This is a genomic window from Sphingomonas sp. BL-S-05, from assembly GCF_055521695.1.
This window is the reverse complement of record NZ_CM145499.1, coordinates 121161-178339: the sequence shown is the minus strand read 5'-3', so window position 1 is coordinate 178339 and position 57179 is coordinate 121161. Positions and strand designations below refer to the sequence as shown.

At 66.6% G+C, this 57179-nt stretch carries 53 protein-coding genes (2 of these 53 cut by a window edge); 24 read left to right on the top strand and 29 right to left on the bottom strand.

Annotated elements, in window-relative coordinates; genetic code table 11:
• Positions 1-731, top strand: the 3' portion of a protein-coding gene (locus ACZ1JS_RS00800) for a hypothetical protein (RefSeq protein ID WP_465167276.1). Its footprint begins 580 nt before the window's first position; only the last 731 of its 1311 coding nucleotides appear in the window; the start codon falls outside the window, past its left edge; its stop codon occupies positions 729-731.
• 4 nt (positions 732-735) lie between these two features.
• Here ACZ1JS_RS00800 and ACZ1JS_RS00795 read toward each other — a convergent pair whose 3' ends face one another.
• From ACZ1JS_RS00795 to ACZ1JS_RS00760, 8 genes are all read right to left on the bottom strand, one after another.
• Positions 736-1188, bottom strand: a complete 453-nt coding sequence (locus ACZ1JS_RS00795; RefSeq protein WP_465167275.1) for a PilZ domain-containing protein — start codon at positions 1186-1188, stop codon at positions 736-738.
• Positions 1189-1335: 147 nt separating this feature from the next.
• A complete protein-coding gene (locus ACZ1JS_RS00790; protein WP_465167274.1) occupies positions 1336-1959 on the bottom strand; it encodes an acyltransferase in 624 nt (207 codons plus the stop codon).
• A gap of 48 nt (positions 1960-2007) precedes the next feature.
• A complete protein-coding gene (locus ACZ1JS_RS00785; protein ID WP_465167273.1) occupies positions 2008-3396 on the bottom strand; it encodes an exopolysaccharide biosynthesis polyprenyl glycosylphosphotransferase in 1389 nt (462 codons plus the stop codon).
• Positions 3397-3558: 162 nt separating this feature from the next.
• On the bottom strand, positions 3559-4677 hold the full coding sequence (locus ACZ1JS_RS00780) for a glycosyltransferase family 4 protein (protein ID WP_465167272.1): 1119 nt from the start codon (positions 4675-4677) through the stop codon (positions 3559-3561).
• On the bottom strand, positions 4674-5744 hold the full coding sequence (locus ACZ1JS_RS00775) for a cellulase family glycosylhydrolase (protein WP_465167271.1): 1071 nt from the start codon (positions 5742-5744) through the stop codon (positions 4674-4676). Before ACZ1JS_RS00775 ends, ACZ1JS_RS00780 begins: the two co-directional genes overlap by 4 nt.
• Before the next feature lie 5 nt (positions 5745-5749).
• Positions 5750-7288 carry a lipopolysaccharide biosynthesis protein gene (locus ACZ1JS_RS00770; RefSeq protein WP_465167270.1) on the bottom strand — a complete coding sequence of 513 codons (1539 nt, stop codon included), beginning with the start codon at positions 7286-7288 and terminating at the stop codon, positions 5750-5752.
• A gap of 61 nt (positions 7289-7349) precedes the next feature.
• Positions 7350-8120 (bottom strand): SLBB domain-containing protein, encoded by a 771-nt coding sequence (locus ACZ1JS_RS00765; protein ID WP_465167269.1) that lies wholly within the window; start codon positions 8118-8120, stop codon positions 7350-7352.
• A 17-nt stretch (positions 8121-8137) separates the two neighbouring features.
• On the bottom strand, positions 8138-9322 hold the full coding sequence (locus tag ACZ1JS_RS00760; protein WP_465167268.1) for an outer membrane beta-barrel protein: 1185 nt from the start codon (positions 9320-9322) through the stop codon (positions 8138-8140).
• 292 nt (positions 9323-9614) lie between these two features.
• On the opposite strand from ACZ1JS_RS00760, the gene ACZ1JS_RS00755 reads away from it, so the two are divergent.
• The 4 genes from ACZ1JS_RS00755 to ACZ1JS_RS00740 all read left to right on the top strand — a co-directional run bounded on the left by ACZ1JS_RS00755 (position 9615) and on the right by ACZ1JS_RS00740 (position 14406).
• Positions 9615-10766, top strand: a complete 1152-nt coding sequence (locus ACZ1JS_RS00755; RefSeq protein ID WP_465167267.1) for a GumK N-terminal domain-containing glycosyltransferase — start codon at positions 9615-9617, stop codon at positions 10764-10766.
• 69 nt (positions 10767-10835) lie between these two features.
• Positions 10836-12176, top strand: coding sequence for an AAA family ATPase (locus ACZ1JS_RS00750; protein ID WP_465167266.1), 1341 nt, complete (start codon positions 10836-10838; stop codon positions 12174-12176).
• Entirely contained in the window at positions 12173-13543 is a 1371-nt protein-coding gene (locus tag ACZ1JS_RS00745) for a GNVR domain-containing protein (RefSeq protein ID WP_465167265.1), read from the top strand. Before ACZ1JS_RS00750 ends, ACZ1JS_RS00745 begins: the two co-directional genes overlap by 4 nt.
• Entirely contained in the window at positions 13540-14406 is an 867-nt protein-coding gene (locus ACZ1JS_RS00740) for a P-loop NTPase family protein (RefSeq protein WP_465167264.1), read from the top strand. Before ACZ1JS_RS00745 ends, ACZ1JS_RS00740 begins: the two co-directional genes overlap by 4 nt.
• Before the next feature lie 41 nt (positions 14407-14447).
• Here ACZ1JS_RS00740 and ACZ1JS_RS00735 read toward each other — a convergent pair whose 3' ends face one another.
• From ACZ1JS_RS00735 to ACZ1JS_RS00725, 3 genes are all read right to left on the bottom strand, one after another.
• Positions 14448-15437: a glycosyltransferase gene (locus tag ACZ1JS_RS00735; RefSeq protein ID WP_465167263.1), complete on the bottom strand. Its 990-nt coding sequence runs from the start codon at positions 15435-15437 to the stop codon at positions 14448-14450.
• A 250-nt stretch (positions 15438-15687) separates the two neighbouring features.
• On the bottom strand, positions 15688-17838 hold the full coding sequence (locus tag ACZ1JS_RS00730) for a cellulase family glycosylhydrolase (RefSeq protein WP_465167262.1): 2151 nt from the start codon (positions 17836-17838) through the stop codon (positions 15688-15690).
• A gap of 106 nt (positions 17839-17944) precedes the next feature.
• Positions 17945-18685: a WecB/TagA/CpsF family glycosyltransferase gene (locus tag ACZ1JS_RS00725; RefSeq protein ID WP_465167261.1), complete on the bottom strand. Its 741-nt coding sequence runs from the start codon at positions 18683-18685 to the stop codon at positions 17945-17947.
• 123 nt (positions 18686-18808) lie between these two features.
• On the opposite strand from ACZ1JS_RS00725, the gene ACZ1JS_RS00720 reads away from it, so the two are divergent.
• Positions 18809-19252 (top strand): DnaJ domain-containing protein, encoded by a 444-nt coding sequence (locus ACZ1JS_RS00720; RefSeq protein ID WP_465167260.1) that lies wholly within the window; start codon positions 18809-18811, stop codon positions 19250-19252.
• 50 nt (positions 19253-19302) lie between these two features.
• On the opposite strand, the gene ACZ1JS_RS00715 is transcribed toward ACZ1JS_RS00720, so the two are convergent.
• The 4 genes from ACZ1JS_RS00715 to ACZ1JS_RS00700 all read right to left on the bottom strand — a co-directional run bounded on the left by ACZ1JS_RS00715 (position 19303) and on the right by ACZ1JS_RS00700 (position 22931).
• Positions 19303-20088, bottom strand: a complete 786-nt coding sequence (locus ACZ1JS_RS00715; protein ID WP_465167259.1) for a hypothetical protein — start codon at positions 20086-20088, stop codon at positions 19303-19305.
• Positions 20089-20480: 392 nt separating this feature from the next.
• On the bottom strand, positions 20481-21023 hold the full coding sequence (locus ACZ1JS_RS00710; protein ID WP_465167258.1) for a Smr/MutS family protein: 543 nt from the start codon (positions 21021-21023) through the stop codon (positions 20481-20483).
• Complete coding sequence (gene mltA, locus ACZ1JS_RS00705) at positions 21004-22281, bottom strand: murein transglycosylase A (protein WP_465167257.1); 1278 nt, start codon at positions 22279-22281, stop codon at positions 21004-21006. Before mltA ends, ACZ1JS_RS00710 begins: the two co-directional genes overlap by 20 nt.
• A gap of 5 nt (positions 22282-22286) precedes the next feature.
• Positions 22287-22931, bottom strand: a complete 645-nt coding sequence (locus ACZ1JS_RS00700; RefSeq protein WP_465167256.1) for a Tim44/TimA family putative adaptor protein — start codon at positions 22929-22931, stop codon at positions 22287-22289.
• Between the two features lie 179 nt (positions 22932-23110).
• Between ACZ1JS_RS00700 and secB the strand changes: the two genes are divergently transcribed.
• The 4 genes from secB to ACZ1JS_RS00680 all read left to right on the top strand — a co-directional run bounded on the left by secB (position 23111) and on the right by ACZ1JS_RS00680 (position 28304).
• On the top strand, positions 23111-23611 hold the full coding sequence (secB, locus tag ACZ1JS_RS00695; protein ID WP_345878993.1) for a protein-export chaperone SecB: 501 nt from the start codon (positions 23111-23113) through the stop codon (positions 23609-23611).
• Positions 23612-23973: 362 nt separating this feature from the next.
• Positions 23974-25554, top strand: coding sequence for a murein biosynthesis integral membrane protein MurJ (murJ, locus tag ACZ1JS_RS00690; RefSeq protein ID WP_465167255.1), 1581 nt, complete (start codon positions 23974-23976; stop codon positions 25552-25554).
• A 12-nt stretch (positions 25555-25566) separates the two neighbouring features.
• Entirely contained in the window at positions 25567-26571 is a 1005-nt protein-coding gene (trpS, locus tag ACZ1JS_RS00685) for a tryptophan--tRNA ligase (protein ID WP_242118218.1), read from the top strand.
• Between the two features lie 101 nt (positions 26572-26672).
• On the top strand, positions 26673-28304 hold the full coding sequence (locus ACZ1JS_RS00680; protein WP_465167254.1) for an alpha-D-glucose phosphate-specific phosphoglucomutase: 1632 nt from the start codon (positions 26673-26675) through the stop codon (positions 28302-28304).
• A gap of 185 nt (positions 28305-28489) precedes the next feature.
• On the opposite strand, the gene dnaA is transcribed toward ACZ1JS_RS00680, so the two are convergent.
• From dnaA to mutM, 3 genes are all read right to left on the bottom strand, one after another.
• A complete protein-coding gene (gene dnaA / locus ACZ1JS_RS00675; protein WP_465168598.1) occupies positions 28490-29896 on the bottom strand; it encodes a chromosomal replication initiator protein DnaA in 1407 nt (468 codons plus the stop codon).
• A 471-nt stretch (positions 29897-30367) separates the two neighbouring features.
• The gene (gene rpsT, locus ACZ1JS_RS00670) at positions 30368-30631 is read right to left on the bottom strand and encodes a 30S ribosomal protein S20 (protein ID WP_056459222.1); all 264 of its coding nucleotides are present in this window, start codon (positions 30629-30631) and stop codon (positions 30368-30370) included.
• Between the two features lie 91 nt (positions 30632-30722).
• Positions 30723-31535 carry a bifunctional DNA-formamidopyrimidine glycosylase/DNA-(apurinic or apyrimidinic site) lyase gene (gene mutM, locus ACZ1JS_RS00665; RefSeq protein WP_465167253.1) on the bottom strand — a complete coding sequence of 271 codons (813 nt, stop codon included), beginning with the start codon at positions 31533-31535 and terminating at the stop codon, positions 30723-30725.
• A 226-nt stretch (positions 31536-31761) separates the two neighbouring features.
• Here mutM and ACZ1JS_RS00660 point away from each other — a divergent pair, with 226 nt between their 5' ends.
• Genes ACZ1JS_RS00660 through ACZ1JS_RS00620 form a run of 9 tightly spaced genes read left to right on the top strand, consistent with a single transcriptional unit; the run spans position 31762 to position 39047 of the window.
• Positions 31762-32493: a class I SAM-dependent methyltransferase gene (locus ACZ1JS_RS00660; RefSeq protein WP_465167252.1), complete on the top strand. Its 732-nt coding sequence runs from the start codon at positions 31762-31764 to the stop codon at positions 32491-32493.
• A gap of 52 nt (positions 32494-32545) precedes the next feature.
• Positions 32546-34078: a 2-polyprenylphenol 6-hydroxylase gene (gene ubiB, locus ACZ1JS_RS00655; protein ID WP_465167251.1), complete on the top strand. Its 1533-nt coding sequence runs from the start codon at positions 32546-32548 to the stop codon at positions 34076-34078.
• Positions 34075-35163, top strand: a complete 1089-nt coding sequence (locus tag ACZ1JS_RS00650) for a hypothetical protein (RefSeq protein WP_465167250.1) — start codon at positions 34075-34077, stop codon at positions 35161-35163. Before ubiB ends, ACZ1JS_RS00650 begins: the two co-directional genes overlap by 4 nt.
• Complete coding sequence (gene coaBC / locus ACZ1JS_RS00645) at positions 35160-36335, top strand: bifunctional phosphopantothenoylcysteine decarboxylase/phosphopantothenate--cysteine ligase CoaBC (protein ID WP_465167249.1); 1176 nt, start codon at positions 35160-35162, stop codon at positions 36333-36335. Before ACZ1JS_RS00650 ends, coaBC begins: the two co-directional genes overlap by 4 nt.
• Positions 36322-37131: an alpha/beta hydrolase family protein gene (locus ACZ1JS_RS00640; protein WP_465167248.1), complete on the top strand. Its 810-nt coding sequence runs from the start codon at positions 36322-36324 to the stop codon at positions 37129-37131. The genes coaBC and ACZ1JS_RS00640 overlap by 14 nt, the downstream gene beginning before the upstream one ends.
• Positions 37128-37565, top strand: coding sequence for a dUTP diphosphatase (gene dut, locus ACZ1JS_RS00635; RefSeq protein ID WP_465167247.1), 438 nt, complete (start codon positions 37128-37130; stop codon positions 37563-37565). Before ACZ1JS_RS00640 ends, dut begins: the two co-directional genes overlap by 4 nt.
• Positions 37562-37978: a hypothetical protein gene (locus tag ACZ1JS_RS00630; protein ID WP_465167246.1), complete on the top strand. Its 417-nt coding sequence runs from the start codon at positions 37562-37564 to the stop codon at positions 37976-37978. Before dut ends, ACZ1JS_RS00630 begins: the two co-directional genes overlap by 4 nt.
• Positions 37975-38724, top strand: coding sequence for a HesA/MoeB/ThiF family protein (locus ACZ1JS_RS00625; RefSeq protein ID WP_465167245.1), 750 nt, complete (start codon positions 37975-37977; stop codon positions 38722-38724). The genes ACZ1JS_RS00630 and ACZ1JS_RS00625 overlap by 4 nt, the downstream gene beginning before the upstream one ends.
• Positions 38712-39047, top strand: coding sequence for a DsrE family protein (locus ACZ1JS_RS00620; protein ID WP_465167244.1), 336 nt, complete (start codon positions 38712-38714; stop codon positions 39045-39047). Before ACZ1JS_RS00625 ends, ACZ1JS_RS00620 begins: the two co-directional genes overlap by 13 nt.
• 34 nt (positions 39048-39081) lie before the next feature.
• Here ACZ1JS_RS00620 and galU read toward each other — a convergent pair whose 3' ends face one another.
• A complete protein-coding gene (galU, locus tag ACZ1JS_RS00615) occupies positions 39082-39948 on the bottom strand; it encodes a UTP--glucose-1-phosphate uridylyltransferase GalU (RefSeq protein ID WP_056459509.1) in 867 nt (288 codons plus the stop codon).
• 144 nt (positions 39949-40092) lie between these two features.
• Between galU and ACZ1JS_RS00610 the strand changes: the two genes are divergently transcribed.
• On the top strand, positions 40093-40875 hold the full coding sequence (locus tag ACZ1JS_RS00610) for a metallophosphoesterase family protein (RefSeq protein WP_465167243.1): 783 nt from the start codon (positions 40093-40095) through the stop codon (positions 40873-40875).
• Positions 40876-41625: 750 nt separating this feature from the next.
• Here ACZ1JS_RS00610 and ACZ1JS_RS00605 read toward each other — a convergent pair.
• From ACZ1JS_RS00605 to ACZ1JS_RS00575, 7 genes are all read right to left on the bottom strand, one after another.
• Positions 41626-41862 (bottom strand): hypothetical protein, encoded by a 237-nt coding sequence (locus ACZ1JS_RS00605; protein ID WP_200913333.1) that lies wholly within the window; start codon positions 41860-41862, stop codon positions 41626-41628.
• Between the two features lie 235 nt (positions 41863-42097).
• The gene (locus tag ACZ1JS_RS00600; protein ID WP_465167242.1) at positions 42098-43135 is read right to left on the bottom strand and encodes a M48 family metalloprotease; all 1038 of its coding nucleotides are present in this window, start codon (positions 43133-43135) and stop codon (positions 42098-42100) included.
• A 129-nt stretch (positions 43136-43264) separates the two neighbouring features.
• Complete coding sequence (locus tag ACZ1JS_RS00595; RefSeq protein ID WP_465167241.1) at positions 43265-43873, bottom strand: FKBP-type peptidyl-prolyl cis-trans isomerase; 609 nt, start codon at positions 43871-43873, stop codon at positions 43265-43267.
• An 87-nt stretch (positions 43874-43960) separates the two neighbouring features.
• Positions 43961-44167, bottom strand: a complete 207-nt coding sequence (gene rpsU, locus ACZ1JS_RS00590; RefSeq protein ID WP_056459186.1) for a 30S ribosomal protein S21 — start codon at positions 44165-44167, stop codon at positions 43961-43963.
• A gap of 121 nt (positions 44168-44288) precedes the next feature.
• Complete coding sequence (locus tag ACZ1JS_RS00585) at positions 44289-44678, bottom strand: response regulator (protein ID WP_345878976.1); 390 nt, start codon at positions 44676-44678, stop codon at positions 44289-44291.
• Between the two features lie 61 nt (positions 44679-44739).
• A complete protein-coding gene (locus ACZ1JS_RS00580) occupies positions 44740-47130 on the bottom strand; it encodes an ATP-binding protein (RefSeq protein ID WP_465167240.1) in 2391 nt (796 codons plus the stop codon).
• Between the two features lie 138 nt (positions 47131-47268).
• Positions 47269-48624 (bottom strand): EAL domain-containing protein, encoded by a 1356-nt coding sequence (locus ACZ1JS_RS00575; protein WP_465167239.1) that lies wholly within the window; start codon positions 48622-48624, stop codon positions 47269-47271.
• Positions 48625-49011: 387 nt separating this feature from the next.
• Between ACZ1JS_RS00575 and cysD the strand changes: the two genes are divergently transcribed.
• From cysD to ACZ1JS_RS00560, 3 genes are read left to right on the top strand one after another with little or no spacing between them, the layout of a single operon-like run.
• Positions 49012-49929 (top strand): sulfate adenylyltransferase subunit CysD, encoded by a 918-nt coding sequence (gene cysD, locus ACZ1JS_RS00570; protein WP_242118259.1) that lies wholly within the window; start codon positions 49012-49014, stop codon positions 49927-49929.
• A complete protein-coding gene (cysN, locus tag ACZ1JS_RS00565; protein WP_465167238.1) occupies positions 49929-51851 on the top strand; it encodes a sulfate adenylyltransferase subunit CysN in 1923 nt (640 codons plus the stop codon). The genes cysD and cysN overlap by 1 nt, the downstream gene beginning before the upstream one ends.
• Positions 51845-52591, top strand: coding sequence for a 3'(2'),5'-bisphosphate nucleotidase CysQ (locus tag ACZ1JS_RS00560; RefSeq protein ID WP_465168597.1), 747 nt, complete (start codon positions 51845-51847; stop codon positions 52589-52591). The genes cysN and ACZ1JS_RS00560 overlap by 7 nt, the downstream gene beginning before the upstream one ends.
• Here the strand turns inward: ACZ1JS_RS00560 and ACZ1JS_RS00555 are convergent.
• Complete coding sequence (locus ACZ1JS_RS00555) at positions 52574-53587, bottom strand: HAMP domain-containing sensor histidine kinase (protein WP_465167237.1); 1014 nt, start codon at positions 53585-53587, stop codon at positions 52574-52576. The two genes, ACZ1JS_RS00560 and ACZ1JS_RS00555, sit on opposite strands and share 18 nt — an antisense overlap.
• A 32-nt stretch (positions 53588-53619) precedes the next feature.
• Positions 53620-55527, bottom strand: a complete 1908-nt coding sequence (locus ACZ1JS_RS00550; RefSeq protein WP_465167236.1) for a putative bifunctional diguanylate cyclase/phosphodiesterase — start codon at positions 55525-55527, stop codon at positions 53620-53622.
• Positions 55528-55655: 128 nt separating this feature from the next.
• Here ACZ1JS_RS00550 and ACZ1JS_RS00545 point away from each other — a divergent pair, with 128 nt between their 5' ends.
• Positions 55656-56603 carry a cation diffusion facilitator family transporter gene (locus tag ACZ1JS_RS00545; protein WP_465168596.1) on the top strand — a complete coding sequence of 316 codons (948 nt, stop codon included), beginning with the start codon at positions 55656-55658 and terminating at the stop codon, positions 56601-56603.
• A 230-nt stretch (positions 56604-56833) separates the two neighbouring features.
• Here the strand turns inward: ACZ1JS_RS00545 and ACZ1JS_RS00540 are convergent, their stop codons facing one another.
• A protein-coding gene (locus ACZ1JS_RS00540) for an aldose epimerase family protein (protein WP_465167235.1) crosses the window boundary here: on the bottom strand, positions 56834-57179 show its final stretch. 794 nt of this gene lie beyond the right edge of the window; the window shows 346 of its 1140 coding nt (coding positions 795-1140); its start codon lies beyond the right edge, outside the window; it ends in the stop codon at positions 56834-56836.

The following is a 57179-nucleotide window of genomic DNA, read 5'->3' as shown; positions in this document are numbered from 1 at the left end:
ACGGGCCGCGCACCTCGTCGATCTTCCTCGAACAGGTCAGCATCAACTGCTTCTCGATCGTCATCATGGTGTATCTGTGTACCCTGTGGCAGCGGCTGAGCATCGCCGAGCGCATACTGGCGCTGGCCACCGTGTTCCTGATCGTCGTCACCAACAATGCGCGCATGTCGTCGCTGCTCGCGCCGCTCTTCCTGATCGGCTATTTCCTGTTCCCGCGCCTGCCGCGCTATTGGCAGGGGCTGGTCCCGGTCGTGTCGCTGGGCGCGACCTTCCTGCTGTTCGCCTTCATCCCGTGGCGGACGGGCGACGATCCGGTCGGGCGGCTCGGCACGACCTATCGCTATCTGACCGAATATGATGCCGGCGACTATCTGTTCGGCGTCCCCGCGCTCATCTCGCGCACCGGCGATACCGGCTATGGCTTCGTGATCGCATCGATGGGACTGGCCGGCGCGTTCGTCTATTGGGCCTATTTCATCATCGTCGTGCCGCAGAATTCGGACACGCCGCGCCGGGCGGCATGGGCCGCCGCGCTGTACGTCTATGTCTGGCTGTTGGTCGGCGGCACCGGCACCTTCTCGATGAAGTCGGCACCCTTGCTATGGCTGCTGCTCGGCTATTGCCGGGCGACCTATATGCCGGCGCGCGAAGATTCGGCGCGCCGGCAGGCCGAAGCCCATCGCCTGACGCCGCGCGAGCGCATGGCGCGACGACAGGCGGCCGCCGGCTGACCGGTCAGTGTGCGCGGAACAGGTGGACCGCCGCTAGGATCGCAAGCCACGGCGTCACCGCATAGACGGCCATCGTCAGCAATCGCAGACGCGGGGACCATTTGAACGGCTGCACGGCGGGCATGACGTCGAAGCTGACGACGTTGCCGCGCGTCGCATCCGACACGGCGCCCGATCGCAGCGTGGTGATGAATTCGCAGCCATATTGGGTGCCCTCGCCCCACACCACCGTCGCCTCGACCGTACCGACCCCGGCAAGGCCAAGCAGCACCGACTCGCCGACGGCAAGTGGGTGCCCGGTGCGGATCCGGCAACCATGCCGAGTCAGGTCGAGCAGCGCGCTATGCACCGGCGGCCGTCCCGACACGCGCAACACGCACGCGCGACCGACCGAAACACGATCATCTTCGCGACGACCGACAAGCTCTTCTTCAATTATGCGTGCCTGAAGACTCATGGCATCCTCCATCTGGCTCCACACCAGATAGCGGATCAGGTCTTACCAAAGCTTTTCTGCAGCCGTGGGAATGATGGTTACTAAAGGATAGTTGGTAAACGCACGGTAAATGATTGCGCCTTTATTGTTCACCAAATATCGCAATCATCAGATCGACCAGGTTACCGCGCGAATATCGCGTGCAGGACTGCCGGCGACCAGCATGCCGGGGGCGACGTCGCGCACCACGATCGATCCGGCCGCGATCACCGCGCCCGATCCGATCGTCACGCCCTTCAGGATCATCGCCCCCATGCCGATCCATACATCGTCGCCGATCACCACCGGCGCAGTCCGCGCCCGCGCGCCGGTCAGGTCGTGATGATCGGTGTCCATGATGACCGTCCGCGCGGCGATCGCGACGCGGTGGCCGATCGTCACCGCCTGGTGACAGTCGATGCGGACATCGTCGGCCAGATAGCCGCTGCCCAGCGTCAGCCGCCCGCCCTTGCTCACGCGGATTTCGACGCCGCGATGCAGAGCGAAGATACCGTCGACACACATCGCGCCGCCCGGCCGCACCGCGACCTCGGTCCCGCGCGATACCTGCCCCGGCCAGCATTTGCCGATCGCAAGCCGCCCCTTGCCGCTGAGCGGCCCGGCGATCGACAGGCGCGCCCGGCGATACAGGATGACGCGAAACGGCGCCCGGAGATTGGCGATCAGCGTTGCCAGCGGCCGCAGCCGCAATAGCAGCCGCAGCACCGGTTTCGCGCGTGAAACTAGATCCAAATCAATTCCTTCGTCGATCGCCGACGAACGAATTTCTGTCGAATTGGTTCAATAGGTATTTTTGTGAACGACGACCTTTACCGTCATCGCCAGGATGGTGACGTCGCGCCAGAACGACCAGTTGGCGGCATATTCCAGATCGGCCTGCAACCGGCGGGTCAGGTCCTCGACATGGTTGGTCGCGCCGCGATAGCCGCGCACCTGCGCCAGACCGGTAATACCCGGCTTGAGCGCGTGCCGGTGCCAGTATCGCGTGTCGACGTCCCAGAACAGGTGATTGCCCGCCAGCGATCCCAGCGCGTGCGGGCGCGGCCCGACGATGCTCATCTGGCCGAAGAACACGTTCAGCAACTGCGGCAATTCGTCGATGCTGGTGCGGCGGATGAAATAGCCGACGCGGGTGATGCGGTCGTCGTCGCGGCTGGTCGAGACATTGCCGTCGGCATCGCATTTCTCGACGCGCATGCTGCGGAACTTGAGGATGTCGAAGAACTCGTTGCCCCGCCCGACACGCCGCTGGCGGAACAGCACCGGCCCCGGACTGTCGAGCTTGATCAGCAACGCCGTCAGCAACAATGCCGGGGCCAGCGCGATCAGCGCCGGCACGCACACTGCAAGGTCAAACGCCCGCTTTGCAAAGGCATCGCGCAGCGACAGCGGCCCGACCGATACGGTCAGCGTCGGGCGGTCGCCGATCTGCGACACACCGAGCGCGCCGAAATGGGCGATGGTGTCGACGACCACGTCTCCGCGAACATTTGCCCCCTTCAGCAACATCGCCCAGTCCTGGCAGCGCGCTTCGGAACAGGCGACCACCACGCGTTCGCATTCGCGGATCAGCGAGCCGAAGGCGTTGAGCATCGCCGGATCGCGCAGGTCGGGGACGAGGCCGAGATCGCTGGCGCGAACCACGCGGAACCCCGGCGGCGGCGCCATGTCGGCACCGTCGAGGATCAGCATCTGCACCAGCAACCGGTCGCGCAGCTTCGATTCGACATAGATGGCGACGATCTGCCGGAACACGACCAGCGTCAGCGTGCCGACGACCATCGCGATGCCGATCAGCAGGCGCGACAGATCGCGCTCCAGCTTCAGGAAATAGGACAGCAGGAACAGCACGCCATAGGTGAACAGCAGCGCCCGGACGGCAGGCGCGGTGTCCACCGACACATCCTGCGTCGACCGTAGCGAGAAGGCGCCGGAATTGAACGCGATGCCGGTATAGACGATCGCGGTCACCGTCAGCAGCTCGAACAGCTTGAAGTCGGACTTCAGCAAATGGCTCGGCAGCAGGAAACCGAACGCGATTGCGGTAATGTCGAGGGCGAGCAACGTGGCATAGAGCCGCAGGCGCAGCGCATGCGGGGTCAGCCAGAAGCGCGAACTTCTGGCCGCGCCAGCAATATCCGTTCCGGAATCGGCTGGTATTCCTGTCACCCTGATCCCCGATGTCCGTTATATGCCGGTAACGGCTATAGTTGGTCTTGGTCTTAAAGCCCGTACGTGCGCCGCGCGTCCATGGATCAGTTGCGCTTGCGGCGCAAGTCCGGGGCGATGCGACCGTTCAGGCGGCGATACGGTAAAAGCGTTACCACATCTTTACTTCGCTGCAGCGCGATACAAGTCATAAAATGCATCGACATGCCCACGCCAGCCGAAGCGCGCGTCGAGCAGGCTATCCAGCGCCGCTGAATCGGGTCGTGCGACCGTCGGCCAATCGCGCGCGAACGCCGCGCCCGATGCCGGATCGGTGAAATCGACGATGCGGCCGAACCCCATCGTCTCGATCGTCCGTTCGAAGGCGGGAATGGCGTTCAACACCGGATAGAGATGCGCCGACGCCCCCTCGATCGCCGCCAGACCGAAGCCCTCGTAACTCGATGCCGACACATAGACCGACGAGCGCCGGACGATATCGGCGATCTCGGAGTCGCTCGGCGTCACCACCACTTCGACCGCGTCGGCAATGCCGGCGTCGGCGGCACGGTCGCGCAATTCGCCAGGCTCCACGCCCATCGGCTTGCCGGCGATCACCAGCCGCCACGCCGGATCGACCGACCGTGCCTGCGCGAACCATGGCAACAGGTCGAACAGGCCCTTGTTCGGCGCCAGCCGACCGAAATACAGCATCGTGCGCGCCGACGGATCGGCCAGCCCACGAAACTTGTCGAGGCTGACGCCATTTTCGATCAGCCGCAAATTGCGCGGACGGATCTGTCGGAACCGGTCATAATCCTGCTGGCTCGACGCCCCGGTCCCGGCATAGGCGCGCATCGCGGTGCGGGTGACCGTCGCGAAATAGCGCAGCTTCATCTTGCCGGCGAACTGGGTGTGGAAGAATCCGCCATGCGTCGACAGCACCAGCGTGCGGCCGTGGATCGGCTTGGTCAGCGCGAGATAATCGAACAGGAAATCGACGCCATGGACATGGACGATGTCCGCACCGTTCAGGTGGCGCAGCACGCCGGGCGCGACCGGATAGCGTTTCGACCCCTTCCACCCCACGCGGCGGATCTCGATCCCGTCGATCGCATCGTGGTGCGGCAGTTTCGTCGCGCTATCTTCGTCGAAGATGGTGTCGAGCGTCACCACCCGCACGCCATGTCCGTCGCGCTGCTGATAACGCGCCAGTTGCAGCACGCATTCCTCCATGCCGCCGATCCCCGGATGGAATTGGCGAACGACATGCACGATCGACAACGGCCGGTCGGCGCTCATCGGCGCGACTCCGCCGGGCCCGTACGGGGATCGGGGCCGGCAATGGGTCCGGGGCTGGTCGAAAGGGTCGGATTCAGCATCCGTTGATACTCCGATGGAGGACAGGTGAACCGAACGCCCTTGGGACATTCGATCTTGAACAGATAGCGGTCGGGCCACATCCGGCCCCCACCCCACCAGGTGACGCCGAGCAGCACGTCGCTATTGGCGCGCAGTTGCGCGACGGCATCGGCGCCCACCGCCATGCAGCCCGGCGGGATCGCCGCATAGCTGCCGAACGCCGATTCGGTGATGTACCCGCGCAGACCGCGCCGCCGCAGTTGTCGGGCGAACCGGTCGAACCCGCTGTCGGTGCGCGGCTCGCCCTTGTCGTTGGTGCAGTCGCGCTTGGTCCCCGAATTGTCCGAATCGAAATAGCGATGGCCGTTCAGGAAGGTGCGGTCGATCGGATCGAGCGGCCCCGGCGTCCGGTCGAGCGCGCAGCCGGCGCTTTGGCACGCGCCCTCTGCCGCCTCATGCTTGTCGAAGCGCTGGATGCCCGACCAGCCGGGCCATTGCAGCAGGATCGGATGACGGATGCCGGCCCGACGCAGCCCGGCGATCACCGCCTTGGCCTCGCTCGCCCACTGCATCCACTCGACATTGCCCGGTTCGTTGACCAAGTCGATCATCACCGAGCCGTCATCGGGAAATTGTCGCGCCAGATCGGTCCAGAAGGCGATCTGCTCGCTCACCGGGTTCCAGCGCGAATTATGGTTGTCGAGGATCAGCGGGACGCCGCGCGAGCGGGTGAAGGCGGCGATGGCCTTCAGTTCGTCGACCCGGTCGGCGGTCATCCGGCTGGGTCGGAACGGATAGCGGATCAGGCCGAAGCGCAGGCGATCGACGGCGTTGCGGACATCCGCCAGCGTCGGGCGCGGGGCGTCATTCTCGCGGCCCTCGGCCCCCGACAGGTTGACGCCGAACTTCGGCGGCGGGGCTGGCCGCCGCGGCGGGTCCTTCGGTTCGGCGTCGCTTTGCCCGCTGCAGCCGGCGACCAGCAGCATCGCGGCCAGCAGCCATGGCACGCGCCTCACGATACCGCCCCGCGCCGCCGGGCGATCGAGCGCGCGCCGGCATCGATCAGCGACACCAGAAATTCCCCCAGCAACCAGCGCGGCCGCCGCCACAGCAGGATCAGCCCGACGACCAGCAGCGCCGCCCCCGAGACGCTGACCGTCACCAGCGCGGGCGCCGCCGCATCTCGCAACAGCGTCACGACCGGCAGCACGACCGCGACGCTCAACGCCGCCAGCAACAGGCCATGCCCGTGGCTGGCGACGAACGCGCGCAGGTCGACGCCGGCGATGCGACAGGCGTTGACGTTGATGATGCAATAGGACGCCACCACCGCGATACTCCCTGCCAGCGCGACCGCCTCGATACCATAAGGATAGGCGATCAACGCCCCACCGACGACCATCCCAAGATACACGATCTGATTGAAGATCATTGCCCCCGTCGCCGCCTTCGCCCGCTGCAGCGACCCGCCGATCTTCGACCCCAGGCGAAAATAGCTTGCCGAACACAGGATCGCAAACGGCCCGATCACCGCCGCCCAGCGCGATCCGAGAATGATGTCGATCACCTCCGGCGCCAGCACCGCCAACAACGCCGACATCGGCATGCCGATCGCCGCGGTCAGTTCGGTCCCGCGCAGGAAGGCGGCGCGCAACCGCACGGCATCGTCCTGCACCTGTGCCATGGCCGGAAACACCAGTCGTTCGGCGATGCGGGTATAGAGTTCGGACGGCACGCTCATCAGGTTGAAGGCGCGCGAATAGATGCCGAGCGCGGCGGCATCCATCGTCCGGCCGACGACCAGATTGTTGGAGCGCAGCGCGAAGAAGTTCAGGATGCGCGCCAGCGAAAAGCCGGCCCCGCGCCCCATCAGCCGCCGGACCCCCGCCCGCGTCAGCAGCGGTCGCATCGGCGGGCGGACGATCGCGACCAGCCATCCCGCCTTGAACGCGGTTTCGACCAGCGCCGCCGCCACCAGCGCCCAATAGCCCCAACCGAGCCATGCCAGCAGGATGCCGACCCCGCCGGTGCCGACGATTCGGCCAAGCACCTGCGCGATCATCACCCGTCGCACATCGAGCCGCCGGACCAGCAGATTTTCGGGCACGATGCCGAACGACTGAATGACGAATACCAACGCCAGCACGCGCAGGACGTCGGTCACTCCGCCGATATGAAGGAAATCGCCCACGAGCGGCGCCAGAAGCTGCGCGAGAAGGAAATAGCCGATGCCGGTCAGGAAAACGAGCGTCCCGGCGATGCGCAGATCGTCGCGCGTCAGCCCCGGCATCTGTACGATCGTCGCGCCGATCCCGACCTCGGCGAGCAACAATGCCAGTTCGATGAAGATCGTAGCACCGGCGATCACGCCGAAATCATGCGGGAACAGGATGCGGGCGAGCACGGCGGTGAAGCCCAGCTCGATCCCCTTCGACGTCAGTTGCAGCGCGGTGGTCCACCCTGCCCCGGCCGCCAAGGTGCGCTTCATCGACCCCGGCGGGCCGGCGCGCGCCACCGGGTCGCGATCCTCGATACGGCTGTCGTCGCTCATCGATCGCAAAGCCGGTGCGAACCGACCGGCGGACGCTCCCCGGGAACGTCCGCCGCCCCGGTCAGAAAATACGCTCGCGCACGAACAGCACGTCGTCGGGCAGAACCGGCGCGGCCAGTTCGGCCTCCAGCTCGCGCCCGCCGCGATACAGCGTCACCTTGCGCTCCGAACCCGACAGTGTCGGGCCACCCGCGCGGGCCAGTGCCTGGCGGATGGTCATGCCCGGCGCGATCGCGAACGCCCCGGCATTGCCGATCTGGCCATAGACATAATATTGCGGCGCCGGGATGGCGTAGACCGCATCGCCCGGCTGCATCGCGATATCGGCCTGCTGCCCGCGCGCGATCTGCGTCAGGCTGTAGGTCGTGACCTTGCCGCCGCGCCGCAGCTCGACGATGTCCGAGCCACCCTCGCGCAGGCCGCCGGCCCGTGCCGCCAGTTCGCTCAACTGGGTCGGGCGGTCGAGCGGCACGATCCCCGGCTTGGCGAACTCGCCGAGCACGGTGACGGTGCGGCTGGCGTAATCGACGATCTCGACGTTGACGATCGGATCGTTGACGTACCCGCCGCGGCGCAGCTGTTCCTGGATCGCGCTGGCCAATGCCTGCGTCGTGCGATTCGACGCCTCGACCCGGCCGACCAGCGGCAGGGTGATCGACCCGTCGGACTTGATCCGGGTCTTCGTCACCGAACCACCCTGACCATAGATCGACACCTCGATCTGGTCCTCGGCCCCCAGCCGATATCCATCCCATGTCGCCTGCGCCGCCGCGGGCTGCACGAGGGCGCACGGCATCGCGATCGCAATGGCCAGACTGACGAACGCCTTCATCCCCTTATCCTTTCCCATCAAATGCGCAGCAACGCCCGTAATGTCGTGGAGAAGCTGTCATAATCGTAAAAATCATTCTCGGCGGTACGCTGCCGGTAGCGGGTCGCCAGTTCCAGCGTGATTGGCTGTGCCAGTCGGTAGCGGACATCGGCCTGCGCGGTAAGCTGGGTATCGGAACCGCGCGGCTGCGCAAGGAACAGCGGATCCTCCCCCCGGTAATCGCGCTCGGACAACTGGACGCCTGCGCCGAACGACGTCTTCCGGCTGACCGTCAGTCGCGCACTGAAATCGGCCTGCCGCCGCAGGATATAGCTGGTGCCCAGATTGCCGCGTGCCGAAACCGACCGGCCATAGCCCGCCGACAGCACGAAGCGCGAGATCGGCGTATAGGATGCGTCGATCGCATAGGTGATGCCGCTGAAGGGCGACGCCTGTGGCGATGCCGGATCGGCGGAAGTGTAGCCGACCTCGGCACTCGCCTTGATCCGGGTACCGACGTCGCGGGCGAGGCGCAGGCCGGCCGAGCGGACCTGCGTCACGTCGCGGATCGGCCCTTCCGGCGTTGTGAGCACCCGCGCGCGCCGGATCGTCGAGAACGCACCGAACAATTGCGCCGTGCCGAGGCTGGGCCGGCTATACCCGATGCCGATGCGACCATCGATCGTGTTCTGGTTCCGCTCCTGCCGGCGCTGGTTGTCGACCTTGAAATATCCGGCCGAGGCCAGCGGATAGAAGCCGGCCGGACGCGGGCAGCTGGCGTTGATCGAATAATCCTGGGTCGTCGCGACGTTGCTGATGACGACGCCCAGATCCTCGAGATCGGACTGCGCCTGGAAGAAGCCGCCCTGGACCGTCGCGCGGCATTTCGGACCGACGCGCACGTCGGCACCGCCGATCAGCGCGATATCCTGCCGGTTCAGAAACCGGAAGCGGTCGTTCCACACATAACCGGCATAGCCGTTGGCGAAGATCCGCTGCCGCGCCAGTTGCCGGCTGTAATCCAGCGTCAGGCGCGGTGCCATCGACAGATTGTCGGTCGGCCCGTTGGTGCGCTGTTCGCCCAGACGCAGGATATTGGTGTCATAGGTTTCGACCACCGCCAGCGACAGGTCGAACTTGTTCTCCTGCGCCTGCGCGGGTGCCGCGGCCACGACAAGGCCGACTGCGCCAGCGGTCGCGGCGATGGCGACTGGACCCTTCATTCCCCGAACTCCCTGTCGGATGCGGCGCATCCGGCCCTCCGCTCTATGACTTTCCGGCGGCCCGGTCAAAACCCGGACGCACCCGTTACGATCCGCGTGCCGGCGCTGCCGGACAGCGTCCCGTCACCGCGACGAACGGGGTAACTAACCACGGCGGCTCGACAAGTATATCCCTATGCTGCATTGCGGCATCATTTCGCCTCCGCACCATTGACCCCGCGCAAATGGCAAGCCATTGCATGGCTGGAGGCGCGGGTCGATGACCGGCGCAGCACGCTATAGGGAGCGCGATATGAGCAAGGGACGGGTCGTGTTCGTGTCCGCCTTTCACGATTATCGCACCGCCAAGCGGGCGAGCATTCACCCCATCGCCAAGGCCTTGGCCAATACCGGCTATGACGTCACCTTCCTGTCGACGCGGTTCAGCCGGCTGTCGCGGCGCAAGGGTGATTCGCGACTGTTCCTGTGGGACCGGGCCAACCGGTTCGAAACGGTCGACAATATCCGCTGCTATCTGTGGCGTACCGCCTTCCACCCCTTTGCTACCGGCTCGGCGCTCGGTGATAAGGTGATGGGGACGCTGTTCCCGCTCTATGCGGAACTGCCCAATCGCGACGTCGACCGGATGTTCGCCGAGGCCGATTATCTGGTGGTCGAGGCGACGGTCGCGGCGGTCATGCTGCGGCGGATGCGGCGGCTCAATCCTACCGCGCGAATCATCTATTACGCGACCGACCGGCTCGATACCGTCGGCGCCCACCCCTATGTCCGGCAGCGGCTGGAGGTGGATGGCGCGCTGGTCCATCATGTCAGCCTGCGCTCCAGCGTGATGGCCGAGGATTTCGGCTGGGCGACCGACCGGCTGACCCGGATCGGCTTCGGCATCGATCCCGACGATTTCGTCGATGACGGCACCAATCCCTATGCACCTGGCACGCTCAACGCCGTGTCGGTCGGCGCGATGCTGTTCGACCAGAATTTCTTTCGGATCGCCGCCCCGGCCTTTCCCGACGTCCGGTTCCACGTCATCGGCAGCGGCGCGAAGTTCGATGCACCGGCCAACGTGATCCTGCATGACGAAATGCCGTTCCGTGCGACACTGCCCTATCTGCGCCATGCGACGATCGGCCTCGCCCCCTATCATCGTGCGGCAGGGGTCGAATATCTGGCGGAATCGAGCCTGAAGCTCGCCCAGTATGAATATCTTGGCCTGCCAGCGGTTTGCCCCGACTTCGCGCAGGGCGATATCGCATCGCGTTTCGGATATCGTAACGACGACCCGGTATCGATCCACGCGGCAATACGCGATGCGCTGGCGGCAGCGGGCAGCGTGGCACCGCGCGTCTTTCCCACATGGGACGGGATCGGCGAACGGCTGCTGCACCCCGAACGCTATCCGGACACCGCTCTGCCGGGGCACGCGCTTCCGCATTCGAACCGATAGGCAATTGATGACGTTTATGCGATGCAAGGTTCGGGCAGTCCGGGGCTGGCCCATGGGGAAGGAGGCGGAATGTTCGATCGGTTGATGGCGCATGTCCGCCTGCTGCTGCGCAGGATCAATGGCGATACCGGACGGATGCTGCCCAGCCCGCTGAAGGTCGCGGCACAGGCGTCGCGCCCGCCGGTTCCGCGCGCGCCGACGCCGCCGGCGCGGACCGCCGCCCCCGAATTGTCGCCCGAACGCCGGATCGAACGCACCCGCGCGCTCGCCGTCCGCCTGTTCGGCGCGAATCAGCCGGTCGACAATCCGCGCGACCTGTTCGGGCGCGAAGCCGAATTGCGGACGCTGCGCGAAGCCGTGCTCGAATCGGGCATGCACGCCGTCATCCATGGCCCGCGCGGCAGCGGCAAGACGTCGCTGGTCCGCGTGTTCGGCGACATGGCCGATGCGCGCGGCGCCACCATCATCTATTTGTCGTGCGCGGGCACCGGCGATTTCGGACAGGTCATCCTGCCCTATCTCCACGAACTCGGCCCCGCCCCCTTCGGACTGCGCGGCGACGAATATAGCAAGGCGATCGACCTGTTGTCGGCGGCACCGACGCCGCGCGCGGTCGCCGCGCTGCTGGCCCGTGCCGACCGCGACGACGTCGTCTTCATCCTCGACGAATTCGACCGCCTCGACGATACCGAGACCAAGGCGCAGCTCGCGCTGCTGCTGAAACTCCTGTCCGACATGCGCTCGCGGGTGCGGCTGCTGTTCGTCGGCATTTCCGGCGACGTCAACGAACTGATCGACGTCCACGCCTCGGTCCGCCGCCACCTGACCGCGGTCGGGCTGAAGCCGATCGCCGATGCCGAGGTGAAGAATTTCATCCGCCTGACCAGCAACGCCATCGGCCTGACCATCGCGCCGAACGCGCTGGAGGCGTTGCGCTGGGCCGCCTGCGGTTCGCCTTATCATATGCGGCTGTTCAGCCTGCAGGCGTGCCTGGTCGCGATCGACCGGGGACAGCAGGAGGTCGACGATACGGCGATGACCGAGGGGCTGCGGCGCGCACAGGCGATCTGGCGTACGACCAATCCGCGCGACGACGAACTGTTCTCGCGACTGCTCGCCGCACGCCGCTATCCGATCGCGCTGCTCGAAAGCTTCGCGCGGGCCTGTGCCACCCATCTCGAATTCTCCGTCGCCGACCTGACCGACGCCCTGATCCGCGACGGCCATGATCCGGCGCTGGTACCCGACCTGATCGACAGCTTTTCGCCTGCCCTCGGGCGCATGCAGGAAGGGTCGCAGCGGCTGGCGTTCGACGACGTGCTTGCGCCGCAATTGCTGCTGTCGATGTGCGTGACGACGCGGACGGGCGCTGCCCCCGTGCCGGCCGCCGACGAAGGAACCATGCAATGAACGTCTGGGACTATCTCGAGTCGCTGAAGAGCCGCTGGCGGCTGATCGCGCTGGTCGCGCTGGCGTGCATCCTCGCCGTCGCGATCTGGACGTGGCAGTCGCCGCGCACCTACACCGCGTCGTCGACGCTGCTGTTCGATTTGCAACAGGCCGATCCGGTCGCGGGCGGCGGCGGCGCTGCCAAGGCATCGGCATCGGTGCTCGGTACGCAGGTCGACATCATCCGGTCTGGCGTCGTCGCGCAGCGCGTCGCCGAGAAGCTCGGCTATGACAAGGACCCCGACCTGATCCAGCGCTATCGCGAATCGGGCGAACAGCGCATCGGCCTGCGCGAATGGATCGGTCGCCGGCTGGTCGCCCCGCTAGAGGTCGTGACGACGCGGTCGACCAACGTGCTGTCGCTCAACTACAAGAGCGCCGACCCGGAAAAGGCCGCGCAGCTCGCCACCGCCTTTGCCGAAGCCTATGTCCAGACGCAGCTGCAGCTGCGCATCGACCCGGCCCGCGTCTATTCGCAATGGTTCCAGTCGCAGATCAACGAGGCGCGCGATCGGCTCGAACAGGCGCAGCGTCGCTTGAGCGGCTTCCAGCAGGCGCGCGGACTGGTCGGTGCCGGCCGGTTCGATATCGAACAGGCGCAGCTGAGCGAGCTGTCGCAGCAGATGACCACCGCCCAGGCCGAAGCCGCGCAGTCGCGCGCCCGCGCCAACACCTCGGTCGGGTCGTCGTCCTCGGCGCAGCAATCCGCCGTGGTGCAGGGACTGGACGGGCAGATTGCGGGCAAGTCGGCCGAATTGCAGCAACTGCGCCAGTCGCTCGGCCCCAACCACCCGATGGTCGTCGCCGCGCAGGCGCAGATCACCGAACTGCGCAACCGGCGCAGCGCGGCGGTCGGCACCGTCGTCGACGCGGTCCGCACCGACAGCGCCGCCGCCTCCGCGCGCGAAGCCAATCTGCGCGGTCTGGTCGCGGCCCAGCGCGAACGCGTGCTGCGCCTTGCCAGCGCGCAGGACGAGATGGCGGTGTTGCAGCGTGACGTCGACTCGGCGCGCGCCGCCTATGACGCGGTCACCGCGCGGCTGAACGAAGTCCGCCTGCAGAGCGAGATCCCGCAGACCAATGTCAGCGTGCTCGACCGCGCCACCGCGCCGACGCTGCCGTCCAGCCCCGACGTCGCCCTGCGGCTGCTGCTGGGCATCGTCGGCGGCGTGTTCGCCGGGGTGATGCTCGCGCTGTTCCTCGAATGGCGCCGGCCGCGCGTCCGCACCATCGACGGCTTCGAGCGGGCGACCGGGCTGCCGGTCCTCGTCGATCTCAGCCGCGGATCGGTCCATGTTGGTTTCGCCGGAAAGGAAGCATCGGCATGAGGTTGCGTTCCAGCACGTCGCGGGCAGCGACCGATCGCTACAGCGACGTCGAAACCGCACTGATCGACGCCAACCGGCTCGGCCGGGAGGAACTGGACCGGATCGAGGCCTATCGCGCCCGCACCGGCGCCAGCTTCACCGAAGCGGTGGTCGATCTCGGCGTGGTCGCGCCCGAACAGGTGCAGCGCACGCTTGCGACGCGGGCGGAGGCGGGCACGCTGATCGATCCCGACGCCACCGGGGTCAGCCGCGCGGTCGTCGCCGCCTATGATCCCGACAATGCGCTGACCGTGAAGCTGCGCGCACTGCGCTCCAGCCTGTTCGCGATCGAGGATCTCGAACGCGGCGACCTGCGCGTGATCGTCGTCGCCGCGGTCGGTACCGATGATGCACCCGGTGTCACTGCCAATCTCGCGACGCTGGTGGCGCAACTCGGTCAGCCGGGCCTGCTCGTCGATGCGAATTTCGCCGCCCCGACGCATCACAGCCTGTTCGCGGTCGACCCGGCCGAGGGCGTTACCTCGCTGCTGTCGGGTGCCGAGGATCGCACGGCGACGGTGGTCGAAACCCCGGTGCCCAATCTCTCGCTGATCGCGGCCGGCCCGGCGATCAATGCGCTGCCCGAAACCGTCGAGCGCGTGTCGCTGGTCGAACAGATCCGCGCCATCCGGCTGGGCCATCGCTTCGCGATCATCGACGCCGGGCACCAGCCGCCCGAAATGGTCGCGGCGATCGCGCGCGGCGCCGACGGCCTGCTGCTGGTGGTCGAACGCACCCAGACGCCGTTCGCCGCGCTCGACGAACTGCTGCCGCGTCTCGAAGCCGCCGACGTGCCGGTGCTCGGCAGCATCCTGATCCGCTGAAAACTCGGCGGGACGGTCGCATACGGCCGCCCCGCCCCCGATCACTCGTCCGACTGGCGGAAAAACGCCAGTCGCCGGGTCAGGATCGGCCGGCCGATCCGTTCCCATAGCAGGGGCGACCGGTGCAGTCCGGCCAGCGCGTGGATCATCCGCACCTGCCAGCTTCCCGCTTCGCGGCGCGCCTGCTCGATCACCGGCCAGCCACGCGTGAAATCGCCCTTCACCATCAGCCGCGCCCCGAACCACGCCAGTTTGCGCCCCAGCACTTCGGGCCGCTGCCGCAGGAACGGAGCGAGATAGCCATGCCGGTCGAGCGGATCGGCCTCCCCCCGGTCGACCGCCCGTGCGCATTGCACCGCGAAGTCGGACAGATAGGCTTGCAGCACCAGCTTTTGCGGATCGGCGCTCACCCCGCCCGCCGGCTTGAACCGCCGGTACAATATCTCCGGCACGATCGCATAATCGGCAAGGCGCGAGATCCGCAGCCACAGGTCGCGATCCTGCGCGTAGCGGAAGAATTCGCGATAACCGCCGACCTGATCGTACAGCGCCCGGCGGAACATGGTTTCGCCATGGGTGAACAGGTTGCGGGTCAGCAACGCTTCGTGGAACGGCAAACCGGCCGGCGGGCGGAACACTAGCGTCCCGTCCCCCACCGTTTCGTCATCCTCCACCCAGCATCCGACCACGCCGATCGCCGGGTCGTCGATCAGCACCTGCGCCTGGCGCGCGACGCGATCGGGAAAGGACAGGTCGCCCGATCCGTGGATGGCGACGAACGCACCGCTGCTGGCGCGGATCGCGTCGTTGATCGATGCGACGAACCCGCGATTGCCGCGCGAGATGACGGTCAGCCGCGGATCGTCGAACGTCCGCAGTTGCGCCAGCGTATCGTCGGTCGATCCATCGTCGACGATCACGATTTCCAGGTTCGGATAGGTCTGTGCCAGCACGCTGCCGACCGATTCCCTCACCCGGCTGCCACGATTGTAGAAGGCACTCACCACCGACACACGGGGCAGGTCGGTCATTCGCTTCCCTTCTATCGTCCTACGGCGACCGTCCTGACGGGCATTGTAGGGGATTGGCGGCGCGAAGTCTGCCCCCGAATGTCAGGGCAGCCGCACCGCGATTGGCGGAACGTGACCAAGCATAGATTGCCGCCTTTACCCGCGGGTTAACGGTCCGGCCGGAACGGCGGCCGTCGCCACCCCGAAACGCGGAAAGACCGTCCGCTCCTATCGGAACGGACGGTCCGGCCGGGCCGAGGCCGCCATTGTTTCAGAGGATGAAGTCGCTGGCCGACAGCTTGTACTGGAACCCTTCCAGCCGGATGCCGAAATCGGCCTTGCCGTCGCCGTTCAGGTCGACCTCGATCTGGGTATAGTCGTCGATCCGCTCATAACGGAGCTGCCCGGCCTTGCGGCTGAAATCCGCGTCGCCAATGAAGGTCATCGCCTGGTTGCCGCCGACCTTGGTATTGGCGTCCATCGCCGACAGGTCGATGACGTCCTCGCCGCGGGTGAAATCCATGATGCGGTCCATCGTGCCGCCCTTGGATTCATTGGCGGCGAGGAAGCGGAACGTGTCGCGGCCGGCACCACCGGTCAGCCAGTCGCGATTGGTCCCGCCGGTCAGCACGTCGTTGCCCGCACCGCCGAACAACTGGTCCTCGCCCTCGCCACCTTCCAGCCAGTCATTGCCTGCACCGCCGGTAAGAATGTCGTCGCCCTTCAACCCGTACAGATGGTTGCCGGCGTCGTTGGCGGTCAGCTTGTTGGCGCTGCTGTTGCCGGTGCCGCGCCGCGCATCGCCTGCCAGCGTCAGGTTTTCGACATTGGCGGCCAACGTCCAGTCGATGGAGGCGATGACGGTGTCGTTGCCTTCCTTATACCCCTCGACGGTCTGGTCGCCGACATTGTCGACATAATAGGTGTCGTTGCCGGTCCCGCCAAGCATCCGGTCCGCGCCACCCAGCCCGTCGAGCGTGTCGTCGCCCCAGCCACCACTCAGGATGTTGGCCATGGCGTTGCCGACGATGACGTTGTCCAGCTTGTTGCCGGTGCCGCTGATCGCGCTGCCGTCCAGCTTCAGGTCCTCGAACGACGTGCCCAGCACCCAGTCGACGGTGGCATGGACCAGGTCATGTCCCTCGCCGACCCGTTCGGTCAGCACGTCGAGGACATTGTCGACATAATAGATGTCGTCGCCCAGCCCGCCGGTCAGGATATCGGCCCCCGCCCCGCCGTCGAGCACGTCATTGCCCTTGCCGCCGATCAGCGTGTTGGCGGCGCTGTCGCCGATCAGTACGTCGTTGAACGCGCTGCCGACGACTTCCTCGATCGAAACATATTTCACGCCGTCGAGCTTGACGGTGACGCCCGCCGTCGCGGCCGAGAAATCGACCTTGTCATAATGGTCGGCGGTGCCGATGCGCGGTGCCGACGACACCGTATTGGCCGCCGTCCCGGTCGAAACCGGATTGGGCGCCCACAATTGCGCCAGCCCGACATCGTCGCTGTCGGCGAGGTTCTTGAGCAGCGTGTCGAGCGACGCCTTGCCTTTGCCGCTCTTGTCGAGCAGCCCGACATTATAGCCGTTGAACCATTGGCCCGCGCCCCAATAGGTGCCCGACAGGCCGTAATCGTTCATCGCCTTGAGCATATTGTCGAGCGCGACCTGCCAGCGCGGATCGTCCGACGGCACGCCGAATTCGCCGATGAAGCCGCGCGCGCCCTTTTCCTCCAGCCATTGGACGAACGCCTGCAACCGCTTCACGCCGATATCGGCGGTGGCGCCTTCCTGGTCGTAGCTGCCGGCATAGGTGCCCGACTGGTTCTTATCGAGATAGAGATGCGCTTCGTAGACGATGTTGTCGGCCGGATCCTTGATATCCAGATTGGGGTTGTTCGACGCCCAATTGGTCGCGTTGGCCCAGCTTTCGCCCTCGACGAAGATCGTCGTATTGTCGCCCAGCGCGCGGATCGCATCGACCGCCGCCTGCGCCGCCGCTGGCCACACCGTCTTGTTCGGCATGTTGTGCGGTTCGTTCATCAGGTCATAGCCATAGACCGCCGGCTTGTCGCCGACCGCATCGGCCAGCTTCGACCAGAAATCGGCGAACTTCTCGACCGGGACCTCGGCGGTGCCGATCGCCTTGCCGGCGAACCGCCCGTAATTATGGACGTCGATGATGACCTTCATGCCCAGGCTCTGGGCATTGTCGAGGAACTTCAGCAGCCGCCCCAGTTCCTGTTCGTCCAGCGGCCCGCCCAGCTTGTCCTGCAGGCGCTCCCACTTGACCGGAAGACGGACCAGTTCGATCCCCTTCGCGGCGTAGAAGGCCAGATCCTTCAGCGACGGGTAGATATAGTCATAGCCATAGCGGTCGCCCTTGCCGAACTCCGCACCGGACAGGTTGATACCAAGCATTACAGACCCCGCATCCGTCGCAATATTGCGACCTTCCCGGGTGTTATGCTGGCTGCCCTGTCGATATTCGGTTGCGTGACGGGGCTAACGCGCCGTTCATCATCTTTTAATTGTTACGCTTGCGATCCTTTAGGACGCCGTACAGGAACCGCGGATTGCCAAGGACATAGCGGTTGAACATCCGCTTCGGCTCCAGCCCCAGCCGATACAGCCATTCCAGCCGGATCGTGCGCAGCCAGTTGGGCGCACGGGGAATCGCGCCGGACGTGAAATCGAGGAACGCGCCGACGCTCATCGACGCCATGCCGATCCGGTCGGCATGGCGCGCGGCGAAGATTTCCTGTCGCGGCTGGCCCATGCCGATCACCAGCAGGTTGGCGCCCGACCGCGCGATCTCCTCGACCAGCGCCGGTTCGTCTTCCGGCTTGAAATAGCCGTCGCGCACGCCGACCACCCGGTGGCGCGGATAGCGCTCGGCGATGATCTCGCCCGCCTGCGCGGCGATGCCGGGGCGGCTGCCCAGCAGGAACAGGCGCAGGTCGTGCCGGCTGCGTTCGAAGAAGATCGGGATGAAGTCGCTGCCATTGACGTTGGCCGGGAACGGCGCGCCGTACAGCAGCTTGCGGGCCATATCGACGCCGATCCCGTCGTTCAGCACGAGGCTGCCGGAATAGGCGTCGACCAGCCGCCGGTCGTCGCGTGCCAGATTGACGCTGTGCGCGTTGCAGAAGGTGACGCTGGCACCGTCGGCGGCATCGATCCGCTCGTCGACCGCCGCCACCGCTTCGTCAAAGGTCAGGACGGCGATGTCGACCGGGCCGATCCTGCTGGTTTCCGCCTCGATCATGTTCGCTCCGTCGGGTTGGCACTGTGCGCATCATGGTGAACCCGGCGCTAAGCCTATCGCTCAACCGCCCCGCAACCGCGTCCGTAGCAATGGCTTTGACGAATAGTCAATCGAGGCGGGACGATGACCGATACTGCCGATCCCTATACGGTACTCGATATCGATCGCGGGGCCGATGCGGAACAGATCAAGCGGGCCTTTCGCCGGATGATCGCGCACTCGCATCCCGATCGCTCGCGCGATGCCGATGCGGCGGACCGGGCGGCGGCGATCATCAGCGCATACCGCACCCTGTCCGATCCCGAACGGCGGCGGATGGTCGACCGGCGTCGCGACCGGCACCCCATTCCGCCGGGGGCCGAACGCCGGAAAACCGTCCGACGGGCGGCCGACCGGGCGGCGCTGTCGCGACAGCGGAGCCTGACGATGCTGGTGCGCGACACGGCGGCGGTGGCGATCGCGGTCGTGCTGGTCGCCTATCTGCTGGCGCCCGATTTCCGCGCCTATCAACGCGATCGTCGCGACGGAAAGGCGATCGCGGCGGTTGCCGGTGCCCCGGAACGATAAAAAGCCCGGCACTTTCGTGCCGGGCTTTCCATGGATCGCGATGCGAACGCTTATGCGCTCGGGGTCGGATCGAAGGTCGAGTTGGCAGTGCCATAGTAGTAGTAGGTCACGCCGTTGATCTCGTTCGAACCGAGATAGGTGACCGAGGTCTGGCTGGTGAAGTCCAGCTGGCCGCCCGGGCCGCCCTGCGGATCGCTGGCCGACGGACCGTTCGAACCCGAGATGTCGAGCACGTCGTTCTGGCCGAAGGTCACGGTCTGGTTCGAGTCGCTGTCGAAGATCATCGACGTGGTGACGAGCAGATCGTCGTCGCCGAAGTTGTTGATCGTGTCGCCACCCAGGTTCAGGCCCAGCGCATTGTCATGGAACAGCACCTTGGCGCCGCCCGACATGTCGAACGTGTTGTCGCCGACCGTGCCTTCGATCACGTTGGTGCGGCCGAAGGGCTCCCACAGGTTCTTCAGCGTCGCCGAGTCGGCGTAGACGAAGCCACCGTTCTTGTCGCCGAGATAGCGCAGCTCGGTGATGTTCGCGTTGTCACCGGCGAGCTGCAGCTGGTCCTGACCGGCGTTGCGGCGGCTGGTGCGGTCGATGTCGAGCACGCCGTTTGCGCCGAACTGGATGAAGCCATCGCCATTGCCGTCGAAGATCTGACGGTTGTTAATGATCGAGTCGTTCGCGCCCCAGCCGAGGAACAGGTCGTCACCGACATTGCCGTTCGCGATCACGAACGCGTTGGCGCCGTCTGCTGCCTGATAGGTGTCGCTGGTCCCGTTTGCGACCACGTCCTGCCGCGTTGCGGTGGAGATCAAAACGCTGTTGTCACCAAATGCCATATCACAATCCTCCTTGTTGCCCGGGAGGTGCGCGGCGGCCGACGATCGACCCCCTGCACCATTCAGTCCCCCTTTTCCGCGCAGAGGCAGGAAACAGGTTTTTCGAATGCCTTCCCCCGGTTCAGCAACGTCTACTCGACGAGCACGGCATTTACTTTCGAGTAACCATTTCGTTCCCGGTCAGAGACATGCATTTACATACGTCCCGTTGCGGGACAGCACAAGCGTGGCGAAAATGTCTCAAACCGGGACTAACCCGCTGGAACCGCAACTGGTTCCCGGCTACAATATCCGATCCGGTACGGTGGCGTTACGAGCCGCGAAGGTCCGACGTTCCCGATGCCCGCACACCCCGGTTCGGCCGCCCGTTTCGCCCCCGGCAAACCCGGTTCCTAGGGCGTTCGGTTGCGCCGCAAAATAAGGTAGAGCGCACCCCCGCCCCCATGACGCGGATGCGCGCCGCGAATGGAGGCGATGCGGTCGACATGCCGCCCTGCAGCGATCCAGTCGCCGATCGCCGCGCGGATCGCCCCGCGCGCATGCGGACGTTCGGATTCGGGGCGCGGCGGACGGCCGGTAACCACCAGCAGCACGCGGTCGCCCCGCGCGATCGCCCGTCCCAGTTCCTGATCGAGTCGCGCATGGGCGGTGGCCAGCGTATGGCCGTGCAGGTCGATCGTCGCGTCGGGGCTGACCAGCCCGCGCGCCAGCCTGCGGTCCCATCCCGCATCCAGCGTCTCGCCCGGCGTCCGGGCGGCGCGGGCGGGCTTGGCGGCGGGTGCCGCGACCGCCCGCACCGGCTTCGGCTTGGGCGCGCCATGCGGTTCGAGCGGTGCCGTGGCGGCGACCGGTCGCGCGCCGTGCAACGGCTTCACCGCCGCGACGACCCGCGCCCACAGCGCCGCCTCGGCCGGATCAAGGCGTCGGCCGGCCACTCGCAATCCGTGCGACGGTCCCGATCGGCAGCAACAGGAACGCCGTGCCCCGCGCGCTCATGCCACCGGCGATCGCCCGCGCCTCATCGCCCGCGCCCCAGAAGGTGTCGAAGCGGTTGGTGCCCTTGATCGCGCCGCCGGTATCCTGCGCGACCCACAGGCCCGACGCATCGGTACGATCCATCGACAGGAACACCGGCGCGCCCAGCGGCACGAACCGCACATCGGCGGCGACGCTGGCATTGCCGGTCACCGGCAGGCCCATCGCGCCGAGCGGCCCCGGCCCGGTCAGTTCGCGAAAGAACACGAAGCTCTTATTCTCGCGCATCACCGCGCGGCCCTGTTCGGAATTGGCGCGCAGCCATGCCATCAGCCCCTGCATCGACGCCTGATCGGGCCCGATCAGCCCGCGGTCGCGCATCAGCTTGCCGATGCCGGTATAGTCGCGGCCATTCTGCCCGGCATAGCCGATGCGCATCACGCCGCCATCGGGCAGGCGCAGCCGTCCCGACCCCTGCACCTGCAGGAAGAACATCTCGACCGGATCGGCCGCCCACGCGATCTCCAGCCCGCGCCCGGCCAGCGCGCCTTCCTCGATCGCGGTCCGGTCGTAATAGGGTACGAACTTGGCGCCATCGACGCGGCCGCGTATCCGCTTGCCCTTCAGGTCCGCCGAGAACAGCCCGAGATCGGCCTCGACCAGATCGCCCGGCACACCATAGATCGGCGTTTGATAGCCCGGCTGGCGGGTGCGCGACCCGTAGATTTCAGGTTCATAATAGCCGGTCGCGAATGCCTTCCCGTCACCGACCTGCGCGGTTTCGAACCATTGCGCGAAGAAGGTCCGCGCCTGCCCCGCACCGACACCACGCGCGGCATCGCACGCCCCCTGCCAGTCGGCCCCTTGCGTCAACCCGGTCGGATCGGTCCGCCGCATCAGCGACGGACAGGAGATGCGAAATGCCGCCAGCGCCCGCGCGGCGGACTCCTCGGTCAGCGGCAGCGAGGCGACCGGCGGCCCGGCAACGACACCCGCCGTCAACGCGGTCGTCGCGCCATCGACGGCAGCACCGCCGGTGATCGGCGGCAACGGCACCGCCCCGGTCGGCTGGCGCACCGCCACCGGTCGCTGCACCGGCGCCTGCGTCCGCACCGGCGGGCGCGAGGACGTCGCCGTCTCCACGCCCCGCGGCACGATCGCATTCGAACAGCCAGCCAGCAGCAGCGCGGCAAGCGCCGCCAATCCCCCCTTGCGCATCGACGTCAGGCTTCGTCGGTATCGGCAAGCTTCCAGTTCGGGTCGTTGCTCTTGAGCACCCGCAGGAAGGTCCAGACGTCATGCGTCTCGACCGCGTCGGACATCGACCCGGCAACGATATTGCCCTCGGCGTCGCGGGTGATCGCGGCGATATCGGCATCGAACCGCACCGAGACGCGCGCCACGCCGCCTTCGACCGACGCCTCGGTCACCACCGCGCGTTCGATCGACACCAGCCGGTTGTCGAGCACATGGCCCGCCGCGTTGCGATCGGCGATCGCCTGCGCAAAGGCGTCGCGCACGTCGCGCTCGGTCAGCCATTCCAGCGTCGCCTCGTCACCCTTCCAGAATGCTTCGAGGATCATGCGATAGGCCGACTTCGCCCCGTCGATGAACTGCGCGACGTCGAACGAGGGATCGGCGGCGATCAGCGCGCGCAGACCGCTCTCCGCCCCGCTCTCGACATGGCGCGGGCCCAGCACGCGTGCTTCGGGCGTCACCTCGATCGGGCGCGCGACCGGCGGCGTCGCGATCCGCTCGTCCGCGGTCCGCGGCAAGGGTTCGTGACCGGTCCGCTTCCCCAGCACGGCATAAAGCCGCATCGCCAGAAACGCCGCGACCATTGCGAGCAGGACGACAAAAACCACCATGCCTTCACTTCCTTCCATCGATCGGACATAGGACCGAACGAGCGCGGATACAAACGGCGTGACGGCCATAAGTTCGCCTGAGTGGTCGACCCGTTGAATCACGGTCGGGCCGCTGCTAGTCCGCGCCATCTTAACGCGGGAAGCGCCAAAGCTATCCGCCCGAGCCGACAGGGATCGACATGGACGAACAGAACGCCGCAGGCGGCATCGACGCCTTTGCCAACGGGGACGACAGCCAGCCGTCGGTCAACGTCATCACGCAGTACGTCAAGGATCTCTCGTTCGAGAATCCGAGCGCGCCGGGCGTCTATCAGATCGCCGGACAGCCCAAGCTCGACGTGCAGTTCAACATCGGCGCCAACCAGGTCGGCGACGACGTCCACGAAGTCGTGCTGAAGATCGAGGCGCGTGCCGAGGTCGAGAATCAGGTCATGTATCTGGTCGACCTGTCGTTCGCCGGCCTGTTCGGCCTGCGCAACATCCCGGCCGAGCATCTCCAGCCCTTCCTGCTCGGCGAAGCGCCGCGCATCCTGTTCCCCTTCGCCCGCCGCGTGCTGGCCGATGCGGTGCGCGACGGCGGCTTCCCGCCGCTGCTCCTCGAACCGATCGACTTCGCACAGCTCTATCTGTCGCAGGCCGAACAGCAGGGCGCGCTCGGCGAAGTCGCCGGCCACGCCTGATCTTTTCCGGGCGGCGGGCACGGACGTCGGTCCGATCGACAATCGAGGACGCCGACTGCCATGCAGCTGGGTGACACGCAGTTCCGGCCACTCCTACCCCCGCGCAGGCGGGGGTCCAGGATCACGAGCGCCGTCATTCCATTGCCAAGGCCCCCCGCCTGCGTGAGCATTCTGCGAAAGTCTCATACCTACCTCAGAACCCCTCCGTACCCCCGCGCAGGCGGGGGTCCAGCGCCAAGCAGAACAACGGCTTGCGCGCGTGGCTCTGGATCCCCGCCTCCGCGGGGATACGGCGCGGCGGACTTTCGCAAAGGTCTCACCTGCGCGGGGGTACTGCCTTCCGTTCGATCGGCCTTGAATCCATGAAACTGGCGAAATCGCTGGGGTCGGTCGGCGGCCTGACGCTGGCCAGCCGCGTGCTGGCGCTGGGGCGCGATTCGCTGCAGGCGACGTTCGTCGGCGCAGGCTTCGCGTCGGACGCGTTCCTCGTCGCCTTCCGCCTGCCCAACATGTTCCGCGCGCTGTTTGCCGAAGGCGCGTTCAACGCCGCCTTCGTGCCGCTGTTCAACAAGAAGGTGGCCGAGGGCGACGCCGCAGCGGAAGGTCAGGGGCTGCCCGCCGGCATCGCCTTTGCCCAGGCGGTGCTGTCGGTATTGTTGCCGGTACTGATCGGCGCGACGATCGTCATGCTGATCGGCGCATGGCCGCTGACCTACCTGCTGTCGGGCGGGTTCAACGACCCCACCCCCGCGCAATTCGCCTATGCGGTCACGCTGTCGCGGATCACCATTCCCTATCTGCTGCTGATCTCGATCGTGTCGCTATTGGGCGCGATCCTCAATTCGCTCGACAAATTCTGGGTCAATGCCGCCGCGCCGATCCTGCTGAACGTCGCCATGGTCGCCGGCCTGCTGTTCTTTCACGGTCCCGATCCCTATGCAACGGCCCGCGTACAGGCATGGGCGGTCACCGTCGGCGGCGCGTTGCAGCTCGGCTGGGTCATGTTCGCCTGCCGTCGGGCGGGCGTGTCGCTCCGCCCGCAGCGCCCGCGCCTGACCCCCGACGTGCGCGAGATGCTCCGTCTCATCGTCCCCGCCGCGATCGGCGCGGGCGCGATGCAGATCAACCTGCTGATCTCGACCGCGCTGTCGGGGCGGCTGCTCGATCAGGGATCGATCTCCTACATCTATTATGCCGACCGGCTGAACCAGTTGCCGCTGGGGCTGATCGGTATCGGTCTCGGCACCATCCTGCTCCCCACCATCTCCCGCCAGCTCGCGCGGAAAGAGGATGCGGCGGCGATGGATACCCAGAATCGCGGCATCGAACTGGCGCTGCTGCTGACGCTGCCGGCGACCATCGCCTTCCTGACCGTCGCCGAGCCGATCATCCGCGCCCTGTTCCAGCATGGCGCGTTCGGGCCGGAAGATACGCTGCGCAGCGCCCAGTCGCTCGCCGCCTTCTCGCTCGGCCTGCCCGCCTATGTCCTCATCAAGGTGATGACGCCGGGCTTTTACGCGCGACAGGATACGCGGACCCCGGTGCGCTTCGCGATGCTCTCGATCGTCGTCAACATCGTGCTCAACCTCGCGCTGATCCCGACCGTCGCGCATATCGGCCCGCCGCTCGCCACGGCGGTTTCGGCATGGATCAATTTCGCGATGCTCTACGTGACGCTGCGACGGCGCGGACATTTCGCGTTCGACCGGCAATTGACCCACCGCCTGCCGCGCTTCGCCATCGCCGCGCTGCTGATGGGGGCGGCGCTGTTCTTCGCCGATCGCATCGTCGGCCCATGGACGACCGGCGAAGTGATGACCCGCATCATCGGCATGGTCGCCCTCGTCGGCGCGGGTGCCATCGTCTATGGCCTTGCCTGCCTTGCCACCGGAGCGTTCCGGCTGGCCGATCTCCGCGCGCTGCTGCGTCGGCGCGCCGCCTGATAGGAAACAGAAATGCGTGTCGTCTCCGGCATCCAGACCACCGGCAATCTTCATCTCGGCAATTATCTGGGCGCGATCCGCAACTGGGTGCGGTTGCAGGACCGGATGGGCGCCGACGATGTCTGCCTGTTCTTCCTCGCCGATCTCCACGCGCTGACCGTGACGCAGGATCCGAAGGTGATGGCGTCGAACACGATCGAGATGGCGGCGACCTTGCTGGCGGCGGGCATCGATCCCGACCGCTCGATCCTGTTCAATCAGGCGCGGGTGCCCGCGCATAGCGAACTGGCGTGGATCCTCGGCGGCACCGCGCGGGTCGGCTGGCTCAACCGCATGACCCAGTGGAAGGACAAGGCCGGCAAGAACCGCGAAGGTGCCAGTGTTGGGCTGTTCACTTATCCGGTGCTGCAGGCCGCCGACATCCTCGCCTACCGGGCGACGCATGTGCCGGTCGGCGAGGACCAGAAACAGCATCTCGAGCTTGCCCGCGATATCGCGACCAAGTTCAACCTCGATTTCGGGGTCGAGCTGTTCCCGCTGCCCGAACCGATGATCCCGGAAGATACGCCGCGGATCATGAGCTTGCGCGACGGCACCGCCAAGATGTCCAAGTCCGATCCGTCGGACATGAGCCGCATCAACCTGATCGATTCGGACGAGCAGATCGCGACCAAGTTCCGCAAGGCCAAGACCGATCCCGAACCCCTGCCCTCCGAAGTCGCCGGCCTCGCCGAGCGGCCCGAGGCACGCAACCTCGTCACCATCTATGCCGCCCTGTCGGGGGAGACGTCGCAGGACGTGCTCGCCAACTTCGGCGGCCAGGGGTTCGGCGCCTTCAAGCCTGCGCTCGCCGATTTGGCGGTGGCGAAGCTCGGCCCGATCCGCGACCGGCTGGTGGCGCTGCTCGACGATCGCGCCGCCGTCGGCGCAACGCTCGCCAAGGGCGCAGCAAAGGCCGATGCACTGGCCCGCCCGACCCTGCTCGCCGCGCAACAGGCATTGGGACTGCAAGTCTGAATATTTGTTTTAGTTAATCGGTGCCACGGCCAATTACCTGTTGTCCGTGGCACCTTCGTCACCTTATGCGTTCGGCAAGGCCACTACAGGGGAAGCCGTTCGTGACCAGCACCACCGCCCAGACCACGCCCTTTACCGACCAGAAGCCCGGCACATCGGGCCTGCGCAAGAAGGTGCGGGTATTTCAGCAGCCTAACTATGCCGAAAACTTCATCCAGTCGGTGTTCGACGTGGTCGAGGACAAGGACGGCGCGACGCTGGTGATCGGCGGCGACGGCCGCTATCTGAACCGCGAGGTCATTCAGACCGCGATCCGCATGGCCGCCGCCAACGGCTTCGCCCGCGCGATCGTCGGACAGGGCGGCATCCTGTCGACCCCCGCCGCCTCGAACGTCATCCGCCAGCGCGGCGCGATCGGCGGCCTGGTCCTGTCGGCCAGCCATAATCCCGGCGGCCCCGACGAAGATTTCGGCATCAAATACAATGTGTCGAACGGCGGCCCGGCGCCCGAAAGCTTCACCGACGCGCTCTACGCCCGCACGCTGGAGATCGACCGCTACCACATCAGCGACGTGACCGGCATCGACCTCGACACGCTCGGCGAACGCGATGTCGATGGCCTGACCGTCGAGGTAATCGACTCGGTTGCCGCCTATGCCGATCTGATGGAGACGCTGTTCGACTTCACCGCGATCCGCGACCTGATCGCCGGCGGCTTCCGCCTGTCGTTCGACGCGATGAGCGCGGTAACCGGCCCCTACGCGACCGAGATCCTCGAACGTCGCCTCGGTGCCGCGCCCGGGACCGTCGTCAACGGCACCCCCCTTCCCGATTTCGGCGGGCATCACCCAGACCCCAACCTCGTCCACGCGCACGAACTGTACGAGCGGATGATGGCCGCCGACGCGCCCGATTTCGGCGCGGCCTCGGACGGCGACGGCGACCGCAACCTCATCATCGGCCGTGGCATTTTCGTGACGCCCTCGGATTCGCTCGCGGTCCTCGCCGCCAACGCGCATCTCGCCCCGGCGTATAAGGACGGCATTGCCGGCATCGCCCGCTCAATGCCGACCTCCGCCGCCGCCGACCGCGTCGCGCAGGCGCTGAACGTGCCGCTCTACGAAACGCCGACCGGCTGGAAATTCTTCGGCAATCTGCTCGACGCCGGCCTCGTCACCATTTGCGGCGAGGAAAGTGCCGGCACCGGTTCCAACCATGTCCGCGAAAAGGACGGGCTGTGGGCGGTACTGCTCTGGCTCAACATCCTCGCCGCGCGCCGCCAGCCGGTGGCCGAGATCATGGCCGACCATTGGTCGCGCTATGGCCGCAACTATTATGCGCGCCACGATTATGAGGGCGTCGAACAGGCGGGCGCCGACGCGCTGATGGCCTCGCTGCGCGATCGTCTCGCCACCCTGCCCGGTACGACGATCGGCGACCTGACCGTCTCCGAAGCCGACGACTTCGCCTATCACGACAGCACCGACGGATCGGTCAGCCGCAAACAGGGCATCCGCATCCTGTTCGCGGACGGATCGCGCATCGTGTTCCGCCTGTCGGGCACCGGCACCCAGGGCGCGACGCTGCGCGTCTATATCGAACGCTACGAGCCGGCCGACGGCGATCTGGCTCAGGAAACCGGCGACGCGCTGGCGCCGCTGGTAGCGGCTGCAGAGACGATCGCGTCGATCACCCAGCATACCGGCCGCAACGCGCCGGACGTCATCACGTAAGAAGGATTGGTTCACGCGAAGGCGCGGAGGGGGTTGCGTCGAGCGTCTACCTCACCCGCGCCAGCGGCCTCTCCGGTGCGGCTACCGCCAGCGCAAACGTCTCCCGATCGCGACGGCGGTGCGACAAGCGCAACTCTCCGCGCCTTCGCGCCTTCGCGTGAACCATTCTTCTTTCTGAAACCCGCTCAGCCCTCGAGCGAGCGCAGCAGCGTCCGCACCGCGCTGTCGATCTCGCGATCCACCCCACGCAGTTCCTCGATCCGCCGTACCGCATGGATCACCGTCGAGTGATCGCGATTGCCGAACTTGCGCCCGATCTCGGGCAGCGAGCGCGTCGTCAGCTGCTTCGCCAGATACATCGCCACCTGTCGCGGCCGGGCGATCGCCTGCGCCCGCCGAGCCGAGATTAGGTCGAGCTGCTTGACCTCGAAATGCGCCGACACCGCGCGCTGGATATCGTCGATCGTCACGCGCTTGGCCGGTCCGGCCAACATCTCGCCCAGCGTCGCATGGGCGAACGCCATGTCGATCGTGTCGCCGGTCAGCGACGCATAGGCGATCAGGCGGTTGAGCGCCCCTTCCAGTTCGCGCACGCTGCCGCGAATACGGCCGGCAAGCAGGTCGAGCACGTCGCCGGGCACGACGATGCCGGGTACCTCGGCCAGCTTGGCGGCAAGGATCGCGTGGCGCAGGTCGGTTTCGGGCAGCTTGATATCGGCCACCAATCCGCCGCCCAGCCGCGACAGCAGCCGCGGATCGATCCCCTCAAGCAACGCGGGCGATCGGTCGCAGGCGATCACCACCCGCTTGCCCGCATCCATGAACGCGTTGATCGTGTGCAGGCATTCCTCCTGCGTCGCGTCCTTGCCCGCCACGAACTGCAGGTCGTCGATCATCAGCAGGTCGACGCCGCGCAGGCGGGCCTTGAACCCATGCGTATCCCGCGCACGCATCGCCGCGACGAATTCGAACATGAATCGCTCGGCGGGCAGATAGACCGCGCTCGCCGCCGGATCGGCATCGAGAAACGCATGGCCGATCGCATGCATCAAATGGGTTTTGCCGAGACCCGTGCCGCTATGCAGGAATAGCGGGCTGAACCGCGGCACGCCCGGCTCTGCCAGCGCCTTCGCCGCATTGAACGCGACTCGATTCGATGCCGAAACGACGAATCGGTCGAAGCGATAGCGCGGATCGAACGCCGGCCGTTCGGCCGGCGCGCGTTGCGGCACGGCAGCGGCGAAGGCGATCGGCGCGGGCGTCGTCACCGGCACCGGCTTCGATTCGGGCAACGCGGCGGGCGGTACGATTCGCGCCTGCAGCGCGCTGGCCGTTTCCACCACCACGTCGCGCACCTGCGGCAGTTGCGCACGGAATTCGTGCGTCAATCGTTCGGCATAATGATTGCGGACCCAATCGGTCATGAACGCCGATGGGAGGGTCAGGCGGACGACGCCGTCCTCGTCGGGGGCGACCAGCTCCATCGGCTTCAGCCACCGGTCGAACACGCGCTGTCCGGCGGATGCACGCAGGTTGTGCCGCACGCGGGCCCATGCCGCTGCAACCTCGACCTGTCCATGATCCACCGCCATCGTCACCGAACACACCCCTCCCGCCCGGAGAATCAGCTTCTCCGCCACGGTTCGTCCATCGTTTAAGAGCCCCCCTGACCGCGCCGAAGCGGCGGTCGCACACGAAGATTCGTGCGGGCCCCGACCACCGCGATCGGCGCCGGGAAGTGCTGTTTAGGAACCGTGACGCCGATCGATCAAGTCACGAAACCGAAATAAAGGCAGTTGACAGCCCCCCAGTGGCGGAAACGCGTCGGATTTATTTTTTCGCGTTTTTTGTCAGTATCTTACGACCGATTGGCCGCCCGCGAACGCTCGAATCCACGGATTTCCGCGGTTTTCCAGACGGCTTGATTCGAGGGGGTCTCGCGGAACCTTTTCCCCACGGGACACACCCTCCGCCAGGGACGTCAAACCATGCTCGACCGACGCAAGAAACCCCGCCGGCCGTTGGGCCGACGGGGTCAATCCTGTCCGACGATGCGCGGGCGATCAGGCGATCGCGCCGACCGCCTTCGTCAGGCGCGAGAACTTGCGGCTCGCGGTATTCTTGTGCAGCACGCCCTTGGCGACGCCACGGGCCAGTTCCGGCTGGACGTTCGCCAGCGCGGTGGTCGCCGCTTCGCGGTCACCGGCGACGATCGCCGCTTCGACCTTCTTCACGAAGGTACGGATGCGGCCGACGCGCGCACCATTGATTTCCGCACGACGCGCATTGCGCCGGATACGCTTCTTCGCCTGTGGCGTATTCGCCATGCCGTCCTCGACTCTCGCAAATGATTGGTGCCGATCGGGCAATCCGACCGGAGAAGGTGCGCCCCTTAACCGGTCGGGGCCGGAAGGTCAACTATCGCTGGCACGATCGGCACCAGAAGGTAGAGCGTCCGCCATCGACGCGCCGCTCGACCACGCCCCCGCACGGACACGCTTCGCCTTCGCGGCCATAGACCCTGAATTGTTTCGAGAAATAGCCCAGTTCGCCATCCGGCCGGGCATAGTCGCGCAGCGTCGATCCCCCCGCCTCGATCGCCGACAACAGCACCGCACGGGTCGCGTCGACCAATGCCGCCAGCCGTTCGTGCGCAATCTGTCCGGCCGGTCGTGTCGGCGAAATGCCCGCGACGTTCAGCGCCTCGCACACATAGATATTGCCGAGTCCCGCCACGATTCGCTGATCGAGCAGCAGGATCTTGACCGGCGCGATCCGCCCCGCGAACCGCCGCTCCAGATGGTCGGCGGTGAAGTCCGGCCCCAGCGGCTCCGGCCCCAGCGCGGCGAAGGGCGGCCACGTCGCGACCTCGGCAGTCGGCAGCAGATCGACCGATCCGAAGCGGCGCGGGTCGTTCAACACCACCTGCCGCCCGGCATCGGTCGCCAGCAGCAGATGATCGTGCGCCAGCGGTTCGGCCGGATCGACCCGCCAGCGCCCCGACATGCCGAGGTGGAAGATGAAGGTATCGGCACGATCGGTCTCGATCAGCCCGTATTTGGCGCGGCGCGACAGGCCGGTGACCGTCGCACCCGTAAGCCGCTGCCCCAGATCGACCGGCATCGCCCGGCGCAGATCGGCACGATTGGCGACGACCCGCGCGAGCCGTTGCCCGGTCAGCACCGGCGCCAGACCGCGCACGGTCGTCTCGACTTCGGGAAGTTCGGGCATTCGGCGTTCTGATCCATTCTTCCTCGTTCGTGCTGAGTAGGGGCTGAGCTTGTCGAAGACCCGTATCGAAGCACCTGCCTCAAGCGGTCCTTCGATACGCCATTTCGACAAGCTCAATGGCTACTCAGGACGAACGGGACTGGCGGGCTGGGTTATCACCGCACCTTCGTCGACAAACAGCTAGGTTCGGTTTGCCCCCGCCACAAGGCGCGGCTAGGGCAGACGAATGAACGACACGGTATCCTTCGGCTACGAAGATGTGGCCCCCGCCGAAAAGACCAAGCGCGTCGGCGATGTCTTCGCCAGCGTCGCCTCGCGCTACGACCTGATGAACGACGCGATGTCGGGGGGCATGCACCGGTTGTGGAAGGACCGCTTCGTCGCGCGGGTAAAGCCGGGCAAGGGCGAATCGATCCTCGACATGGCCGGCGGTACCGGCGACATCGCGTTCCGCATGGCGAAGCACGGCGCGCACATCACCGTCGCCGACATCAATCCGGCGATGCTGGGCGTCGGCATGGAACGCGCCGAAAAGCGCGGCATCGACGGCCTCGTCTGGTCCGAACAGAATGCCGAGACGCTCGACTTCGCCGATCGCAGCTTCGATGCCTATACGATCGCGTTCGGCATCCGCAACGTGACCGACATTCCGAAGGCGCTGCGCGAAGCGCACCGCGTCCTGAAGCGCGGCGGTCGGTTCTTCTGCCTCGAATTCTCGACGGTGACATGGCCCGGCTTCGCCGACGTCTATGACCAATATTCGCACAAGCTGGTGCCCAAGCTCGGCAAGCTGCTGGCGAATGACGAGGACAGCTATCGCTATCTGATCGAATCGATCCGCCGCTTCCCCGACATGCCGACCTTCGAACGGATGATCGCGGACGCGGGCTTCATCCGCACGCGCGTCGAACCGATCATGGGCGGGCTGGTCGCGATCCATAGCGGATGGAAGATTTGATGCGGCACGCGTCAAACCCCCGCGCAGGCGGGGGTCCAGGGCAAATAGCCACATGACCGCGCCCCTGACCCATTATTGGCGCATCCTGAAATGGGGCCGTACGCTCGCGCGCCACGGCGCGTTGATCGAACTGGAGCGCAATCCGCGCACCCCGCCGCGCCTGCGTCGCGTCGTCCGCCTCGCCCGCTTCGGGGCGCGCGTCCCCGCGACCCCGCGCTATGCCGAGGCATTCGCCGCGCTGGGTCCGGCCGCGATCAAGCTGGGGCAGACGCTCGCCACCCGCCCCGACCTGGTCGGCGAGGATGTCGCGCAGGACCTGCTGTCGCTGCAGGACGCGCTGCCGCCGCTGCCATGGGACGTGGTGCGCCCGGCGATCGAAGCGGGTCTCGGCCAGCCGATCGAGCACCTGTTCCAGTCGATCGAGGAAACGCCGGTCGGTGCCGCCTCGATCGCGCAGGTCCACCGCGCCATCACCACCGATGGCCGACGCGTCGCAGTGAAGGTGTTGCGTCCGGGCGTCGAAACCCAGTTCTTCGACGCGATCGACACCTATGAATGGGCCGCCGCCCGCATGGAGACGATGGGCGGCGAGCTGAAGCGCCTGCGCCCGCGCCTCGTGATCGAGACGATGAAGCGCTGGACCGCGCGCGAACTCGACCTGCGCCGCGAAGCCGCCTCCGCCTCCGAACTGGCACAGGGGATGGAGGCCGAGCCCGACTTCACCATCCCCGCGATCGACTGGCAGCGCACGACCTCGAAGATCCTGACCACCGAATGGATCGACGGCATCAAGCTGTCGAACCGCCCCGCACTGATTGCGGCGGGCCACGATCTGCACGCGATGGCGACGCGGCTGGTCCGCGCCTTTCTGCGCCAGGCGATTGCGGAGGGGTTCTTTCACGCCGACATGCATCAGGGCAATTTGTTCGCCCTGCCCGATGGGCGCATCGCCGCGATCGATTTCGGGATCATGGGCCGCATCGACCGCCGCGCCCGCGTGTGGCTGGCCGAGATCCTCTACGGCCTCATCACCGGCGATTACCGGCGCGTCGCCGAAATCCATTTCGAGGCGGGCTATGTCCCCGCCCATCACAATGTCGCCGAATTCGCGACGGCGCTGCGTGCGGTGGGCGAGCCGATGCGCGGGCTGGCGGTCAAGGATATGTCGGTCGGCATGATGCTCGATTCGCTGTTCAACATCACCCGCGATTTCGACATGGAGACGCAGCCGCACCTGCTGCTGCTGCAAAAGACGATGGTGATGGTCGAGGGGGTCGCCACCGCGCTCGATCCCGACATCAATCTGTGGGAGACGGCGGCGCCGTTCGTGCGCGGCTGGATCCGCGACGAACTGGGGCCGGAGGCGATGGTCGCCGACCGGATCATCACCGACCTGCGCACCTTCGCCCGGCTGCCCGACCTGATCCGCAATATCGAGGCGCGCTATCCCGCCCCGGGCGGTGCCCCGCCCGCCCCGCCCTTGCCCGAGGTCGCCGTCGTCCATGTCGGCGGCGGCTGGCGCTATGCGCTGGTCGGCATCGCCGGCGGGCTGGTCGGCGCGGCATCGACGTTGTTGCTGGGATGATCCGCGCGCGACCGCCGGTCTGGCTGTCGTGCTCCAGCCGGTTCGCGACGCTGCGACCCGGCGTGGCGCTCGCCGTCGCGCTGCTGGCGCTCGCCCTGCTGGCATCGACATGGATCCTGCCCGAGGATGACGCGCCGCGCGGCATGGCGATGAGCGTCGACGTCTATGCTTCGGTCGTCGAGGGGCTGCGCACCGGCGGCGATTATTATGCCGTCACCGCGCAGGAATTGCGCGCCAGCCGCGCCCCGCTCCACCCCTTCCCCGCCATCCGCCTGCCGACGTTGAGCGTGGTGCAGGCGGCGTTGCCCGACCTTGCCTCCATCCTGTTGCTGATCGCGATCGCGGCGGCGACCGGTCTCGCCTGGACCCGGCGGATCGGCGGCTGGTTCGACCGCGGCCCGCCGCGCATCACGGCGCTGTTCCTGCTGGCGGGCGGCATGGTCGCCTTCGTCCAGCCGTCGCTGGTCGCGTTTCACGAGCTATGGGCCGGGCTGCTGATCGCATGGTCGCTGGCGATCCGGCGCGAGGACCGCTGGGTAGAGGCGGTCGCCCTGGCCCTGTGCGCGATGGTGATCCGCGAGACGGCGGCGCTCTATGCGCTGGCGATGCTGGCGGCGGCACTGGTCGAGGGACGCCGGCGTGAGGCGCTGGGCTGGGTCGCGGCGCTGCTGGTGTTCGTCGCCGTGCTGCTGCTCCATGCCCGCGCCGTGGCGATGATCGCCGGTCCGCTCGACGCGGTATCGCCCGGCTGGAGCGGATTGCACGGCCCGGGCCTGTTCGCCTCCGCCATGGCGCGCTCGACCGCGCTCACCCTGCTGCCATGGTGGCTGGGCGGGCCGCTGGCGATGCTGGCGCTGCTCGGCTGGGCGGCGGCACCCGGACCGGTCGGGTGCCGCGCGGCGCTTACCTTCGGCGGTTATGCGCTGGCCATCGCGTTGTTCGCACGCACCGACAACTTCTATTGGGCGCTCGCCGCCGCGCCGGCCTATCTGATCGGCATGGCGTTTCTTCCCGACGCGGTACGCGACCTTGCCCGACCTTTGCTCGACAGGCGGCGCGTTCGGGTGCAGAGGATCACCCGATGACACGCATATTGCTGATCGTCGGCGGCGGCATCGCGGCGTACAAGGCGTGCGAGCTGATTCGCCTGCTGCGCGGGCGCGGCCATGGCGTGCGCTGCGTGCTGACCGATGGCGGCGCGCAGTTCGTGACGCCGATGACGCTGGCGGCGCTGAGCGAACAGCCGGTCCATACCAGCCTGTGGGATCTGAAGGACGAGGCCGAGATGGGCCATATCCAGCTCAGCCGGCAGGCCGATCTGGTCGTCGTCGCACCTGCCACCGCCGATCTCCTCGCCCGCATGGCCGCCGGCATGGCCGACGATCTCGCCACCACGCTGCTGCTCGCCACCGACAAGCCGGTGCTGGCCGTCCCGGCGATGAACGTGCGCATGTGGCAACATGCCGCGACCACCGCCAATATCGCCACCTTGCGGGGGCGCGGCGTCACCGTGCTCGACCCTGACGAGGGCGCGATGGCGTGCGGCGAATTCGGCCCCGGCCGCCTGCCCGAACCGCCCGCGATCGTCGCCGCGATCGAGGCGATGGTGGCACCCGCGCCGCAGTCGCTGGCGGGTCGCCATATACTGGTGACCGCCGGTCCGACGCATGAGGCGATCGATCCGGTCCGCTATCTCGCCAACCGATCGTCGGGCAAACAGGGATTCGCCATCGCCGCCGCCTGCGCCGCGCGCGGCGCGCAGGTGACGCTGATCGCGGGGCCGGTAACGCTCCCGACCCCGCCAGGCGTGACCCGGATCGACGTCGAATCGGCGCGCGACATGGCCAACGCCGTGGCACAGGCGCTGCCCGCCGACGCCGCCGTCATGGTCGCCGCCGTCGCCGACTGGCAGGTCGAGGCGGCGCCATTCAAGCTGAAAAAGGGCGACGGTCCGCCGACCCTCACCCTGCTGCCAAATCCCGACATATTGGCGATGCTCGGCCGATCGCCGCGCCGCCCGCGTCTGCTGGTCGGCTTCGCGGCCGAAACCGACGACGTGCTCGCCCATGCGACCGCCAAGCGCAGCGCCAAGAACGCCGACTGGATCGTCGCCAACGATGTGTCGGGCGACGTGATGGGCGGCGATCGCAACGCCGTCCACCTCGTCACCGCCGACGGCATCGAAAGCTGGTCCGACGCCCCCAAGACCGATATCGCGGCCCGACTGGCCGACCGGATTGCCGATGCGCTGCTTTAGTCCCCTGTTGCTCCTTGCCGCTGCCGGCTGCGCCACCACTGCCGCCCCGCCGCCGGTGACGCTGGCCGGGGAAAGCTTCGGTCCGTCCGCGTCGCGGGACGTGCGGACGCTGGTCCTGATCCTGCACGGCGATGGCGACGGCGTGGTACCGGCCGAGTTCAACGCCGCCGCCCGCGCCATCGCCGACGCGATCCCCGGTGCGCGCGCGGTCGCGCTGCTGCGGCCGGGCTATGCCGACGCGGCGGGCAATGTCTCGCCTGGCACGCGCGGCGGGACCGATGGCGACAGCTATACTGCCGACCGGGTCGCGGCGGTCGCCGATGCCGTCGCCGGCTGGCGTGCCCGCTATCCGCAGGCACGCACGATCCTGGTCGGGCAATCGGGCGGCGCGGCGATGGCGGCGACGCTGATGGGGGTACGGCCGGGGCTGGTCGACGGAGTCGTGCTGGCGGGATGTCCGTGCATGTTGCCCGAATGGCGCAAATATCGCGCGAAACAGGGCGCGACCGGTTTCGGCACGACGGTGAACAGCTTCGATCCGTTGCAGACGGTAGGCGGCATCGCGCCGTCGACCCGCGTGACCCTGCTGGTCGGGGCTGACGACAAGGAAACGCCGCTGCGCTTCTCGCGTGGCTATGCCGAAGCCTTGGCATTGCGCGGTATCGCCACCGACTATCGCGTCCTGCCCGGGCGCGGCCACGACCTGCTGCGCGACGGCGACCTGATCGATGCGGTGCGTCGCATGGCCGCCGCGCCCCCCGCGACCCCGCAACGTAGTGCGATGGTGACCCGATGATCCCGATCCGCCTCCGCCGTCTGCCGCATGGACACGGCCTGCCGCTGCCCGCTTATGCCACTGCGGGCGCGGCAGGCATGGATATCGTCGCGGCCGAGGATATCGCGCTGGCGCCCGGAGCGCGCCATGCCGTCGCCACCGGCTTCGCCATCGCCATTCCGGCGGGCTATGAGGTACAGGTCCGCCCCCGTTCGGGCCTTGCGCTCAAACATGGCATCACCTGCCTCAACACTCCCGGCACGATCGACAGCGACTATCGCGGCGAAGTGAAGGTGATCCTCGCCAATCTGGGCGACGAACCGTTCCAGGTGGTGCGCGGCGAACGCATTGCCCAGCTTGTCCCCGCCGCCGTCACCCGCGCCGAAGTGGCCGAGGTCGATACGCTCGACGATACCGCGCGCGGCGCCGGCGGATTCGGTTCGACCGGGCGATGATCGCGCTGGCCCTGCTGACGCTGGCGCAGGCCGTGCCGCTGGTTGCGGTGCCCGATCCCGCACCGGCGGCCCGCTCGCCGATCGACTGGACCGCGCTGCCGCCGCTTCCCTATCGCCGCGCGCCGCAGCCGACCGCGTCGATGATCGCCTTCGTGTCGTCCCAAATCCGCCGCAACGAATGTCCGCGGCCGATGCCGGTCGACGGGCACACCCGGTTGCAGATCGACGTCGCGGTGCTGATCGGCGAGGACCGGCTGGTCCGCGCCACCATTCCCCGCGCGATCGGCTGTCCGGTCGTGGAGCAATATGGCGCCGGACTGGTGGTCAGCTTCGCGCGCGGTAACCTGATGCCGCAGTTCGTCAGCGAGGGCGGCTGGTACCGCGCCTCGTTGCAGTTCGACTGGACCGAATGACCTTTTCCGACGCCGAGCTCGATCGCTACGCCCGCCACCTCGTCCTGCGCGAGGTCGGCGGCGCAGGACAGGCGGCGCTGAGGGCCGCACGCGTCGTCGTGATCGGCGCGGGGGGCATCGGATCGCCGGCGCTGCAATATCTGGCGGCGGCCGGGGTCGGCACGCTGGTCGTGATCGACGACGACATGGTCGACGCCAGCAACCTGCAACGCCAGACCCTGTTCGGCGACGCCGATATCGGCACCGCGAAAGTGACCGCCGCCGCGCAGGCGCTCGCCCGCATCAACCCGTACGTGACCGTCGAACCGGTGCCGACACGGATCGACGCCGCCAATGCCGCCGCGCTGCTTGCCGGGGCGGACGTCGTGCTCGACGGCTGCGACAATTTCGCCACCCGCCTCGACGTCGCCGACGCGGCGCTGGCGGCGCGCATCCCGCTGGTGTCGGCAGCGGTCGGCCAGTTCGAAGGGCAGTTGGGCGTGTTCCGCGGCTGGGAAGCGCATCTGCCCTGCTATCGCTGCTTCGTCGGCAACGATCCTGCCCGCGCTGACGCCAGCTGCGCCGATCAGGGTGTGCTCGGCGCCTTGACCGGGGTGATGGGCAGCCTCGCCGCGCTGGAGACGCTGCGCGCGATCATCGGCTTCGGCGACGATCCGGCGGGCAAGCTGCTGATCGCCGACCTCCTCGCCTTCCGCTTCCGCACGCTGGCGCTGCCGAAGGATCCGGGATGCCGATGCGCGGGCTGACGATCGTCGTCGTACAGCCCGATCCCGACCGCTGGCGCGCCGCGCTGACCATGGCCTGTGCCGCCGCCGCGCTCGGCGGGCGGACGCGCGTCTATCTGCACGAAGGGGCGGTGGCACTGCTGGCGACGGCCGCCGCCGCACCGCCCGGCCTGCCCGACGCGACCGAATTGCGCGCAATCGCGGGCGACAGCGGCGTCGAGCTGATCGCCTGCCAGACCGGCCTCGCCCTTGCCGGACTGGCGGCGGATACGGAAAGGGTCGCGGCAGGCGGATGGATCGACCTGCTCGCGACCCTTGCCGACGACCGGCTGGTCACCGTGTAGAAGCGGGCGGAGACCGTAACCTCCGCCCGGTCGCTCAACCGTTGGCGAGCGCTTCCTCGGCAAATGCGCGCACCGCCGGACCGATATCGGCACGGGCCAGCGCCAGCGCGATGTTCGCCTGCACCCAGCCGGCCTTGTCGCCGCAGTCGTACCGCTTGCCGTCGAAGGTGAAGCCATGGAACGGCTGGTTGCCGATCAGCTTCGCCATCGCGTCGGTCAACTGGATTTCGCCGCCGGCACCCGGCTCCTGCGAATCGAGGATCTGCATGACTTCGGGCTGCAGGATGTAACGGCCCGGAATCATCAGGTTCGACGGCGCCTTGCCCTTGGGCTTTTCGACCAGCGCGGTGACTTCGGTCAGGCGGCCGTCCTGCTTGCCCGGCGAGATGATGCCGTACTTGTCGGTCTCGCTGTCGGGCACTTCCAGCGCACCGATCACGTTGCCGCCGACCTTTTCATAGGCGTCGACCATCTGCTTCAGGAACCCGCCGACCATCAGCTCGTCGGGCAGCAGCACCGCGAACGGCTCGTCGCCGACGATCTCGCGCGCGCACCACACCGCATGGCCGAGGCCGAGCGGTTCCTGCTGGCGGACATAGACCGGGCTGCCGGGCTTCTGGCGGATACCCTCGATCAGCGCCATCGACTTGCCGCGCGCCTTCATCGTCGCTTCCAGTTCGTAGGAAACGTCGAAATGATCCTCCAGCGCGCCCTTGCCGCGACCGGTGACGAAGATGATCTGCTCGATGCCTGCTTCCAGCGCCTCTTCGACGGCGTACTGAATCAGCGGCTTGTCGACGACCGTCAGCATTTCCTTCGGCATCGACTTGGTCGCGGGAAGAAACCGGGTGCCCAGACCGGCGACCGGAAAGACTGCCTTGCGAACCTTCTTGATCGTCATTGTTTCATCCCCAAAATTGCTGCGCCGCAATAGAGGTTCGTTACGGTATTGGCAAACGACCTTTGGCGCGCCGCGCGCCGGTTGTGCGGCGCTGCGGCGGTTCATTGATCGTACAGCCCCTTTCGCTTATGGGCGGCGCACATCATGGTGTTCTCCAAGCTATTTCGCAGGCCTGCAACCCCTGCGCCGCGCATTCCCGACGATATCCTCGTCTATGCGATCGGCGACGTGCATGGTCGACTCGATTGTCTGGACGATTTGCTGGTGCAGATCGACGCCGATCGGGCACGCGACGGCCGACGGGCGATGCTGGTGTTTCTGGGCGACCTGATCGATCGCGGTCCGGACTCGCGCGGGGTCGTTGACCGGGTGATGGCGATGTGCGCCGCAAGCGACGACGTCCACTGCCTGTGCGGCAACCATGAGGAACTGCTGCTGACCGCCGCCGAGGGTTCGCGACAGGCGCTGGGCGTCTTCGCACGCGCCGGTGGCAAGGAAACCCTGCTGAGCTACGGTGTCGGCGAGGACGCCTATGAGCGCGAGGACCTGAAGGGCGTCCAGCGCCTGATCGCCGAGCATGTGCCGGTTGAACATCTGCATTTCCTACGCAACCTCCCCAACCACCTAATCCTCGGCGACTATGTCTTCGTCCATGCCGGCATCCGTCCCGGTGTGCCGCTCGACGCGCAGAAGTCCTCCGACCTGCGCTGGATCCGGTCGCCGTTTCTCGAGCATAGCGGACCACATGAGCGCTTCGTCATCCACGGGCATACCGTGACCGGCGATCCTGACATTCGTACCAACCGGATCGGTATCGATACCGGGGCCTATCGCAGCGGCCGGCTGACAGCTTTGGTGCTGGATGGCGATACGCGGCGCTTTCTGTCGACGGCGCTGGCCGTCGGCACCTACGCGGCAGCGGCGTAACGCCGGAAGCAGCGTTCCCGCGAACGGGTTCCAGGACGGATCGGGATTAGGCGATTCCACTATTGCCGGTTGGATGAAGCAGGGTCTTCGTCGCAGGACTTTATCCGAAGCCTGCTTCTTCGACCCGGTGCAGAAGCGGAGCCGGATTGGAGCCGGGGGTCGACATGGGCTTGGTCGCACCATCGAACCCATGTCGAGCCGTGTATAGCGATCGCCCCGACAAGGTGACCGGCGCCCCGCGAACCGGCAGGCGGGGCAGGCCTCCGGCGACCCGCGGCAAGCGCCTGGAGCATGATGACAGGAACCTGACCCGTTCGCCGTGAGTAGCCATCGAGCTTGTCCAAATGGCGTATCGAACGACCGGCTGTGGCGGGTGCTTCGATACGGGTCTTTGACGACCTCAACCCCCTACTCAGCACGAACGGACCTAGCTCTCGTCATTGCGCTCAAAGCCGGACCGAGCGTTATCCCGGAACAGGATGGGATCGGCCCAATGATAGCGGGAAACAGGAGCCGCAGGACACTGCCTCCTTCGCTTGAGGCGACGTTCCCGATTGGGTGGATCAAACTCAAACTGATCAACTGGGCAGCGGCGGCTGCATAGCGGCGTCGCAGCGTCAATTACGGTCGAACGGATATAACCCACCGCTCCACTGCGAACGGCCGCCGACCAACCCCGCACAAACGAAAAGGGGCGCCCCGACGGAGCGCCCCTTCCCTAGACTGAAGCGCGGTTTCCCGCGCGAGCAATCAGTTGCTGTCCGAATCGCTGTCCGAGTCGGCGACGACAACGATGCCCGCAACGACAGCAGCCGCAGCGAGGATCGCTACGATCACGCCGCCGCCGGCCAGCTTTTCGCCCTTGGCGGCCGGAGCCGACGCACGAGCAACCGACAGCTTCGAAGCGTTGGCGGCGGTCGCAACCGTCGGAGCAACGGTCATCGACACGGCCGAGGCCGCGATCAGCATCTTCTTGGCAAAACCCATTTCAACACTCCCTTGTGTTACTACACGTCGAGCGGCCCTTCGCATACGGTCCGCCCCCCTGCAAGCCTTATCGCACCGATCGCGGCCAACCGTTACCGGCAACAGCTAGGTACAATACGCCCTGCACACGGCTGAAACTCGCCAGGCACGGCCCGGTTTCGTTCGCAATCGCGGCAGTTCAATATGCAGTGCGGTACGAATTGAGGCAAGCGCGGCCGCCGCGGCAATGGTCGGGTTATTGGAGCGGCTCATCGCGGGTGTTCAGCACGGCTGGCCGGTAGGGGATTGGCGCTCCGGCGGGGATGGCGGCAATCTCCGCCGCGATATTTTCCGCGCGTTTTCCGGCGGATGAGTGCGTCCTGCTATGAAAGATGCCGCCATCGATGCCCGCGCCCGGCCCTCTCCAGAACGCAACCGCCGCCGCCGGGTCCCAGCCTGCATTACGCAACAGATGGACGCCCAGCCGATCGGCATCGTCTTCGGTCGCACGAAAGATGCGTCCATTTCGGCCCAATTCACGAAATACACCGCGACTGACCTTCGCCGCGTCGAGCCGGACATGGTGACGCAGGATATTGTGCGCCAATTCATGGGCCACGACGACCGCAAGCTGCGAATCATCGAATCGGTCGAGGAAGCGACTCGATATCTGCACCAGCCGCCCATCGGCGACGGCATCCAGCGTCGGCCCGATTCGCAGTTCGAACAGCGTGCGACAGCCGGGTGACGCCGGAATGGTAACCGCACGGTCCTGCCCTGCCCTGCGCAGCACCAGCGACAACGGGCGGTCCGCCGCCTGTGCGTCGAGCAGCACGGCAAACGCGTCGCGGGTGGCGACATGGCCGCCGCCCCGGGTTGTCGGGACCGGGTGTCCGTTGATGCTGACGATCGAATCATCGGCTTGCACGCCGACCCGCGCTGCCGGACTGTCGGCCACGACCGCTTCGACCGCGATCCCGGTTTCGAAGCCGAAGGTGCTGCGGGCGACCGGCTGTTCGGCCGGGTCATATTGATCGATCGCGTGCACGATCATCCCGGTGACCGGAGCAAGGTCGGTACACAGCGCGGCATTGGCGCGCGCCAGCCGATAGCCGATCGCCCCCAGCCGCAGATCGGCAGCGCGCAACGCCTCCAGCGTTGCGCGATCGGTTCCGACGGTCGCTGCGGGGATTGGCGCGGCCCCGATCGTCAGCAATGCGCCGGCAAGCAGGACGCCGCGCCGCAATCGCACCGCACGACACCGCTGGGCCACGCGATGAAGAGTATTAACCATCCTCGGTCGCTAGCATGATTGCCAAGTGCAAGGCGATGCCGTGCGGGCAGCTCGGCGCCCGATATGCAGCCAAGGCCAAAGGAAACGGCGTCGGAAGCTCCGGCGCCGTTTCGATCCGATCCTCCGCGATCAGCGCGCGCCGGGCGGAAGCGCCTGTCCGCGAGGCGGCGCGCCTGCGCCACCGCCCTGCATCATCTGCTGCATCTGCATCTGCTGCAGCACCGCCTCCGGGATGAAGTCGATCATGTCGACATCGAACACCAGCACCTGCTTCGACAGCTTCTCGACCTCGGGCGACATTGGCGGTGCGCCCTCGGGACGCGGCGCGCCATAGCCGAGCTGCGGCGGCAGCCAGAAGCGGTAGCGCGATCCCTTCGGCATCAGCTTCAGCGCCTCACCGAATCCCGGCACGACCTGCTTGGGGGACATCGGGGTCGGCTGGCGGCTCTGATCGAAGGTCGTGCCGTCGGCCAGCTTGCCGACATAGTTGATGAGCGCGACATCGGCATCGGTCGGCGTCGGCCCACTGCCCTTGGTCAGCACTTCATATTGCAGGCCGCTCGCGGTGGTGACCACGCCGGCGCGCGATGCATTGGCGGCAAGGAACGACCCGGTTTCGCTGCGGGTGCCCGTCCAGGCGAGCACGGCCGCGGCCAGCAACGCCAGCGCGATCCCGACCCACACCCAGATGATATGACGCTGCTTCACGGGTTGCAGCGGAACGGCAGTGACCGACATCGACACCCCTTATCGTGCGCCTCGCGCACCGCATCACAGGAAACCGGCGGCCCACCGACACCCATGTCGGCACGCCGCGACCGGATATTACCGGGCGCTGTCGCGCTCGACGCGCTTGCGCTCCAGCTTGCGGGCGCGGCGCACGGCGGCGGCACGCTCGCGAGCGCGCTTTTCCGAAGGCTTTTCGTAATGACGACGCAGCTTCATCTCGCGATACACGCCCTCGCGCTGCAGCTTCTTCTTAAGCGCGCGCAGGGCCTGATCGACATTGTTTTCACGAACGATGATCTGCATGAGGTCGAAAAACTCCGGGTCTTAAATCGCAATAGAATAGGGTTCGCCGAAGCATGGCCGCGGCGTGACACGTCCCCCTAACAGGAGTGTCGTCTGCGGGCAAGTCCAACCGCCCCTGCGGTCAGAACAGCAGGTCGCCCCCGGCACGCTTCGCCAATATCCGGCCGATCGCGTCGAACAGCGCGTCCATCGCCACCGGTTTGAACAGCACTTCATCGGCCCCGGCGGCAAGGCACCGCTCGGTCAGGTCGATCGCGGTATCGGCGGTGACGATGACGATCGGCAGCGTCCGCTTCGCGTCCTCGCGCGCCCGCACGCGGCGAATGACCTCGAACCCGTCCATGCCGGGCATGCGCAGGTCGAGCAGGACGAGGTCGAATTCGTCCTCGTCGATCCGGCGCAACCCGGCTTCGGCCAGATCGGCCTCGACCATTGTCGCCCCGGCGACGTCGAGCATGTCGCGAACGACCCGACGATTCATCGCATCGTCCTCGACGAACAATATCCTCATGCGTCGTTGACCCGGCCGATCGCAGTGATTTCAAAGCCTTGCATATCGAAATCCGCTATCGCTACGCCGCATTTGAAACAAGGGCTGTTGGCACTGCACCCGGCTCATTCCGAACGACGAACAAGGCGTCGATAAGTTGCTTAGCCGAAACGGGTTTATTGAGCAATGTTATGGCGTCATAACCGGCGCTTACGCCATAATCTTCGCACGTTAGCATCAGAACCGCCGGCAAGGGTGCAGATCGCAGCAGTGCATTGATCGCGGCGAGGTCGCTTTCCGGCTCGTCGGACGTCGCCCGAAGCGCCGCCATGTCGATCAGCAGCGCCAGCACGCCCCCCTGCTGCAACCGCATCCGCACCGCCCCGACGTCGTCGACGAAGTCGATCGAGCCGCAATGGTGGGCGAACAGCGTCCGCATCATGCCCCGCGCGATCGGATTACGCTCGAGGATCAGCAGCGTAGTGCCGCCGGCATCCGCGCCGGCCTGCGATACCGGCGGCGCGGCAAGCGTCACCGGCAGGTCGAGCGTGAAGGTCGACCCCTCGCCCGGCACGCTCGTCACCTGAATATCGCCGCCCATCGCCCGCGCCAGATTGCGACAGATGGTCAGTCCCAGCCCGGTTCCGCCGAACCGGCGGGTGGTACTGGTATCCGCCTGCTGGAAGGATTCGAACACTTCGTCGATGCGATCGGCTGCGATGCCGATGCCGCTGTCGCGCACCGAAATCCGCACCCGCCGCGTGTCGCCTTCGACGCGCACGCCGATCGCGCCGGCCTCGGTGAATTTGAGCGCGTTCGACAGCAGGTTGAACAGGATCTGCCGCAACCGCACCGGATCCCCTTCGACCCAGCGCGGGACGTCACCGATGTCGAGCGAGAAGCCCAGCCCGCGATCCTCGGCCTGACGGCGCGACGCGCGGGTCAGTTCCTCGATCGTCGCGATCAGGTCGGTCGGGATGCGCTCGACCGACAAATTGCCCGACTGCATCTTGGCGACATCCAGAATGTCGTCGACCAGCGAACGCATCGTCACCCCCGCGTCATGCACGATGCTGAGCCGGTCGCGCAGGTCCGGGGTCAGCCGGTGATCGCGCAACATCACCTGCGCCATGCCGAGAATGCCGTTCAGCGGCGTGCGAATCTCATGACTGGTGGTCGCAAGGAAATCGCCCTTGGCCTTCAACGCCTTTTCCAACGCGATATTGGTCGCGGCCAGTTCGACGTTGGCATGGCGCACCGCATTGCGACTGCGCCGGAGCGTCACGATGCCGAAGCTGAGCAACGCGACCAGCACCGCCACCGCTGCGGCGATGCTGCCGAACAGGATGCGCTGGAACCGCGCACTGGCCCGTTCGAACGCGATGTTGCGGCGCAATTCCTCCTGCTTCAGCCGGGCAATGCGCAGTTCCTGGTTCTGGAAATCGAACCGGGCGGACATCAGTGCGGTCTTGGTCGACGTGGTCAGTTGCGTCGCCTGTTCGTTCAGCCGGTCGATCGCCGCCAGATGCGGCAGTGCCTTGGCGGCGTCGCCGGCCGCCAGATACACGGCATAGGCGTTGCGGTGATTTTCCCGCATCGTCAGCGACGTTCTGGTCAGGTCGACGCCGGCGAACGCTTCGTCGATCAGTGCAACGGCCCCGACCCTGTCGCCGCGATCATCGGCCAGCCGCGCGCCCAGCGTTCGGAGCTGATCCAGTACGCCACGCGATCCGATCGCGCGCGCGATGCGCAGACCTTCGGCAAGCGCCCGCTCCGCACCCACGCTATTGCCGACCGCTCGCAGCGACCGCGCGATATTGCGCAGGATCACCGCTTCGAAGGGCCGATTGCCGATCGAACGCGCCTTCCGAAGTGCCGTCGCGTAATCGGTCAGCGCACGTTGATGCCGACCCAGATCGTAGAGAACGTTTCCGCGATTGTTCAGCAGCGAAATCGATAGTGCGGGATCGTCATCATAGGCCTCGATCGCCTGCCCGTAATAGCGCAGCGCCGCCTCGAAATCGGCCCCCTGCCGATACAGCGCGCCGATGCTGAGCAGCGCCATCGCCTGCCCCCGACGATCATCGACCGCGACATAGACGCGATAGGCGGACTGATAATCGGCCAGCGCCCCGGCGACATTGTCCGAATCGGCGGCGATGTCGCCACGCGTGCGCAACACGTCGCCCTCGATCGCATATTTGCCCGACAGGCGGTGCAGCACCGTCAGCGCTTCCTCGACTTCGCGGGCGGCGGACTTGGGGTCGCCGAGCCGGACATAGGCTTCGGCCTGCAACCATTTGCTGGCAGCAACCATCGTCGAGCGATCGCCGTCGCGGCGCTGCGCCGCGTCCTCCAGGGCGCCACCGTCGCGCAGAACGCGTTGCGGATCGGTCAGCAACAGGCCGCGGACCGCCTCGAACCGGGCGCCGAGCGGCATCCCCTGTCCGGTCGCGGGCACGGCACTCGCCACTGCGACCAGGGATAGGGCAAAAAGCGGGAACCGCAGGCGCATACAGGAACCCTAGTCCGCTTTGGTTAACGATTCGTAGTGTTTAGCACTTTGTCGAAAGTGTCTGGCAGACGCGTTTCGCGCCTTGCCTGGCCCCGGTTATCCGGTCTTCCACTGGCCTTCGTTCCGCAGGAACGACAGCCGCGGGCTGGCCATCGCGGCGACATGGCGCTCCTCTTGCAGGAAGGTGCGGAACGCGGCGAACTCGACCGGGCGGCTGATGAGATAGCCCTGCACCATGTCGCATCCCATGACGCCCAGCAACGCCAGCGCGGCGGACGTTTCCACGCCCTCCGCGGTCACCTCCATGTCGAGCGCATGCGCCAGATCGATGGTCGACCGTACGATCAGCGGGTCACGATTGCTGCTGGTCAGTTGCGTGACGAACAGCTTGTCGATCTTCAATTCGCTGGCGGGCAGGCGCTTGAGATAGGCCAGCGACGACAGTCCGGCACCATAGTCGTCGATCGCGAGCGGCACGCCGATATCGGCAAAGGCGCGCAGATTGGCGATGGCGCTTTCGGGATCGCGGATGACCGCGGTCTCGGTAATCTCGAACCCGACGCGCGCATCGCCGTCGCGCACCAGCGCACAGGCGTCGCGGACGAACCCCGGGTCGGACAGCAACACGCCGGAGATGTTGATGAAGATCGGAATGTCATAGCCGGCCGCGGCGATGGTCCGCTGGTCGAGGATCACCCGGCGGATGATCCACAGCGTCAGCGCGCCGATCGCATTCGATCGTTCGGCGGCCTCGATGAAGTCGCCCGGCAGGATCAACCCGCGGGTCGGGTGCCGCCAGCGCACCAGCGCTTCCGCGCTCGCCACACATTGCTGCCGCACCCGGACCTTGGGCTGATATTGCAGGAAGATCTGACCGCTCTCGATCGCGGCAGGCAGTTCGCGCATCAACTGGACCGGATCATGGCCGGCCACCGGATCGCTCAGGTGGCGCAGCACGTCGGCATTGGCTTGCCGCGCATCCGACAGTGCCTCTTCGGCAGCTTCGATCAGGCGGACGTCGTCATGCTCGGCCGCTTCCGCCCCGACACCGCCGATCCGCAGCGACAGGCGGTAGGTTTCGCCGTCGAGATCGAACGCCGGCGCCATGGCGGCGTGAATCCGGTCGAGCATTCCCGAACCCGCCGCCGCCGATTCGCCCGCAAACCCCAGTTCGATCGCCCCCCGCCCGACCGGCATCACGCGAATCGCCGGGATCGCGGCGGCGATTCGGGCCGAAACGTCTTCCGGTACCGCTGCCGCCCGCGCGATACCGACCGATCGACGCAGGGTCGCGAAATCCTCTACTTCGGCGATGAACACGAAGCGATGCCATGCCGTCGGCACGGGCGGCGTGCCCTCGATCCCGATAGGCGGACGGGACGTGGAACGTGACCGTCCCTCCTGTCCCGAATGCCCGCTCAGCGGGATATGATCCGAATCGGCGCGTGCCATGGTGGAACCACCGCTACCGCCCGAACCCCAAAGCTTCGGTTAACGTTGGCGTTTGAAAGCACGCAGTTTTCTTGCAATTAGAATTTGGCGTATGGTTAATTTTCGGTTAATGTCCGCTTGCGCTTCGGCGTAACTGGGAGAATGAGAATGCAGGCGTTTTTCGCTCTGTTCCGTGACGGCTACGGCGACGATCTTCGTCCGGTCTAAATGGAATACGCGCCCTGGGTCGGGACGGTTCGCCGTCACGACCCAGGCGTTTTTGCGTCCGGCCGCCCTGCTGCGCATTCCCCTTCCCCGCCCGGCCCGGCCCGGCAAAGCTGAACTGGCGGGTCTCGCAAGAATCCTTGTCTTGTCGCTAAGCCTTTGGTCGCTACCTGCGACAGGACCATGACCGATCCCATCATCCGCCGCCTGACCCACCTCGAACGGCTCGAGGCGGAAAGCATCCATATCCTGCGCGAAGTGGTCGCCGAAGCCGAACGGCCGGTGATGCTCTATTCGGTCGGCAAAGATTCGGCGGTGATGCTGCATCTCGCCAAAAAGGCATTCTATCCCGCCCCGCCGCCCTTCCCGCTCCTGCATGTCGACACGACGTGGAAATTCCGCGCGATGTACGATCTGCGTGACAAGGCGGCACGCGACGCCGGCATGGAGTTGCTGGTCCACCACAATCCCGAAGCGCAGGCGCGCGGTATCAATCCGTTCGACCATGGCAGCCTGCACACCGATCTGTGGAAGACCGAGGGGCTTAAACAGGCGCTCGACAAATATGGCTTCGACGCCGCCTTCGGTGGCGCGCGCCGCGACGAAGAAAAGAGCCGCGCCAAGGAACGCGTCTTCTCCTTCCGCTCGGCCAATCATCGCTGGGACCCCAAGGCGCAGCGGCCCGAGCTGTGGCATCTGTATAACGCACGGAAAGCCAAGGGCGAATCGATCCGGGTCTTCCCGCTGTCGAACTGGACCGAGCTCGACATCTGGCAATATATCCTGCGCGAGAAGATCGAGATCGTGCCCCTCTATTTCGCTGCCCCCCGCCCGACCGTGGAGCGTGACGGCATGCTGCTGATGGTCGATGACGACCGCTTCCGCCTGTTGCCCGGCGAAGTGCCGGTCGAACGGTCGATCCGTTTCCGTACGCTCGGCTGCTACCCGCTGACCGGCGCGGTCGAAAGCGAGGCGGCGACGCTCAGCGACGTGATCCAGGAAATGTTGCTGACCACCACCTCCGAACGACAGGGGCGCGCGATCGATCGCGACGCCGGGTCGGCCAGCATGGAAAAGAAGAAGCAGGAAGGTTACTTCTGATGGCGACCTCCCCCGCCTATACGCCCGACGCGCTGATCGCGGCGGATATCGACGCCTATCTGGCACAGCATCAGAACAAGTCGCTGCTCCGCTTCATCACCTGCGGTTCGGTCGACGACGGCAAATCGACGCTGATCGGGCGCCTGCTCTATGATTCGAAGATGATCTTCGAGGATCAGCTGGCGGCACTGGAGAGCGATTCGAAGCGGGTCGGCACCCAGGGCCAGGAGATCGACTTCGCGCTGCTGGTCGACGGCCTCGCCGCCGAGCGCGAACAGGGCATCACCATCGACGTCGCCTATCGCTTCTTCGCGACCGAGAAGCGCAAGTTCATCGTCGCCGATACGCCCGGCCACGAACAATATACCCGCAACATGGTCACCGGCGCATCGACCGCCGACCTGGCGGTGATCCTGATCGACGCGCGCAAGGGCGTGCTGACCCAGACGCGGCGGCACAGCTATCTCGCGCATCTGATCGGCATCCGCCACATCGTGCTGGCGGTGAACAAGATGGATCTGGTCGGCTATGATCGGGCGACCTTCGACCGCATCGTCGCCGATTATGCCGCCTTCGCCGAATCGATCGGCATCGCCGGCTTCACCGCGATCCCGCTATCGGGGTTCAAGGGCGACAATATTGCCGCCGCCTCCGCCAATACGCCGTGGTACACCGGCCCGGCGCTGATCGAGCATCTCGAATCGGTCGAACTGGACAGCGAGGCGGCGGCCGCGCGGCCGTTCCGGCTGCCGGTGCAATGGGTCAACCGCCCCGATCTCGACTTCCGTGGCTTTGCCGGTCTGATCGCCAGCGGCACCATCCGTCCGGGCGATGCCGTCCGCGTGCTGCCGTCGGGCAGGACGTCGCGCGTCGCCCGCATCGTGTCGATGGACGGCGATCTGGAACAGGCGGTCGCCGGACAGTCGGTGACGCTGACCCTGACCGACGAGATCGACTGCTCGCGCGGCGACGTGATCGCCGCCGCCGATGCTCCGCCGCAGGTCGCCGACCAATTTCGCGTGACGATCGTGTGGATGGACGGCGAACCGCTGCTGCCCGGTCGCGCCTATTGGCTGAAGACCGGTGCGGGCACCGTTTCGGCGACGGTCCAGCCGCCGCGCCATGCGATCGACGTCAACACGCTGGCCGAATTGTCGGTGAAGACGCTGTCGCTCAACGATATCGGCGTGGCCGACGTGTTCACCGATCGCGGCATTGCCTTCGAACCCTATGCCGACGATCGCGACCTTGGCGGGTTTATCCTCATCGATAAGATCACCAACGCCACCATCGCCGCCGGCATGATCGACTATTGCCTGCGCCGCAGCCAGAATGTGCATTGGCAGTCGATCGATATCACGCGCGAGGCGCATGCCGCGCAGAAGAACCAGAGCCCGCGCGTGCTGTGGTTCACGGGGCTGTCGGGGTCGGGCAAGTCGACTATTGCGAATCTGGTCGAGAAGAAACTTCACGCGTTGGGCAAGCATAGCTTCCTGCTCGATGGCGACAATGTCCGCCACGGCCTCAACCGCGACCTGGGCTTTACCGATGCCGACCGGGTCGAGAATGTCCGCCGCGTCGGCGAAGTCGCCAGGCTGATGGCCGATGCCGGACTGATCGTGCTGACCGCGTTCATCTCGCCCTTCCGCGCCGAACGCGATCTGGCGCGATCGATGATGCCGGCGGGCGAGTTCGTCGAGGTGTTCGTCGATACGCCGTTGGCGGTGGCGGAGGCGCGCGACGTGAAGGGGCTATATGCCAAGGCACGCAGCGGCAAGCTGGCCAATTTCACCGGGATCGACAGCCCGTACGAACCGCCGCTCGCGCCTGAAATCCGCGTCGACACCACGCAAGAGACGCCCGAGGCCGCGGCGGAACGCATCGTCGAACATATTCTCGGCATCTGGGCACCGATATTGTGACCGACGACGCACTGCTCGCTACCGCGATCGCCGCCGAGGCAGGCAAGCTGTTGCTCGCCATTCGTGCGGAGGGGCGTGAGACCGGCAAAGCGCTGGGCGACCGGGGCGATCGGGAGGCGAATGCCCTGATCCTCGATCGGCTGCGCGCCGCCCGCCCCGATGCCTTCGTGCTGTCGGAGGAATCGGCCGACGACAAGGCGCGCTGTGCCGCCGCGCAGACCTGGATCGTCGATCCGCTGGACGGCACGCGCGAATATGCCGAGGGGCGCGACGACTGGGCGGTGCATGTCGCATTGGCGGTCGGCGGGCGTGCCGAGGCCGGAGCAGTGGCATTGCCCGCGCTCGGCATGACCTTGTCGAGCAGCCCCGCGCCGATCGTGCCCCCCCGGCCCAGCCGTGCGCGCATGGTCGTCAGCCGCACCCGCCCCGCGCCACAGGCGCTGGCGGTGGCGGAAGCGATCGATGCCGAACTCATCCCGATGGGGTCGGCCGGCGCCAAGGCGATGGCGGTGGTCCGCGGCGAAGCGGACATTTATCTACACGCGGGCGGGCAATATGAATGGGATAGCTGCGCGCCTGTCGCCGTCGCGCTGGCCGCCGGGTTGCATGCGTCCCGGATCGACGGGTCGCCCCTCTATTACAACTGCATGGATACCTGGCTGCCCGATCTGTTGATCTGTCGGCGCGACGATGCGGCACGGATCCTGCCGATCATCGCCGGTCTAGCGAGCGGCGGGTAGCGTCAGGATCGCACGGGCGCCGAGGCCCGGCCCGTCGCTTTCGAGGCGGAGATGACCGCCCATCGCCGCCACCGCGTTCGCACACCAGTGCAGGCCGAGGCCGCCCGAACGGTGAACCCGCGTCGAATAGCCGCGCTGGAACAGGCGCGCGGCGGCATCGGGAACGAAGCCTTCGCCATCATCGGTGACGACGATCGTCACGTCACCGGCACCGTGCAGCAGCGTGACGCCGATCCGTCCGCCATCGCCCGCCCTTGCCGCAATGGCCTCCGCCGCGTTGCGGAAAAGATTGCCGAAAACCTGGCTCAGTATCACCCGGTCCCCGAACACCCAGCAGCGCCCAGCCGGGAAGGCGAAGGCGATCGACCGGTCGAAGCCGTAGCGGGCGATGGCGGCGTTGCGGGCGATCAGGTCGATCACGTCGCAGCGTTCGCATACCGGTCCTTCTCCCACGGACGGATCACCGACGATGTCGAGTACGTTGGCAAGGGCGCTGCGCCCTGTTTCGAACTGCGCCAGCCGCTCGACCCGCGCCCGGGCCACCGCGTCGACCGCGGCCATCACGAATTCGACGAGCTTCGCGCGGCGATCGGGCGTCAGGTCGTCACGCCCGAGCTCGGTGACCGCCCGCTCGATCAAACCACGTTCGGCGACGGCCGGCTGGGCGAGGCTGTGCGACAGGATCGCGCTGATCGGCGACAATCCGTTGCGGATATTGTGCGCCATCGCGGTGCGGCTCTCTGCCCGGCCCAGGTCGAACGCCCGTAGTTCCAGCTGCCCGGTGCGATCCTGCAACCGTCCGAGCATACGGTTAAGCGCGCTGGCAAGTGCCGCGACCGTATCGCGCCGTGGTCCGGCATCGAGCAGGGTGAATCTCCCGGTGTCGGCGATCGCCACCACCTGCCGCTCGATCCGCGCCACTCGCCGGGCAGTCCGGCGATCGCGGACATGCGCCATCGCCGCCAGTACCACCGGGCCGCCGGCAAGTGCGGTCAAGCCCAATAGCCGAACCACCGACGATCGCGCGGTCACCGGTTCGCCGACAACCGGCGGCGGTCGAGGCCTTCGGTCGCCAGCGCGATCGCGGCGGCCCCGTCGAGCGGGCGTGCGAAATGATGTCCCTGAAGATGCGAGCAACCGGCGACGCGCAGGGCCTGCACCTGTGCCTCGGTCTCGACCCCTTCCGCCACCACTTCCAGCCGCAGCGCGCGGGCGAGGTGGATGATCGAATGGACGATCGCCGCACTCTCGCGCTCGCGCCCCATGCCGTCGATGAAGCTGCGGTCGATCTTCAGACAGTCGAGCGCGAACTTGCGGATATTGTAGAGCGACGAATAGCCGGTCCCGAAATCGTCCAGCGCAATCCGGAACCCGCGGTCGCGCAGTTCGAGCAGCGTGGCGGCGGCGCGTTCGGCATTGTCGAAGATCGCGGTCTCGGTAATCTCGATCTGCAACCGGTCGGGCGCGATACCCGCGCGGCGTACGCGATCGATCAGATACGACGCGAAGTTCGGCCGGCGGAACTGGCGCGGGGAAATGTTCACCGACACATATTGTCCCGATAGGCCCGGCAGGATGGCCAGCACCTCGTCCAGCACCCAGTCGCCCAGTTCGTGGATCAGGTTCGATTCCTCGGCCACGGCGACGAACATTGCCGGGCTGACGTCGCGATAATCGGGGGTGTTCCATCGCAACAGCGCCTCGAACGCGACGATGTCCAGCGTGTCGCGGGCAAGGATCGGCTGGTACAGCAGCGCCATTTCGCCCTGCGCGATCGCCCGGGTCAGCCCCTGTTCGATGCCGCGCCGGAAGCGGATCGATTCGTCCATGCTGTCGTCGAACCGGCGCACGACGCCGCGCCCGGCCCGCTTCGCTTCGTTCAGCGCAAGGTCGGCGCGGCGCATCACGTCGACCGGATCGCGCCCGCCCGTGCCGTCCGCCAATACCATGCCGATCGACGCGGCGCCGCGCACCGGATGGCCGAACACCAGCAGATCGGTCGAACAGGCGCGGACCAGCCGCTCGCATCGCTCCATCGCATCGGCTTCGTCGGCGACGCACAACAGGACGCCGAACTCGTCCCCGCCCAGCCGCGCGACGAAGCCGTCGTCGCCGACCTGTTCGATCAGGATCGCGCAGACGATGCGGATCAGTTCGTCCCCGACTAAGTGACCGAGCGTGTCGTTGATGAGCTTGAACCGGTCGAGATCGATCATCGCCATCGCGATCCGGTCGGTCCCGCGCAGCCTGTCGGTCAGGACACGCAGGAACGCCAGCCGGTTGGGCGCATCGGTCAGCGGATCGTGATTGGCGAGATGGATGGCCTTGCTCTCATTCGCCGCCAGTTCGCGCGCCTTTTCCTCCAGTTCGGCGACCTTCGCCGCCAGCGCGGCGCGGGTCGCCGCCAGTTCGCGATCCGCCAGCCAGCGATGCGACAGCGCCAGCGCGGTCTGCTGCACCTCTTCGGCGGTCAGCGGCTTGGCGAGATAGAAGATCCGGTCGGGCGGTCCGGCGTCGCGTGCGATGTCGGCGGCGGCGACGTCCGAATATCCGGTGACGATCACGATCTGCAGATCGGGGTCGAGCGCGCGGATCCTGGCCGCCGTCTCGCGCCCGTCCATGCCGGGCGGCATGCGGATATCGACGAAGGCAACGGCGAAGCGGCTATCGTCGCGCACGCTGTCGGCCACGGCGGCAACCGCATCCGCGCCCTGATGCACATGCGTCGGGATCAGGCGCAGGCGGTCCGGGTCGCGCCCGCCGACATCGGCGAACAGATCGGCGGCAAGATCCGCCAGCGTCCCGCTATCGTCGCCGATGCGTAGCGACAGGCGATAGGATTCATGGACCGCGGCGTCATCGTCGACGATCAATATGCGCGCCGATGATCGTTCGTCGTCCATGTTCGGGGTACCGCTGCTCCAAAGGGCGGTCATGGGACCGCGTGCCAGTCGGGTCAGCGCGTCGCATCCATTTTCGATCCAGGTTACCGATCGCTTAACCTTCTTTTTGCTGCACCGCGTCGCATCTGGTCACCGTGCCCGGCACCTGTCAGAAGCAGCCCATGGGCGCGCATCACCATGGCCATGGCCACGATCACCATTCGCATGGACATCACGGGCACGGGCATCATGGCCACAGCCATGCTCCCGCCGATTTCGGTCGGGCTTTCGCGATCGGGACGCTGCTCAATATCGGCTTCGTCCTGATCGAGGGGGCAGCGGGCTTCTGGTATGATTCGGTGGCGTTGCTGGCCGATGCCGGGCACAATCTGTCCGACGTGCTCGGCCTGCTGATCGCATGGGGCGGGGTGGAACTGGCCAAGCGGCCCGCGTCGAAGCGCTTCACCTATGGGCTGGGTGCATCGACGATCCTTGCCGCACTCGCCAATGCGCTGGTGCTGCTGATCGCGGTCGGCGCGATCCTGTTGGAGACGATCCAGCGACTGGGGTCGCCGCGTCCGATCGACGGTCTGCCGGTGATATGGGTCGCGCTTGCCGGGATCGTCGTCAATCTCGCCACCGCCTTGCTGTTCGCGCGCGGGCGGCATGGCGACGTCAATATCCGCGGCGCCTATCTCCACATGGCCGCCGATGCGGCGGTGTCAGCCGGGGTGGTGATCGCCGGGCTAGCGATCCTGTGGACCGGCGCGGTTTGGATCGATCCGGTCGTCAGCCTGGTGGTGGTCGCGATCATCCTGATCGGGACGTGGAGCCTGCTGAGCGAATCGCTGCTGCTCGCGCTACAGGCGGTGCCGCGCGGGATCGATGCGGTCGCGGTCGAAGCGATGCTGGCCGGCCTGCCCGGCGTGGCGCGGGTACATGACCTGCATATCTGGCCGATGAGCACGACCGAAACCGCGCTGACCGCGCATCTGGTGATCCCCGACGGCCATCCCGGCGACGGCTTTCTGGTCGAACTGTCGGAGGAACTGGAGCATCATTTCGGCATCGGTCATGCGACGGTGCAGATCGAGACCGGCGACGATTGCGGGCTGACCCACGCGCATTGATGGGTTCGAGCCGCCGCACCTGAGCGTATTTCCCGCGCAGGCGAGACCTTCGCCGAACTCTGCTTTACCGTATCCCCGCGAAGGCGGGGATCCAGGGTCACACCCGCAAACCGTTGTCTTGCGTGGCTCTGGACCCCCGCCTTTGCGGGGGTACGGAAGGGTTCGGGAATAGGCGCAGGACTTTCGCGAAGGTCTCGCCTGCGCGGGGATCGGGTTTCAGCTGCGATAGGTCAGCGCGCCACCGACACCCGGTACACCATCCGGTGATGATACGGCTTGCCCGGTTCGACCCGCGCTGATCCGAATGCCGGCTGGTTCGGCGTATCCGGGAATTTCTGCGGTTCTAGCGCGATGCCGTCGCCCATGCGATAGACATGGCGGTTCTTGCCGATCAGCGTGCCGTCGATGAAATTGCCCGAATAGAATTGCACGCCGGGTTCGGTGGTCAGCACTTCGAGCACGCGGCCCGATGCCGGGTCTTCGAGGCGTGCAGCCAGCTTCGGCTCTTTCGTGATACCGGCGTCGAGCACGAAATTATGGTCGTACCCGCGCCCGGCGACGATCTGCGGATCGCGC

What these genes read in the sequence shown, in the direction of transcription:
- ACZ1JS_RS00795 (WP_465167275.1), bottom strand. Translation starts at nt 1,188, where the DNA reads ATGAGTCTTCAGGCACGCATAATTGAAGAAGAGCTTGTCGGTCGTCGC.
- ACZ1JS_RS00780 (WP_465167272.1), bottom strand. Translation starts at nt 4,677, where the DNA reads ATGAGCGCCGACCGGCCGTTGTCGATCGTGCATGTCGTTCGCCAATTC.
- ACZ1JS_RS00770 (WP_465167270.1), bottom strand. Translation starts at nt 7,288, where the DNA reads ATGAGCGACGACAGCCGTATCGAGGATCGCGACCCGGTGGCGCGCGCC.
- ACZ1JS_RS00765 (WP_465167269.1), bottom strand. Translation starts at nt 8,120, where the DNA reads ATGAAGGCGTTCGTCAGTCTGGCCATTGCGATCGCGATGCCGTGCGCC.
- ACZ1JS_RS00760 (WP_465167268.1), bottom strand. Translation starts at nt 9,322, where the DNA reads ATGAAGGGTCCAGTCGCCATCGCCGCGACCGCTGGCGCAGTCGGCCTT.
- ACZ1JS_RS00755 (WP_465167267.1), top strand. Translation starts at nt 9,615, where the DNA reads ATGAGCAAGGGACGGGTCGTGTTCGTGTCCGCCTTTCACGATTATCGC.
- ACZ1JS_RS00750 (WP_465167266.1), top strand. Translation starts at nt 10,836, where the DNA reads ATGTTCGATCGGTTGATGGCGCATGTCCGCCTGCTGCTGCGCAGGATC.
- ACZ1JS_RS00745 (WP_465167265.1), top strand. Translation starts at nt 12,173, where the DNA reads ATGAACGTCTGGGACTATCTCGAGTCGCTGAAGAGCCGCTGGCGGCTG.
- ACZ1JS_RS00740 (WP_465167264.1), top strand. Translation starts at nt 13,540, where the DNA reads ATGAGGTTGCGTTCCAGCACGTCGCGGGCAGCGACCGATCGCTACAGC.
- ACZ1JS_RS00735 (WP_465167263.1), bottom strand. Translation starts at nt 15,437, where the DNA reads ATGACCGACCTGCCCCGTGTGTCGGTGGTGAGTGCCTTCTACAATCGT.
- ACZ1JS_RS00730 (WP_465167262.1), bottom strand. Translation starts at nt 17,838, where the DNA reads ATGCTTGGTATCAACCTGTCCGGTGCGGAGTTCGGCAAGGGCGACCGC.
- ACZ1JS_RS00725 (WP_465167261.1), bottom strand. Translation starts at nt 18,685, where the DNA reads ATGATCGAGGCGGAAACCAGCAGGATCGGCCCGGTCGACATCGCCGTC.
- ACZ1JS_RS00720 (WP_465167260.1), top strand. Translation starts at nt 18,809, where the DNA reads ATGACCGATACTGCCGATCCCTATACGGTACTCGATATCGATCGCGGG.
- ACZ1JS_RS00715 (WP_465167259.1), bottom strand. Translation starts at nt 20,088, where the DNA reads ATGGCATTTGGTGACAACAGCGTTTTGATCTCCACCGCAACGCGGCAG.
- mltA (WP_465167257.1), bottom strand. Translation starts at nt 22,281, where the DNA reads ATGCGCAAGGGGGGATTGGCGGCGCTTGCCGCGCTGCTGCTGGCTGGC.
- ACZ1JS_RS00700 (WP_465167256.1), bottom strand. Translation starts at nt 22,931, where the DNA reads ATGGTGGTTTTTGTCGTCCTGCTCGCAATGGTCGCGGCGTTTCTGGCG.
- secB (WP_345878993.1), top strand. Translation starts at nt 23,111, where the DNA reads ATGGACGAACAGAACGCCGCAGGCGGCATCGACGCCTTTGCCAACGGG.
- murJ (WP_465167255.1), top strand. Translation starts at nt 23,974, where the DNA reads ATGAAACTGGCGAAATCGCTGGGGTCGGTCGGCGGCCTGACGCTGGCC.
- trpS (WP_242118218.1), top strand. Translation starts at nt 25,567, where the DNA reads ATGCGTGTCGTCTCCGGCATCCAGACCACCGGCAATCTTCATCTCGGC.
- dnaA (WP_465168598.1), bottom strand. Translation starts at nt 29,896, where the DNA reads ATGGCGGTGGATCATGGACAGGTCGAGGTTGCAGCGGCATGGGCCCGC.
- rpsT (WP_056459222.1), bottom strand. Translation starts at nt 30,631, where the DNA reads ATGGCGAATACGCCACAGGCGAAGAAGCGTATCCGGCGCAATGCGCGT.
- mutM (WP_465167253.1), bottom strand. Translation starts at nt 31,535, where the DNA reads ATGCCCGAACTTCCCGAAGTCGAGACGACCGTGCGCGGTCTGGCGCCG.
- ACZ1JS_RS00660 (WP_465167252.1), top strand. Translation starts at nt 31,762, where the DNA reads ATGAACGACACGGTATCCTTCGGCTACGAAGATGTGGCCCCCGCCGAA.
- ubiB (WP_465167251.1), top strand. Translation starts at nt 32,546, where the DNA reads ATGACCGCGCCCCTGACCCATTATTGGCGCATCCTGAAATGGGGCCGT.
- ACZ1JS_RS00650 (WP_465167250.1), top strand. Translation starts at nt 34,075, where the DNA reads ATGATCCGCGCGCGACCGCCGGTCTGGCTGTCGTGCTCCAGCCGGTTC.
- coaBC (WP_465167249.1), top strand. Translation starts at nt 35,160, where the DNA reads ATGACACGCATATTGCTGATCGTCGGCGGCGGCATCGCGGCGTACAAG.
- ACZ1JS_RS00640 (WP_465167248.1), top strand. Translation starts at nt 36,322, where the DNA reads ATGCGCTGCTTTAGTCCCCTGTTGCTCCTTGCCGCTGCCGGCTGCGCC.
- dut (WP_465167247.1), top strand. Translation starts at nt 37,128, where the DNA reads ATGATCCCGATCCGCCTCCGCCGTCTGCCGCATGGACACGGCCTGCCG.
- ACZ1JS_RS00630 (WP_465167246.1), top strand. Translation starts at nt 37,562, where the DNA reads ATGATCGCGCTGGCCCTGCTGACGCTGGCGCAGGCCGTGCCGCTGGTT.
- ACZ1JS_RS00625 (WP_465167245.1), top strand. Translation starts at nt 37,975, where the DNA reads ATGACCTTTTCCGACGCCGAGCTCGATCGCTACGCCCGCCACCTCGTC.
- ACZ1JS_RS00620 (WP_465167244.1), top strand. Translation starts at nt 38,712, where the DNA reads ATGCGCGGGCTGACGATCGTCGTCGTACAGCCCGATCCCGACCGCTGG.
- galU (WP_056459509.1), bottom strand. Translation starts at nt 39,948, where the DNA reads ATGACGATCAAGAAGGTTCGCAAGGCAGTCTTTCCGGTCGCCGGTCTG.
- ACZ1JS_RS00610 (WP_465167243.1), top strand. Translation starts at nt 40,093, where the DNA reads ATGGTGTTCTCCAAGCTATTTCGCAGGCCTGCAACCCCTGCGCCGCGC.
- ACZ1JS_RS00605 (WP_200913333.1), bottom strand. Translation starts at nt 41,862, where the DNA reads ATGGGTTTTGCCAAGAAGATGCTGATCGCGGCCTCGGCCGTGTCGATG.
- ACZ1JS_RS00600 (WP_465167242.1), bottom strand. Translation starts at nt 43,135, where the DNA reads ATGGTTAATACTCTTCATCGCGTGGCCCAGCGGTGTCGTGCGGTGCGA.
- ACZ1JS_RS00595 (WP_465167241.1), bottom strand. Translation starts at nt 43,873, where the DNA reads ATGTCGGTCACTGCCGTTCCGCTGCAACCCGTGAAGCAGCGTCATATC.
- rpsU (WP_056459186.1), bottom strand. Translation starts at nt 44,167, where the DNA reads ATGCAGATCATCGTTCGTGAAAACAATGTCGATCAGGCCCTGCGCGCG.
- ACZ1JS_RS00585 (WP_345878976.1), bottom strand. Translation starts at nt 44,678, where the DNA reads ATGAGGATATTGTTCGTCGAGGACGATGCGATGAATCGTCGGGTCGTT.
- ACZ1JS_RS00575 (WP_465167239.1), bottom strand. Translation starts at nt 48,624, where the DNA reads ATGGCACGCGCCGATTCGGATCATATCCCGCTGAGCGGGCATTCGGGA.
- cysD (WP_242118259.1), top strand. Translation starts at nt 49,012, where the DNA reads ATGACCGATCCCATCATCCGCCGCCTGACCCACCTCGAACGGCTCGAG.
- cysN (WP_465167238.1), top strand. Translation starts at nt 49,929, where the DNA reads ATGGCGACCTCCCCCGCCTATACGCCCGACGCGCTGATCGCGGCGGAT.
- ACZ1JS_RS00550 (WP_465167236.1), bottom strand. Translation starts at nt 55,527, where the DNA reads ATGACCGCCCTTTGGAGCAGCGGTACCCCGAACATGGACGACGAACGA.
- ACZ1JS_RS00545 (WP_465168596.1), top strand. Translation starts at nt 55,656, where the DNA reads ATGGGCGCGCATCACCATGGCCATGGCCACGATCACCATTCGCATGGA.